The organism is Rhizobium sp. C4 (assembly GCF_021026315.1).
Lineage (GTDB): Bacteria > Pseudomonadota > Alphaproteobacteria > Rhizobiales > Rhizobiaceae > Ensifer_A.
Genome location: NZ_JAJNCX010000009.1, coordinates 54966 through 110740, shown reverse-complemented (window position 1 = coordinate 110740; position 55775 = coordinate 54966). Strand labels below are relative to the sequence as shown.

54 protein-coding genes (1 of these 54 only partly in view) are annotated in these 55775 nt (G+C 61.5%); 24 read left to right on the top strand and 30 right to left on the bottom strand.

Annotated features, from left to right (window positions below; genetic code table 11):
• Positions 1–4: 4 nt before the first annotated feature.
• The 4 genes from tsaA to mutM all read right to left on the bottom strand — a co-directional run bounded on the left by tsaA (position 5) and on the right by mutM (position 4374).
• Positions 5–529 (bottom strand): tRNA (N6-threonylcarbamoyladenosine(37)-N6)-methyltransferase TrmO, encoded by a 525-nt coding sequence (tsaA, locus tag LQK84_RS16295; protein WP_230829784.1) that lies wholly within the window; start codon positions 527–529, stop codon positions 5–7.
• A gap of 109 nt (positions 530–638) precedes the next feature.
• On the bottom strand, positions 639–2177 hold the full coding sequence (gene dnaA, locus LQK84_RS16290) for a chromosomal replication initiator protein DnaA (RefSeq protein ID WP_442966973.1): 1539 nt from the start codon (positions 2175–2177) through the stop codon (positions 639–641).
• An 859-nt stretch (positions 2178–3036) separates the two neighbouring features.
• Positions 3037–3303, bottom strand: a complete 267-nt coding sequence (gene rpsT, locus LQK84_RS16285) for a 30S ribosomal protein S20 (protein ID WP_230829782.1) — start codon at positions 3301–3303, stop codon at positions 3037–3039.
• Between the two features lie 180 nt (positions 3304–3483).
• Positions 3484–4374 carry a bifunctional DNA-formamidopyrimidine glycosylase/DNA-(apurinic or apyrimidinic site) lyase gene (gene mutM / locus LQK84_RS16280; protein WP_230829781.1) on the bottom strand — a complete coding sequence of 297 codons (891 nt, stop codon included), beginning with the start codon at positions 4372–4374 and terminating at the stop codon, positions 3484–3486.
• Between the two features lie 176 nt (positions 4375–4550).
• On the opposite strand from mutM, the gene ubiE reads away from it, so the two are divergent.
• Positions 4551–5327 carry a bifunctional demethylmenaquinone methyltransferase/2-methoxy-6-polyprenyl-1,4-benzoquinol methylase UbiE gene (gene ubiE, locus LQK84_RS16275; protein WP_230829780.1) on the top strand — a complete coding sequence of 259 codons (777 nt, stop codon included), beginning with the start codon at positions 4551–4553 and terminating at the stop codon, positions 5325–5327.
• A gap of 4 nt (positions 5328–5331) precedes the next feature.
• Positions 5332–6906, top strand: coding sequence for a 2-polyprenylphenol 6-hydroxylase (gene ubiB, locus LQK84_RS16270; protein ID WP_230829779.1), 1575 nt, complete (start codon positions 5332–5334; stop codon positions 6904–6906).
• Between the two features lie 234 nt (positions 6907–7140).
• On the opposite strand, the gene rlmN is transcribed toward ubiB, so the two are convergent.
• From rlmN to LQK84_RS16240, 6 genes are all read right to left on the bottom strand, one after another.
• Positions 7141–8367, bottom strand: a complete 1227-nt coding sequence (gene rlmN, locus LQK84_RS16265; RefSeq protein ID WP_230829778.1) for a 23S rRNA (adenine(2503)-C(2))-methyltransferase RlmN — start codon at positions 8365–8367, stop codon at positions 7141–7143.
• A 174-nt stretch (positions 8368–8541) separates the two neighbouring features.
• Positions 8542–9177 carry an invasion associated locus B family protein gene (locus LQK84_RS16260; RefSeq protein WP_230829777.1) on the bottom strand — a complete coding sequence of 212 codons (636 nt, stop codon included), beginning with the start codon at positions 9175–9177 and terminating at the stop codon, positions 8542–8544.
• A 285-nt stretch (positions 9178–9462) separates the two neighbouring features.
• Positions 9463–10464, bottom strand: a complete 1002-nt coding sequence (locus tag LQK84_RS16255; RefSeq protein ID WP_230829776.1) for an alpha/beta hydrolase — start codon at positions 10462–10464, stop codon at positions 9463–9465.
• A 5-nt stretch (positions 10465–10469) separates the two neighbouring features.
• Complete coding sequence (locus LQK84_RS16250; RefSeq protein ID WP_230829775.1) at positions 10470–11030, bottom strand: DUF6622 family protein; 561 nt, start codon at positions 11028–11030, stop codon at positions 10470–10472.
• 100 nt (positions 11031–11130) lie between these two features.
• A complete protein-coding gene (locus LQK84_RS16245; protein ID WP_230829774.1) occupies positions 11131–11508 on the bottom strand; it encodes a YkvA family protein in 378 nt (125 codons plus the stop codon).
• A 63-nt stretch (positions 11509–11571) separates the two neighbouring features.
• Positions 11572–11880, bottom strand: a complete 309-nt coding sequence (locus tag LQK84_RS16240; protein ID WP_230829773.1) for a 4a-hydroxytetrahydrobiopterin dehydratase — start codon at positions 11878–11880, stop codon at positions 11572–11574.
• A 79-nt stretch (positions 11881–11959) separates the two neighbouring features.
• On the opposite strand from LQK84_RS16240, the gene LQK84_RS16235 reads away from it, so the two are divergent.
• A complete protein-coding gene (locus LQK84_RS16235) occupies positions 11960–12466 on the top strand; it encodes a low molecular weight protein-tyrosine-phosphatase (RefSeq protein ID WP_230829772.1) in 507 nt (168 codons plus the stop codon).
• Here the strand turns inward: LQK84_RS16235 and thpR are convergent.
• Positions 12373–12966, bottom strand: coding sequence for an RNA 2',3'-cyclic phosphodiesterase (gene thpR / locus LQK84_RS16230; RefSeq protein ID WP_230829771.1), 594 nt, complete (start codon positions 12964–12966; stop codon positions 12373–12375). The two genes, LQK84_RS16235 and thpR, sit on opposite strands and share 94 nt — an antisense overlap.
• A 120-nt stretch (positions 12967–13086) precedes the next feature.
• Positions 13087–13719 (bottom strand): arylesterase, encoded by a 633-nt coding sequence (locus LQK84_RS16225; RefSeq protein ID WP_230829770.1) that lies wholly within the window; start codon positions 13717–13719, stop codon positions 13087–13089.
• A gap of 93 nt (positions 13720–13812) precedes the next feature.
• On the opposite strand from LQK84_RS16225, the gene LQK84_RS16220 reads away from it, so the two are divergent.
• The 4 genes from LQK84_RS16220 to LQK84_RS16205 all read left to right on the top strand — a co-directional run bounded on the left by LQK84_RS16220 (position 13813) and on the right by LQK84_RS16205 (position 18712).
• On the top strand, positions 13813–14517 hold the full coding sequence (locus LQK84_RS16220; protein ID WP_230829769.1) for an ABC transporter ATP-binding protein: 705 nt from the start codon (positions 13813–13815) through the stop codon (positions 14515–14517).
• The gene (locus LQK84_RS16215) at positions 14514–17057 is read left to right on the top strand and encodes an ABC transporter permease (RefSeq protein ID WP_230829768.1); all 2544 of its coding nucleotides are present in this window, start codon (positions 14514–14516) and stop codon (positions 17055–17057) included. The genes LQK84_RS16220 and LQK84_RS16215 overlap by 4 nt, the downstream gene beginning before the upstream one ends.
• A gap of 264 nt (positions 17058–17321) precedes the next feature.
• Complete coding sequence (locus LQK84_RS16210; RefSeq protein ID WP_230829767.1) at positions 17322–18089, top strand: Bax inhibitor-1/YccA family protein; 768 nt, start codon at positions 17322–17324, stop codon at positions 18087–18089.
• Positions 18090–18160: 71 nt separating this feature from the next.
• On the top strand, positions 18161–18712 hold the full coding sequence (locus LQK84_RS16205) for a GNAT family N-acetyltransferase (RefSeq protein WP_230829766.1): 552 nt from the start codon (positions 18161–18163) through the stop codon (positions 18710–18712).
• 145 nt (positions 18713–18857) lie between these two features.
• On the opposite strand, the gene LQK84_RS16200 is transcribed toward LQK84_RS16205, so the two are convergent.
• The 3 genes from LQK84_RS16200 to LQK84_RS16190 all read right to left on the bottom strand — a co-directional run bounded on the left by LQK84_RS16200 (position 18858) and on the right by LQK84_RS16190 (position 21162).
• Positions 18858–19253 carry a DUF2794 domain-containing protein gene (locus tag LQK84_RS16200; protein WP_230829765.1) on the bottom strand — a complete coding sequence of 132 codons (396 nt, stop codon included), beginning with the start codon at positions 19251–19253 and terminating at the stop codon, positions 18858–18860.
• Between the two features lie 80 nt (positions 19254–19333).
• On the bottom strand, positions 19334–20071 hold the full coding sequence (locus LQK84_RS16195) for a DUF1223 domain-containing protein (RefSeq protein WP_230829764.1): 738 nt from the start codon (positions 20069–20071) through the stop codon (positions 19334–19336).
• 104 nt (positions 20072–20175) lie between these two features.
• Positions 20176–21162, bottom strand: coding sequence for a P1 family peptidase (locus tag LQK84_RS16190; protein ID WP_230829763.1), 987 nt, complete (start codon positions 21160–21162; stop codon positions 20176–20178).
• A 188-nt stretch (positions 21163–21350) separates the two neighbouring features.
• On the opposite strand from LQK84_RS16190, the gene LQK84_RS16185 reads away from it, so the two are divergent.
• Positions 21351–22049, top strand: coding sequence for an orotate phosphoribosyltransferase (locus LQK84_RS16185; RefSeq protein ID WP_230829762.1), 699 nt, complete (start codon positions 21351–21353; stop codon positions 22047–22049).
• Positions 22050–22133: 84 nt separating this feature from the next.
• A complete protein-coding gene (locus LQK84_RS16180; protein WP_230829761.1) occupies positions 22134–23060 on the top strand; it encodes a carbohydrate kinase family protein in 927 nt (308 codons plus the stop codon).
• Positions 23061–23303: 243 nt separating this feature from the next.
• Here LQK84_RS16180 and LQK84_RS16175 read toward each other — a convergent pair whose 3' ends face one another.
• On the bottom strand, positions 23304–23957 hold the full coding sequence (locus LQK84_RS16175) for a glutathione S-transferase (RefSeq protein WP_230829760.1): 654 nt from the start codon (positions 23955–23957) through the stop codon (positions 23304–23306).
• Between the two features lie 96 nt (positions 23958–24053).
• Here LQK84_RS16175 and LQK84_RS16170 point away from each other — a divergent pair, with 96 nt between their 5' ends.
• Positions 24054–25268, top strand: coding sequence for a polyhydroxyalkanoate depolymerase (locus LQK84_RS16170; protein WP_230829759.1), 1215 nt, complete (start codon positions 24054–24056; stop codon positions 25266–25268).
• Positions 25269–25436: 168 nt separating this feature from the next.
• Here the strand turns inward: LQK84_RS16170 and pgi are convergent, their stop codons facing one another.
• The 7 genes from pgi to miaB form a co-directional block, all read right to left on the bottom strand.
• Entirely contained in the window at positions 25437–27062 is a 1626-nt protein-coding gene (pgi, locus tag LQK84_RS16165; RefSeq protein WP_230829758.1) for a glucose-6-phosphate isomerase, read from the bottom strand.
• A 191-nt stretch (positions 27063–27253) separates the two neighbouring features.
• The gene (locus LQK84_RS16160) at positions 27254–27673 is read right to left on the bottom strand and encodes a helix-turn-helix domain-containing protein (protein WP_230829757.1); all 420 of its coding nucleotides are present in this window, start codon (positions 27671–27673) and stop codon (positions 27254–27256) included.
• 158 nt (positions 27674–27831) lie between these two features.
• Positions 27832–29412: an apolipoprotein N-acyltransferase gene (gene lnt, locus LQK84_RS16155; RefSeq protein WP_230829756.1), complete on the bottom strand. Its 1581-nt coding sequence runs from the start codon at positions 29410–29412 to the stop codon at positions 27832–27834.
• 74 nt (positions 29413–29486) lie between these two features.
• Complete coding sequence (locus LQK84_RS16150; RefSeq protein ID WP_230829755.1) at positions 29487–30638, bottom strand: hemolysin family protein; 1152 nt, start codon at positions 30636–30638, stop codon at positions 29487–29489.
• A gap of 11 nt (positions 30639–30649) precedes the next feature.
• On the bottom strand, positions 30650–31159 hold the full coding sequence (gene ybeY / locus LQK84_RS16145; RefSeq protein WP_230829881.1) for an rRNA maturation RNase YbeY: 510 nt from the start codon (positions 31157–31159) through the stop codon (positions 30650–30652).
• Positions 31156–32220 carry a PhoH family protein gene (locus tag LQK84_RS16140; protein WP_230829754.1) on the bottom strand — a complete coding sequence of 355 codons (1065 nt, stop codon included), beginning with the start codon at positions 32218–32220 and terminating at the stop codon, positions 31156–31158. Before LQK84_RS16140 ends, ybeY begins: the two co-directional genes overlap by 4 nt.
• 30 nt (positions 32221–32250) lie before the next feature.
• Positions 32251–33672 carry a tRNA (N6-isopentenyl adenosine(37)-C2)-methylthiotransferase MiaB gene (gene miaB / locus LQK84_RS16135; protein ID WP_230829753.1) on the bottom strand — a complete coding sequence of 474 codons (1422 nt, stop codon included), beginning with the start codon at positions 33670–33672 and terminating at the stop codon, positions 32251–32253.
• 167 nt (positions 33673–33839) lie between these two features.
• Between miaB and metK the strand changes: the two genes are divergently transcribed.
• The gene (gene metK / locus LQK84_RS16130) at positions 33840–35078 is read left to right on the top strand and encodes a methionine adenosyltransferase (RefSeq protein ID WP_230829752.1); all 1239 of its coding nucleotides are present in this window, start codon (positions 33840–33842) and stop codon (positions 35076–35078) included.
• Between the two features lies 1 nt (position 35079).
• On the top strand, positions 35080–35784 hold the full coding sequence (gene trmB, locus LQK84_RS16125) for a tRNA (guanosine(46)-N7)-methyltransferase TrmB (RefSeq protein ID WP_230829751.1): 705 nt from the start codon (positions 35080–35082) through the stop codon (positions 35782–35784).
• Positions 35785–35810: 26 nt separating this feature from the next.
• On the opposite strand, the gene LQK84_RS16120 is transcribed toward trmB, so the two are convergent.
• Positions 35811–36068 (bottom strand): DUF1150 family protein, encoded by a 258-nt coding sequence (locus tag LQK84_RS16120; protein WP_230829750.1) that lies wholly within the window; start codon positions 36066–36068, stop codon positions 35811–35813.
• 52 nt (positions 36069–36120) lie between these two features.
• Complete coding sequence (locus tag LQK84_RS16115) at positions 36121–36552, bottom strand: Hsp20 family protein (RefSeq protein WP_112630797.1); 432 nt, start codon at positions 36550–36552, stop codon at positions 36121–36123.
• A 174-nt stretch (positions 36553–36726) separates the two neighbouring features.
• Here LQK84_RS16115 and LQK84_RS16110 point away from each other — a divergent pair, with 174 nt between their 5' ends.
• On the top strand, positions 36727–37671 hold the full coding sequence (locus LQK84_RS16110) for a nucleoside hydrolase (protein WP_230829749.1): 945 nt from the start codon (positions 36727–36729) through the stop codon (positions 37669–37671).
• 38 nt (positions 37672–37709) lie between these two features.
• Here LQK84_RS16110 and LQK84_RS16105 read toward each other — a convergent pair whose 3' ends face one another.
• The 3 genes from LQK84_RS16105 to LQK84_RS16095 all read right to left on the bottom strand — a co-directional run bounded on the left by LQK84_RS16105 (position 37710) and on the right by LQK84_RS16095 (position 40816).
• Positions 37710–39017 (bottom strand): NAD(P)/FAD-dependent oxidoreductase, encoded by a 1308-nt coding sequence (locus LQK84_RS16105; RefSeq protein ID WP_269072136.1) that lies wholly within the window; start codon positions 39015–39017, stop codon positions 37710–37712.
• The gene (locus LQK84_RS16100) at positions 39017–40360 is read right to left on the bottom strand and encodes a glutamine synthetase family protein (RefSeq protein ID WP_230829747.1); all 1344 of its coding nucleotides are present in this window, start codon (positions 40358–40360) and stop codon (positions 39017–39019) included. The genes LQK84_RS16105 and LQK84_RS16100 overlap by 1 nt, the downstream gene beginning before the upstream one ends.
• 183 nt (positions 40361–40543) lie before the next feature.
• Positions 40544–40816, bottom strand: a complete 273-nt coding sequence (locus tag LQK84_RS16095) for a hypothetical protein (RefSeq protein ID WP_230829746.1) — start codon at positions 40814–40816, stop codon at positions 40544–40546.
• Between the two features lie 218 nt (positions 40817–41034).
• Here LQK84_RS16095 and leuB point away from each other — a divergent pair, with 218 nt between their 5' ends.
• Both leuB and LQK84_RS16085 read left to right on the top strand, forming a co-directional pair.
• The gene (leuB, locus tag LQK84_RS16090; RefSeq protein ID WP_230829745.1) at positions 41035–42147 is read left to right on the top strand and encodes a 3-isopropylmalate dehydrogenase; all 1113 of its coding nucleotides are present in this window, start codon (positions 41035–41037) and stop codon (positions 42145–42147) included.
• A gap of 129 nt (positions 42148–42276) precedes the next feature.
• Positions 42277–42987 carry a phosphatase PAP2 family protein gene (locus tag LQK84_RS16085; RefSeq protein WP_230829744.1) on the top strand — a complete coding sequence of 237 codons (711 nt, stop codon included), beginning with the start codon at positions 42277–42279 and terminating at the stop codon, positions 42985–42987.
• A gap of 50 nt (positions 42988–43037) precedes the next feature.
• Here the strand turns inward: LQK84_RS16085 and LQK84_RS16080 are convergent, their stop codons facing one another.
• A complete protein-coding gene (locus tag LQK84_RS16080) occupies positions 43038–44231 on the bottom strand; it encodes a multidrug effflux MFS transporter (protein WP_230829743.1) in 1194 nt (397 codons plus the stop codon).
• Between the two features lie 271 nt (positions 44232–44502).
• On the opposite strand from LQK84_RS16080, the gene LQK84_RS16075 reads away from it, so the two are divergent.
• Positions 44503–45600: a carboxynorspermidine decarboxylase gene (locus LQK84_RS16075; protein ID WP_230829742.1), complete on the top strand. Its 1098-nt coding sequence runs from the start codon at positions 44503–44505 to the stop codon at positions 45598–45600.
• 57 nt (positions 45601–45657) lie between these two features.
• The gene (locus LQK84_RS16070; RefSeq protein ID WP_230829741.1) at positions 45658–46905 is read left to right on the top strand and encodes a saccharopine dehydrogenase family protein; all 1248 of its coding nucleotides are present in this window, start codon (positions 45658–45660) and stop codon (positions 46903–46905) included.
• Between the two features lie 91 nt (positions 46906–46996).
• On the opposite strand, the gene LQK84_RS16065 is transcribed toward LQK84_RS16070, so the two are convergent.
• The gene (locus LQK84_RS16065) at positions 46997–49060 is read right to left on the bottom strand and encodes a M3 family metallopeptidase (RefSeq protein WP_442966971.1); all 2064 of its coding nucleotides are present in this window, start codon (positions 49058–49060) and stop codon (positions 46997–46999) included.
• Positions 49061–49212: 152 nt separating this feature from the next.
• On the opposite strand from LQK84_RS16065, the gene LQK84_RS16060 reads away from it, so the two are divergent.
• The 7 genes from LQK84_RS16060 to pyrC form a co-directional block, all read left to right on the top strand.
• On the top strand, positions 49213–49665 hold the full coding sequence (locus LQK84_RS16060) for a MarR family winged helix-turn-helix transcriptional regulator (RefSeq protein ID WP_230829740.1): 453 nt from the start codon (positions 49213–49215) through the stop codon (positions 49663–49665).
• Between the two features lie 26 nt (positions 49666–49691).
• The gene (locus LQK84_RS16055; protein ID WP_230829739.1) at positions 49692–50912 is read left to right on the top strand and encodes a multidrug effflux MFS transporter; all 1221 of its coding nucleotides are present in this window, start codon (positions 49692–49694) and stop codon (positions 50910–50912) included.
• 178 nt (positions 50913–51090) lie between these two features.
• Entirely contained in the window at positions 51091–51486 is a 396-nt protein-coding gene (locus LQK84_RS16050) for a response regulator (RefSeq protein WP_230829738.1), read from the top strand.
• A gap of 21 nt (positions 51487–51507) precedes the next feature.
• Positions 51508–52026 carry a molybdopterin-dependent oxidoreductase gene (locus LQK84_RS16045; protein WP_230829737.1) on the top strand — a complete coding sequence of 173 codons (519 nt, stop codon included), beginning with the start codon at positions 51508–51510 and terminating at the stop codon, positions 52024–52026.
• On the top strand, positions 52023–54239 hold the full coding sequence (locus tag LQK84_RS16040) for an ATP-binding protein (protein ID WP_230829736.1): 2217 nt from the start codon (positions 52023–52025) through the stop codon (positions 54237–54239). Before LQK84_RS16045 ends, LQK84_RS16040 begins: the two co-directional genes overlap by 4 nt.
• An 11-nt stretch (positions 54240–54250) precedes the next feature.
• A complete protein-coding gene (locus tag LQK84_RS16035; protein ID WP_230829735.1) occupies positions 54251–55279 on the top strand; it encodes an HD domain-containing phosphohydrolase in 1029 nt (342 codons plus the stop codon).
• Positions 55280–55453: 174 nt separating this feature from the next.
• Positions 55454–55775, top strand: partial view of a dihydroorotase gene (gene pyrC / locus LQK84_RS16030; protein WP_230829734.1) — the 5' end (the start) only. 719 nt of this gene lie beyond the right edge of the window; 322 of the gene's 1041 nt are visible here — the first part of the coding sequence; it begins with the start codon at positions 55454–55456; its stop codon lies beyond the right edge, outside the window.

Genomic DNA, 55775 nt, shown 5'->3' with positions numbered 1-55775 from the left:
CTTCTCACGCCTTCTGGCAATAATGCGCCGTGCCAGTGTCACCCGTCTGGAAATCACCTGCCTGCGGCGGGGCGATGGGTTTGAAGAGCGTGCGATCCGGCTTCAGGTCGAGAAGCGGCGTGCCGTCGAGGCAATCGAGGCCGCGGACGAAGAGGCGGTTGCCTTCGATCTTTTCCAGAATGACGATCGACGTGCCGATGGGATTGGGGCGCACCGGGGTGCGCAGCGAAAAGGCGCCATGGATGGTGCCATTGGAGGCCGGGCTTTGCAGCACGAGATCGCGGCGGGAGCGATCAAGCCAGTAGAGCACTTCCAGCCGCTCGAATTTCGCCACCCCTTCCAGCGCCCGGTCCCAGGGCTCGAAGACTTCGATCACGCAGACCGGCCCGTCAGGACGGCCCTGCCGCGGCGTTTCCATGCGCGAGGTCCAGGGGGTTGAAATGCGGCCGATGAATTCCAGACCGGCATCCCGTGCTGCTGGAGGCGCAACGGCCACCTCATTCTCGCGGATTTCGTTTTCGCGGACCATGATCCCCTCCAGCGTTATATTGCTCTGAATATAGCGCGGACTTCCGACCGTACAAACGAAAAAGGCCGGCATCGCTGCCAGCCCCTTTCAAGATAGATAGCATGACCGACTATTCGTTGATCAGGCGCTTCAGGAGCTCGATTTCGTGGCTGAGCTTCTGGTCGCCGGTGATCAGCTCCTCGATCTTGCGCACGGCGTGCAGCACGGTCGTGTGGTCACGGCCACCGAAGCGACGGCCGATTTCCGGGAAGGAGCGCGGCGTCAGCGTCTTCGACAGATACATGGCGATCTGGCGCGGCTTGACGATGACGCGGGTGCGACGGTTGGAGACGAGCTCCTGGCGCGACACGTTGTAGTGACGGGCAACCACGCGCTGGATGTCCTCAATGCGGACGCGGCGGGGTTCGCCGGCGCCGACCAGATGGGCGAGCAGTTCGTCAACGCGTTCCATCGACAGGTCCGGCTCGAAGGAGCGGCGGAACAGAAGCTGGTTGAACGCGCCTTCCAGCTCGCGACCGCTTGCGGTGACGCGGCGGGCGACGTGGTCGAGCACGCCTTCCGGAATGTCCAGCGACTGGTCGTCCATGCGGGCTACTTCGAGGCGACGCTTGAGGATTTCAAGGCGCATCTCGTAGTCAGGCGCTTCCATTTCGATGGCAACGCCACCCTGGAGGCGCGAACGGACGCGCGGATCGAGCGATTCCAGCTCCCACGGCGCGCGGTCGGCGGCAACGACGACCTGACGGGCGCTGTCGAGCAGGGTGTTGAGGAGGTGGCAGAACTCGTTCTGGATCGACTTGCCCTGCAGGAACTGCATGTCGTCGATGATCAGAAGATCGATATTGCGCAGCGATTCCTTCAGCGACAGCGCATCGTTGTCGCGGATGGCGGCGGCAAAGCGCCACATGAAATATTCAGCCGTCAGATAGACGACGCGCGGGTTGCGCGGGCTGGTGATGGCAGCAGCGGCAATGGCCTGCAGAAGATGCGTCTTGCCGAGACCCACGCTCGAATGAACGAAGAGCGGGTTGAAGCGCACGGCGCCGGCACCGGCTTCGGCAATCGTCTTGGCGGCAGCAAGCGCCACGCGGTTGGAACTGCCTTCCACGAAGGAAGAAAAGGTGTAGCGCGCATCAAGCGGCGAGCCGAAGAGCGGCGTCGCAGCACTGGCCTGCCAGGAGGACGGCGCAACGGACGAGGCGATCTGGGCGATCGGCTGGGCGGAAGGACGGCGAGCGCCCTGCGGCTGCGTCGACTGAACGGGAGCGGCATCGGCGACATCGTCGTCTGCTGCAACCTTGGAGGCGCGGGCCGCGGTGCGGACCAGGATTTCGACCTTCATGATCTCGGCATCTTCCTCTTGGAAGAGCGCGGTGATGAGGTCGAGATAGCGATTGTTGATCCAGGACTTCAGAAAGGTCGTCGGAACGGTCAGTCTGACCACGCTCTTCGAAACGGAATGCAGCTTCAGTCTGCCAAACCAGCTTGCATAGACGTCAGCACCAACCTTGGCTTTGAGCCGGGCGCTGAAACGCTCGAACAAAGCGTTATTTCCCATAGTCTGAATATTCCCCGCCGCTTGAATTTCGGACGAACCGATCACTGGCGCTGCGCCGCTTTCGCGTGCGCGCACCGATGCTTGTGCCATCGTCATGAGCCGCCTCTCTAACTTCTCTTATCCACACCGACCAGAGCCTCGTATCTCTCTTGGCCGGGCTGTCATTCCAAAGATCGATCCACTCCGCCCCGAACAGATCGACTACGCATTACACTCGTTACGCACCTTCCGTTTCCGGTTCAGCCCAGCTTGGCGCAAGCTTCACTGCCTATTCCGGCAGCAAGAAGGCTCGTGCTTCGCAAGGCCGGGTCAGGCAACCCGCCTCGTCTTCTTTCACCCAGCCTGACGCTCCTCTCGCGCACCAGGTATCTGGACACACGTAGAGAGCAGGCCCGAAACCATGGGCCAGGTTTCATGCGTGACCAGTCGTGAAAACGCGGAACCGAACAGGGTCCGCTACAGAGCACTCAACCGTTTCGTAATCAGGTATTCCCCAAACGTCGCGATCATTTTGTCCGGCGTTGTCCGCCCTCTGTTGGATGCATTTACGCAGGAACGTTTCCAAAGATCAATCGCGTTTTTTACGCAATTTTAACTCGCGACCATTGACTCAGAAGGCGGGTTTCTGTCCCGGCCAAGCCCCCGAAAAAGAATCGCTTTTGAATCAACGAGATTCGTTTTCAGAAGGGTCGAGCACCCTCGAAATGCAAAAAAAATTATTTTTTTCTTGACTCAAAAATAGGCCAACCTTCCGTTAAGTGAGGTCGCATCCGCCTCTGTCACCTTCGCCAAGATATTGAAAACTAAATGCTTTTTATGTCAGCATCCTGTCATGAAGGAAGATGATGAATGACAAGGAGATGGCGCGATGATGACGCCGCCGACGGAAACGACAAAAAGCCCGGTCAGACGACCAGGCTTTTTAAATCTTCAGATTTCGATCAGATGATCAGACCGAAAGGGCCTTCACGCGGCTCGCCAGACGCGAAACCTTGCGCGATGCCGTGTTGGCATGAACGACGCCGCGACCGGCAGCGCGCATCAGCTCGGGCTGTGCGGCGCGGAGAGCTTCCTGTGCAACCTTTGCGTCGCCAGAAGCGATTGCTTCTTCAACCTTGCGGAGGAAGGAACGGACGCGCGAACGACGAGCCTTGTTGACGTCGGTGCGGCGAGCAATCTTGCGGGTCGCCTTCTTCGCAGAAGATGTATTGGCCATATGTGCCTCTCTTACAAACTCGATATGCTACCACTCTGCCGCGCTCGGTCGCCAGACCATTCGTCAGAACTCAAGTGGAAGCGTTTGACGGAAAGGACCGGAACGGTGGCTTTCCAAACGGTTGGCGGGCATATAACGGGAAAGCGCACGCCAGTCAACGCGCAAAATGCGGCGAGACTCCTATTTCTGGCATGCCGCGCAGAAGAAGGTCGAACGGCCCGACTGGACAATCCGCTCCACCGGGCGCCCGCAACCCGGATTGGGGCAGGCCTCGCCCTCTCTATCATAGACGCGGAATGTATGCTGGAAATAACCGAGCGATCCGTCCGTCTGGATATGGTCGCGCAGCGACGAGCCGCCGGCGGCGATCGCCTCGGCGATGACATCGCGGACGCATTCGACGAGAAGGCCAAGCTGCGGCTTTGCCCTGCCCTTCTTGTCCACCATCGTGCCCGCCGCCCGCCGGGGCGACAGCCCTGCCCGGTGCAGCGCCTCGCAGACATAGATATTGCCAAGCCCGGCGATCACGGTCTGATCGAGAAGGGCCGCCTTCAGCGGCGCCTTCTTGTCCGCAAAGGCCGCGGCCAGCATTTCAGCGCTGAGGCTGTTGCCCGTCGGCTCCGGGCCGAGGCTGGCGAGATAGGGATTGTCGGCGAGCCTTGCGGTCTCCTCCAGCAGGAGAAAGCCGAAGCGGCGGGGGTCATTATAGATGATCCGGGCGGGCTGATCGGCCCGCGTCAGGTGGAAGACGACATGGTCGTGCTTCTCGTCCTTGGAGCGCGCATAATGGAAGTCGCCAGGTGTCGCAGGTTCGCCGCCCGCCTCGATCCGGAAAGAGCCGGACATGCCAAGATGGGAGATCGCCGTCAGCCCGCCTTCAAAATTGATCAGCAGATATTTGGCCCTGCGGCTCAGGCTGTCGATCTGCCGGCCGGCCAGCCGACCGGCCATGCCTTCCGTGAAGGGAAAGCGCAGGTTCGGGCGGCGCAGTTCCAGCTGCGTGAGGCGCGCGCCCTCCATGGTCGGCGCGAGACCTCGCCGGACAGTTTCCACCTCGGGCAGTTCGGGCACGGTAACCTCTTTCTCTCAAATCTGTTTCGTGTAGCTGCAATCTGGTCTATAGACGCCGCATCACGTTGCGGTGCAAAAACCGCATGTCCATATATAGGTGAGCCTGCGATAGCGCCGAAGAGGCGAATGCGCCAGAGCTTTCACTTTGAAGAACCGATGACCGGGAGCTTGAACCCATGAACGAGAGCCGCACCTCTGCAAATGGTGGCATGGAAACGTCCTATGGTTTTCGCCAGGTCGCGGACGGCGAAAAGCAGAGCCTCGTCAATGATGTGTTTCACAAGGTCGCCAAGCGCTACGACATCATGAACGATGTCATGTCGGCGGGCCTGCACCGCGCCTGGAAAGAGGCGATGGTGGCATCGCTCAATCCGCGCCGCGACCAGAACTACCGCGCGCTTGACGTTGCCGGCGGCACGGGCGATATCGCGTTTCGTATTGTGGAAGCCTCGGGCCGTCAGGCCCATGTGACCGTTCTCGACATCAACGGCTCGATGCTGGGTGTCGGTGCCGAGCGGGCGGAAAAGAAGGGGCTTTCGCCGAACCTCGATTTCGTCGAGGCCAATGCCGAGAGCCTGCCCTTCGAGGCCAATTCCTTCGATGCCTATACGATCGCCTTCGGCATCCGCAACGTGCCGCATATCGATGTGGCGCTGAAGGAGGCCTATCGCGTCTTGAAGCGCGGCGGACGTCTGCTCGTGCTGGAATTTTCCGAAGTCGAAATGCCGCTTCTCGATACGTTCTACGACCAGTGGTCTTTCAAGGCGATCCCGCAATTCGGCAAGATGATCACCGGCGAAGCCGAGCCCTATCAGTATCTGGTGGAATCGATCCGCAAGTTCCCCAATCAGCGGGATTTCGCGACCATGATCAGCCAGGCCGGCTTCTCGCGGGTGAACTTCACCAATTATACCGGCGGCATTGCGGCCCTTCATTCCGGCTGGAAGCTCTGATCCCATGGCTGGACTGACTGCTTATGGCCGGCTTGCCCGGGTCGGCTGGGTTCTGGTTCGCGAAGGCGTTGTCGGCGCATTCCCGTCTGAAGGCCTGCCCGCGCCCGTTCGCACGGGGAAGGCCTTTCTCGAGCTTTTCGCCCGCAATCGCGCCCGCAGCAGCGCGCGCTCCGACAATCTTGCCCGCGCGGTCGAACGGCTGGGGCCCTCCTATGTGAAGATGGGTCAGTTTCTGGCGACCCGTCCCGATGTGATCGGTGCGGAATTCGCCGCCGACCTTTCGCTCCTGCAGGACCGCATGGCGACATTTCCGATGGAGCAGTCGGTCGCGCAGATCGAAGGTTCGCTCGGCCGCAAGGCGGATGATCTTTTCGCCCATCTCTACAATCCGGTTGCCGCAGCGTCCGTGGCACAGGTGCATCCGGCCGAAATCGTCGTCGATGGCGTCGAGCGCAAGGTTGCCGTCAAGGTGATCCGCCCCGGCGTCCGCCAGCGCTTTGCCGCCGACCTGGAGGCCATGTATCTCGTCGCCGAGACGCAGGAGCGTTTCCTGCCGAAATCGAAGCGGCTGCGGCCTGTCGAAGTCACCCGCACGCTCGAACAGACGACGCGGATCGAGATGGATCTGCGCCTTGAGGCGGCAGCCCTTTCCGAAATTGCCGAAAACACCAAGGATGATCCCGGCTTCCGTGTGCCCTATGTCGACTGGGAACGCACGGGGCGCGATGTCGTCACCATGGAATGGATCGACGGCGTCAAGATGTCGGATATCGCCGGCCTGCGCGCCGCTGGTCACGATCTCGACAAGCTGGCCGACACGCTGATCCAGTCGTTCCTGCGCCACACGCTGCGCGACGGCTTCTTCCACGCAGACATGCACCAGGGCAATCTCTTCGTCGAGGCGGATGGAACCATCGTCGCCGTCGATTTCGGCATCACGGGCCGTCTGGGGCGGAAAGAACGGCGTTTCCTCGCCGAGATCCTTTACGGCTTCATCACCCGCGACTACATGCGCGTCGCCGACGTCCATTTCGAGGCGGGCTATGTGCCGGCCCATCATGACCATGCGAGCTTCGCCCAGGCGATCCGCGCCATCGGCGAGCCGATCCATGGCCAGTCCGCCGAGACGATCTCGATGGCAAAGCTGCTGACGCTGCTCTTCGAGGTCACCGAGCTTTTCGACATGGAGACGCGGCCGGAACTGCTGATGCTGCAGAAGACCATGGTGGTTGTCGAAGGTGTTGCGCGCACGCTCAACCCGCGCTTCAACATGTGGAAGGCCTCCGAGGAAGTCGTCGGCGGCTGGATCCGCGACAATCTCGGGCCAAAGCGGATCGTGGGCGATCTCAAGGACGCCGTCGGCGCCGCCATCCGGCTCGCCGAAGCGCTGCCGGAAATCGCCGCCAAGACCGAGAAGTTCCACGCCGAAGTGATGGCAATGACCGAAAACGGCCTGCGCTTCGACAAGAGCACGGCGGAAGAGATCGGCAAGGCGGAAGCGAAGCACTCCCGCTGGGGTCGCGTGGCGCTTTGGGTGATTGCGGCTGCGAGTGTTTATATCGCGTGGAAGGTTTCGTAAGCCCCGGCCCGCCAGGCGACTGTTGGCCGCGAGCGTTCCAACACCTTCCGTCATGCCGGACTTGATCCGGCATCCAGTCCGCGATGTCGATCGCGGGAAAGACTCTTTGGCTACGGCGCGTTTATTGAACAGTCCTCTCAGCCCGCGGACGCGGGCTGGCTAGATCCCGGATCAAGTCCGGGATGACGGTGGAGAAAATGGCCAAGCCTTCCCACAAGGGGAGAGGAGAAAACCTCAATCATCCTCGCCATGGTTGGCGATCATCATGGCCTGCAATGCAAGCCGTTCCGTCTTGCGCATGCGCTCCGATTCCGACTTCAGCTGGCCGCAGGCGGCGAGGATGTCGCGGCCGCGGGGTGTGCGGATGGGCGAGGCATAGCCGGCGGCGTTGACGAAATCGGCAAAGGCCTCGATCGTTTCCCAGTCGGAACAGTCGTATTTCGTGCCCGGCCAGGGATTGAACGGAATGAGGTTGATCTTGGCCGGAACGCCCTTGAGCAGCTTCACCAGATCGCGGGCATGCTCAAGGCTGTCATTGACGCCCTTCAGCATCACATATTCGAAGGTGATGCGGCGGGCATTCGACAGGCCCGGATAGGCGCGGCAGGCGGCCATCAGTTCCTTGAGCGGGTATTTCTTGTTGATCGGCACGAGTTCGTCGCGCAGCGCATCGTTGGTCGCGTGCAGCGAGATCGCCAGCATGACGCCGATTTCCTCGCCGGTGCGGTAGATTTCCGGCACGACGCCCGAGGTCGAGAGCGTGACGCGGCGGCGCGACAGCGACAGGCCGTCGCCATCGGTGGCGATCAGCAGGGCCTTCTTGACCTCTTCGAAATTATAAAGCGGCTCGCCCATGCCCATCATGACGATATTGGTGATCTTGCGATCGGAGGAGGGCAGGATGCCGCCCTGCGGCGTTTCGCGGTCGGGGAAGTCGCCGAGGCGATCGCGGGCGAGCAGAAGCTGCGAGAGTATTTCTTCCGCCGTCAGGTTGCGCACCAGGCGCTGCGTGCCGGTGTGGCAGAAGGAGCAGGTGAGCGTGCAGCCGACCTGCGAGGAGATGCAGAGCGTGCCACGCCCCTCTTCCGGGATATAGACCGTTTCCACCTCGACCGGGCGACCCGCGCCGCGCGCCGGAAAGCGCAGCAGCCATTTGCGGGTGCCGTCATTGGAAATCTGCTCTTCGGCGATTTCCGGGCGCTGGATGGTGAAATGCTCTTTCAGAAGCGCGCGAAGATCCTTGGCGACATTCGTCATGTCGTCGAAATCGGAAATGCCGCGAATATAGAGCCAGTGCCAGATCTGGCTGACGCGCATCTTGACCTGACGCTCGGCCACGCCTTTTTCAACGAGGGCGCTGGCAAGTTCTTCGCGCGACAGGCCGATCAGCGAGGGCTTTTCGGACAATTCAAAAACGGGCTTCGCCGGGGCTGCCGGCGCGGCAAGATCGAGACTGACCATAAGAGACTATCCTTCGGCGCGGCGTAAATTTCGCCCGCGCTCACAATTTGCGGGCTCCTCTATCATGATTTTGCCGCCACGTCAGCCCCTTCAATCCAAAGGGACGTCTCGACCAGAAACAGCAAAGCCGGCGCTAAGGCCGGCTTTGTGAAGGCATGGAACGGGTGGTCTGGCTTACTTGCAGGTTTCGATCTGCTTGAGAGCCGCCGAAATGCCGGAGAGCGAATAGGTGTAGGAGGTCGGCGTGCCGCGCGAGGAGATGGCGTCCACCTTCAGGCTGTGGCCGGACTTCAGGGCTGCGACGAGCGCGGGCTCTTCGGCAGCGTTCTCCAGCCATGCCGACTTGTCCTTGATGAACATCGTGTAGGACTTGGTGTCGATCGTGACCTTGACCTTCGAGCCTGCCTTCAGCGCGTAGCCGACCATGACCTGCGGTTCGTAGGAAATGTTCTGGCCGGGACGCTGGGTCACCAGGAAGAAGTTGTCGCCATGGTCGAGCTTGGCGGGCGACTTTTCAGCCGGAACCGAAAGCACGTAGCAGACCTTGCTGGCGCCCGACGTGTAGGAATAGGCGCCCCAGGCGTTGAACTGCTGGATGCGGGTCGGGCCGGAAGGCGCTGCGGCTTCCTTCTTGTCGCCGGACTTCTTGTCGGACGACTTCTTGTCCGCCTTCTTGTCGGCGGGCTTCTTGCTGTCCGACTTTTCGGTCTCCTTGGCGTCCTTTGCCGCTACGGACGTCGCGGAAAGCGTGACTGCCGAAGCCGATGCCAGGATGATGGAAAGAGCGAGTGCTGTTTTGCCTGCGAACATAACTTCCTACCGATTGTTTCCGTCCACGCGAAAAAGCCGAGCAATGCCGGCCGTTTATGACGATTTGAATTAATTTAGCTTAATTCGGGTTACCAAACCGTCAACAAGGAATTGCTTCGCGGCAAAATCGGTCGAGAGCGGCATATTCCACACGACAGTCCGTGCCGGAATGGCGCGAAGCGCTTCCCTTGCGCTGATGAAAGGCATTTGAAATCGGGCGACATTGGGGCGGTCTGCCCGCCCAAATCGGTTTTGCGAGAAAATGGCCTTCGGGTTACCCGACCATCAGCGTCCAATCTGCCGGCTGACATAGGCGCGGACGAGATCGGCCGTCGCCTGGTTATTGATCAATCCGAGGTGATCGACGCCGTCGAGGACATGGTATTCGCCCCTCGGGTTGACCGGTGACAGGGTCGGCTCGAACTGGTCGGCGCGGAATGCCTCGTCCTGTTTTCCAGCCACCAGCAGGAAGGGCGGCAGCTTGCCGACATCGCCGAGATAGTCGCGGCGCGGCGCATAGGAGACGTTGAGCCGCCAGGAATAGGCCGTGGTGGCCGCCTTGCCCTCGGCGCTTTCCAGAACAGCGCGCGGGAAGTGGAAGGTCACGACCGTCAACCCATCGAGAGCATGAATGCCGAAACCATTGAGGATCGAAAGCCCGATGGCCCGACGCACCAGCGCCTGCGACCAGCCGCCGGCATTGTCGCGCATGGTGGGCGCCTTGTAGTTCAGGTAGGGCGAAAGCAGGACGGCGCCGCTGAGCATCCCGCCATACTGGCCGCCGGCAAAGCGGATGACGAAGCCGCCACCGCTGGAATGGCCGGCAAGGATAAGCTTCTGTCCGGGCTTCAGCAATTGTTTGGCCAGTGCTGCGACATCGTCCTCCATCTGGCCGATGTAATCGACATCGCCGCGCATTTGCGGCGACGGTCCGTGACCGCGCAGATCGGGAATGGCGACCGCGATATCGCCCTCGCCTGCAATCTGACGGGCGAGCCATTGATAACTCCCGCCATGCCAGCCGGAGCCGTGGATGAGGATGACCAGCGGCGCATTGTCCGACTTGGCCGGGATGAAGCGATAGCCAAGCTCGGACCCGTCTTCCGCCTTGTAGGGCAGAAGCGGAAGAGTGACCTGTTCGGGCGGCAGCACGGACTTGAAGTTCAGCGTGTCGTCATCCTTGGCCGGCGCTTCCGGGCTTTGGCTGAAGATCAGCCCGAGGGCGACAAGGGGGATCGCAGCGAGGAGAGCGATGGTGACAGTGAGGACGCGAAGGGCGGTGTTCATCGCCTTCAAGCCGTTCTGGCGTTCAGATAGGCAATGGCGCGGCCCATCATGAAGCAGGAGGATGTGGCATTCACGAAGCCATAGAGGAAGCGCAGGTTGTCGCTGCTTCCGAGATCCGGATTGATCGCCGAGACGACCGCAATCCCGTAATTGACGCTGAAGATCGCAAGGATCAGCCCAAGCGAGAACCATTCGCCCTCGATCAGCAGCCGACCGGGACCGACGCGGCGGGCATTGCGGCCGGGCTTGACGAGCATGAGCATGCCGAATGCCGCCACAAGGCCGGCAACTGTACCCAGAAGGGCCGGCTCGGCAAAACGCCCCATGACGAGGCGAATGATCGCAATTGCCACGAACAGTGCCGCCGGGACGACGATGCGGGAGATGGAGAGTTCGCGGGTCTTGGTGCGTTGCAGACCGAGATAGATGAGGCCGGCAAGGATGAGCCAGACCCAGAGCGGCGTGTGGGTGACAATGCCGACGGCATATTGGGTGGCGTATTGCATGACGATGGTCCGTTCGTTGGAGCTGTCGGGACCGCAACCGGTTCCGTTGACCGCAGTCATCGTCGAACTGCGGTTCTCCCTCAAACGAACATGAGTGAAGCAACAGGGATCTTTCGCGAGTGGTGACAAACGTCATTTCGCGAAGCGCGAGTTGCGGCTGTCAGCTGGTCTTGTGATCTTCCAGCGCGTCGCGCGCCTTGTCGTAATGCTCGGGCTTCATATGTGCGCGCACCGAGGTGATCGCCATGGTCAGCACGGCGAGGTCATCGGAAAAGCCGATCACGGCGATGAAATCCGGCACGAAATCGATCGGCGAGACGAAATAGGCGAGTGCGGCGAGCAGAATGCCGCGCACGCGCGTCGGCGTCGTCGGGTCCAGCACGCAATAATAGGCGGCCACCACGTCCTCGCCGAAGGGCAGGACGCGAACCGCGCGCTTGAAGGCGGGCCAGAAGCCCTTGCGGACCTTTTCCGACTGCTTTTCCCGCGTGTCCGGATCGCCCGGCATCAGGATGTCACCATATTTGATGTCGTCCATGCGAAGCCCTTTCGAACCTGCTCACTGCAGGCGGACCTGATGTATGTATCGGCAGGCCCGGTTTCAAATCCGGTAATGCGCTTCTGCGCGATCCATTTCCAGTGCGAGCTGGAAGTCCAGCTCGGTCAGGCCGCCGGCGGAATGGGTGGAGAGCGAGACTTCCACCGTCGCATAGGAATTCTTCCAGTCGGGATGGTGATCGAGCTTTTCGGCCATCAGCGCGCATTGCGTCATGAAGGCAAAGGCCTCGCGGAAATTCTCGAAGCCGAAGGTCTTGGAGATGACCTTGCCGCCCTCTTCCAGATGCCAGCCGCCATGCGACTTCAGCTTCTCTTGCACTTCGCTCTCGCTGAGCTTAACCCGATTGACCATCATCAACTCCTGTTGTCACGCAATTGCGAACGAAAAACCGCTTCACACGTTTTGCTGAATTGCTCTGGAGATTAAACGCATGAACGACGTTTCGGTTCTTTTTGTGTGCCTCGGCAATATCTGCCGGTCGCCGCTCGCGGAGGGCGTGTTTCGCCATATCGTCGCACAGCAGGGGCTTTCGGCCCGCATCACGGCGGATTCGGCCGGCACAGGCGGCTGGCATCAGGGCGACGCGCCCGACCGGCGTTCGATTGCGGTCGCTGCCCAATACGGCATCGACCTATCCAAGCTGAAGGCCCGGCAGATACGCCAGCGCGATTTCGAGACCTTCGACCTCATCCTCGGCATGGACAGTTCAAACGTCGAAAACATCCGCCGCATCGCGCCCGCCGAGGGCCGCGAGCGAGTGCATCTCTTTTCCGCGCTGACGCTCGGGCAGAGCTTTGACGTTCCCGACCCATATTATGGCGACGCGTCAGATTTCGAGCGCGTCTACCACATGATCTCGGAGGGCTGCGTGTCCCTGGCCGAAATGCTGAAATCGTCCGACATGTCGGCGAGAGGGAACACTTCCTCGGTCAGGTAAGGACCGCCGCCCACGGAATCGCGCGACGAAAGCAGCACGAAGCGTGGAACGAGAAAGGGCGCCGTGTGGAAGTCACCGCGCCCTGCAAGATAGTGTACGACATCATCGACCCGTGACGAACGCAGCCTCGCCAGCGTTACGTGCGGCGTGAACTTGCGGGGATCCGGTGGGAGACCGATCCGCTGGCAGATCCGCTCGATTTCAGCCTGAAGCGCATACATTTCCTCATTGGGAGAAACGCCGGCATAGACCGAATGCGGTTTCTTCGATCCGAATGACCCCGTACCGGACAGTTGCAGGGAGAATTCGGGCCGGTCGATGCGGTCGAGCCGATCGACGATTTCATCTGCGGTGCGATTATCGACGTCCCCGATGAAGCGTAGCGTGATGTGATAGTTCTCGACGTCTATCCATCTGGCTCCGGGGAGACCACCGCGCAACAATGAAAGGCTCATGGCCGCATTGCGCGGAATTTCGAGGGCGGTAAACAGTCTGGGCATGACGAGCTCCCCGAATCTATTACTCGAACGATCCTAGCGAATCACGCAATTGCGAAATGCGCAAGACAAAAGGGAAATGCCCTGTGGAACGAATAGTTTCAGGCAAGCGACATTTTTGACTTACCGGGCTGGAATCGATTTCAGAAACGCCTCGGCCGTGGGCAGAAATGCTGCAACTGCGGCGTCCACGCCCTTGGCATTCGGGTGCATGCCATCGTCCAGTTTCAGTTCGGGCTTGAGCACGTAAGCCTCGACGAACAGGGGATAGAGCGGCGCACCGTATGCTTTGGCGAGATCCGGAAAGATCGGGTTGAAGCGGGCGGCATAGTCTGGCCCGAGGTTCGGCGGGGCCTGGATGCCGGCGAGCAGAACCGGGATCTTGCGTTCCTTCAGCCGGGCAAGGATGGCATCGAGATTTTTCTTCGTGTCTTCGGGGGCAAGACCGCGCAAGGCGTCATTGGCGCCGAGCTCCAGGATCACGCCACCGGTTCCGTCCGGGATAGACCAGTCGGCACGCGCCAGTCCGTCGCCGGTCGTGTCGCCGGAAACGGCGGCGTTGGCGATGGCCACGTCATAGCCCTTCGCCTTCAGCGCCGCTTCCAGCTTGGCCGGAAAGGCATCGGCGGCGGGCAACTGATAGCCGGCCATGAGGCTGTCGCCAAAGGCGACAAGCTGGACCGTTTTGGCTGCCGCTTGCGAGGCCCACAAAAGCGTGGCTGCGAGCAATATTCCCATCGACGCTTTAAAACGCATCTTCGTCACCCTAAATTGCGTATTGCTTTCCAACCGGCCCGCGCGCCGGCCCGACCTTCGTTCCAGTCTTCCATTGATATAGGGCAGATTTTCGTGACCGACACCATTATCCGCCTGAAAAAGGCCGACCTGACGCTCGGGCTCTCCGCCGCGTCCGTTCATGTGCTGAAAGAAGTCGACCTCGAAATCGCCCGCGGCCGCTCGGTCGGCATTGTCGGCCCATCGGGGTCTGGCAAGTCGACGCTTCTCATGGTCATGGCGGGGCTGGAGCGGGTGGATCGCGGCGAGGTCGTGATCGACGGCGCGCCCTTTCATCAGATGAACGAAGACCAGACCGCAGCCTTCCGCGGCCGCAATATCGGCATCGTCTTCCAGTCCTTCCACCTGATCCCCAACATGACGGCACTGGAAAATGTCGCCGTGCCGCTGGAGCTTGCCGGCGAAGCGAAGGCCTTCGACATCGCCCGCAAGGAGCTTGAGGCCGTCGGCCTTGGCGCGCGGATGTCGCATTATCCGGGACAATTGTCCGGCGGCGAGCAGCAGCGCGTGGCGATTGCACGCGCCCTTGCCCCGTCGCCGGCCCTTCTCATTGCCGACGAGCCGACCGGCAATCTGGATGGCGAAACCGGGCGGCAGATTGCCGATCTTCTCTTCGCCAAGCAGGCCGAACGCGGCATGACCATGCTTCTCGTCACCCATGACCCGTCGCTGGCCGCCCGCTGCACCGAGCAGGTGCGCATGCGCTCCGGCCGCATCGAGGGTGCAGCAACACCCGTGCGCGAAACGGTGCAGGCATGAGCGCGGCAACGCGGTTCCGCCTCGCCTTCAGGCTGGCGCTGCGCGAAATGCGCGGGGGGCTCAGCGGCTTTTACATTTTCCTCGCCTGCATTGCGCTTGGCACCGGGGCGATTGCCGCCGTGAATTCGGTGGCGGGCTCCGTCACCGGGGCGATGCGCGAGCAGGGGCAGACGATTCTTGCCGGCGACATCCGCTTCCAGATCAACAATCGCGACGTTGCGCCGGAAGAGGAAGCCTATTTCAGGACATTCGGCGAGATCTCCCGCTCCGACACCATTCGCTCCATGGCGCGCAAGGCCGATGGCAGCGACCAGACGCTTTCTGAGGTGAAGGCGGTCGATGGCGGTTATCCGCTTTATGGAACGCTGCAGTTCGAGCCGCAGACGAGCCCGGCGGAGGCGCTCGCCGAAAAGGACGGAACCTTCGGCGCGATCGCCGCGCCCGACCTCCTCGACCGGCTGAAGCTGAAAGTCGGCGACGGTCTTCTGGTCGGCAATGCGAAGCTCCGCATCACAGGCTCGCTAGTCAAGGAGCCGGATTCGCTGTCCGAGGGCTTTGCCTTCGCGCCGCGGCTCATCGTCAGCCGCGAGGCGCTGGCCACTGCCGGCCTCGTGCAGACCGGCAGCCTGATCGAGCATGTCTTTCGCGTGAAGCTGCCGGCTGGCGCGCAGATGCCCGCGGACCTGAAGAAAAAGACGGATGCGGCCTTCCCGAATTCCGGCATCCGGATAGCGACCAGCGGCAACGCGGCGCCGCAGCTCAATGACACGATCAGCCGCTTCACCGAATTCCTGACGCTGGTCGGGCTGACTGCGCTGATTGTCGGCGGCTCTGGCGTGGCCAATGCCGTGCGCGCCTATCTCGATTCCAAGCGCGGCGTCATTGCGACGTTCAAATGCCTCGGCGCGCCGGCCTCGACCGTGACGCTGATCTACATGCTGCAGATCCTGATGATTGCGGCGGTCGGCATTCTCGCCGGCCTCGTGCTCGGCGCCATCGCGCCGATGATCGCCAACCGGTTCCTTGCCGAATACCTGCCTGTCGATCCGACGCCGACGCTGTTTCCGGCAGCACTTCTCATTGCCGCCCTCTTCGGTTTGCTGACGGCAGCCGGATTTGCCATCCTGCCGCTCGGGCGCGCCCGCGATGTGCCGGCCACCGCCCTGTTCCGCGAACAGGGCTTCGAGCCGACCCGCTGGCCGGCGCGGCCGTTCGCGATTGCGGCCGGCGTCGTTTTCCTCGCCATTGCGGCCCTTGCGGTGTTCACCGCGCAGGATCGGCGCATCGCGCTCTATTTCCTCGGCGCCATCATCGTCGCCTTTGTTGTGCTCAGGCTGGTCGGCGTCGGCATTGCGGCCCTTGCGCGCCGCAGCCCGTCCTTCCGCTCGCCCGTCGTGCGGCTGGCGCTCGGCAACATTCACCGGCCCGGCGCGCTCACCGGCCCGGTCGTTCTGTCGCTCGGCCTCGGGCTGATGCTTCTGGTGACGCTGGCGCTGATCGACGGCAACATGCGGCGCGAACTTCAGGGCAGCATGGCCGTGCGCGCGCCGGATTATTTCTTCATCGACATCCAGAGCCGCGACCTGCAGGGCTTTCAGGACGTCGTGAAGAAGAGTGCGCCCGACGCGAAGCTGGTCGAGGCGCCGATGCTGCGCGGGCGACTGACGGCGCTGAACGGCACTGACGTCTCGCAGATCAAGGCGGCGGAAAGCGTGCGCTGGGTGCTGAACGGCGACCGCGGCATCACCTATTCGGAAACCGTGCCGGAAAACGCCACCGTGACCGAGGGCGCCTGGTGGCCCAAGGACTATACCGGCCAGCCGCTTGTTTCCTTCTCCGAACAGGAGGGCAAGGAGCTTGGCCTGAAGGTCGGCGACACCGTGACCGTCAATGTTCTCGGCCGCCAGATCACCGCGAAGATCGCCAATATGCGCAAGGTCGACTGGCGCTCGATGGGCATCAATTTCGTCATGGTCTTCACGCCCTCGACCTTCAAGGGCGCGCCGCATGCCTGGCTGGCGACGCTGACCGGGTCGGATGCCGACCGTTCGGCGGAGAATTCGGTCGTTCACGCCGTAACGAACGCCTATCCGGGTGTGACGACCATCAACATCAAGGACGCGATCGACACCGTGACGAAGCTGACCGGGCAGATCGCACTGGCCATTCGCGTCGCGGCCAGCGTGGCGCTGATCTCCTCAGTCCTGGTTCTGGCCGGTGCGCTCGCCGCCGGCAACCGCGCCCGTATCCATGACGCCGTGGTCCTGAAGACGCTGGGGGCGACGCGGCGGACGCTGATTGCGGCCTTCGCGCTCGAATATGCACTGCTTGGGCTCGCAACCGCGCTCTTCGCGCTGATCGTCGGGGCTGCCGCCTCCTACGGCGTCGTGCATCTGATCATGACGCTGCCCTGGCGTTTCGGCCCGTGGACAGCGGTGCTGACCGCAGTCCTCTCTCTCGTCGTGACCGTCGGCGTCGGCCTGATCGGAACGTGGAGGGTGCTGGGACAGAAAGCCGCACCAGTCTTGAGAGAATTATAGTAAATAAAGCTAAGCCTGCAAAAGTAACAGGAAATTTAGATTCTGAAGACTTGCGGAACTTGAGCTTGCACCTCATATTCAACGCATCGGCGCGAAAACCGTCATCGGGTTTCGCAAAGCACGATGCGCAGATTGGAGAATTAGAGCGTCCTTTGCGCATTCTGTGAGGATGTGCGGCGCTCTAAGTCAACATGGCGGGATTGCGCCTAAAAATGCTCTTTCCGACATGCAAATCGGGCAAAACGCCCCCTTTGAGAGGAAACAATGGCTGAACTTCGCAACTTCCAAACTGGAACGCAGTCCGGCGTGATGATTGATCAGGGCCTTCGCAGCTACATGCTGAAGGTCTACAATCTCATGATGTTCGGCGTCGGTATCACGGGCGTCGCCGCCTACGTGACGACGCTTCTGACCACGACAAATGATCCGTCGCAGGCCGCTGCGACGATGCGCGGCGGTGTCATGCTCACGCAGCTTGGCGTGGCGCTTTATACCTCGCCGCTGCAGTGGGTTGTCATGCTGGCGCCGCTGGCGCTGGTCTTCTTCCTGAGCTTCCGCATTGACAAGATGAGTGTTTCTGCTGCTCAGGGCACGTTCTGGGCCTATGCTGCCCTTCTCGGCGTCTCGCTGTCGTCGATCCTGCTCGTCTACACGGCGGCCAGCATCACGCAGACCTTCTTCGTCACCGCAGCCTCGTTCGGCGCACTGTCGCTCTATGGCTACACGACGAAGCGTGACCTGTCGGGCATGGGTTCGTTCCTGGTGATGGGCCTCTTCGGCGTCATCCTGGCCTCGATCGTCAACATCTTCCTGAAGTCGTCGGGCCTTGAGTTCGCGATCTCGATCATTGGCGTGCTGGTCTTTGCCGGCCTGACCGCCTGGGATACGCAGAAGATCAAGGAAATGTACTACGATGCGGACGATGAAGTGACCTATGGCCGCAAGGCCGTGATGGGTGCGCTGACGCTGTACCTCGACTTCATCAACCTCTTCCTGTTCATGCTCCGCTTCCTCGGCAACAACCGCAATTGATTGCGAGCGGACTTGGGATATAACGAAAGGCGGCCTTCGGGCCGCCTTTTTTGTTGCCTGGAGTTCTGCGCATGACCTTCTCCATCCGCAATGCGGACCTGCACGATCTTCCCGCCATTACAGAGATTTACCGCGAATCCGTCCTCAACGGCACGGCGACCTACGAGCTTGATCCGCCGGATCAGGCCGAGATGACGTCGCGCTTCGAGACGATTACCGGGCGGGGTTACCCTTATGTGGTTGCGGCAGGCGAAGACGGAACCATTCTCGGCTATGCCTATGCGTCAGCCTTCCGAACGCGTCCGGCCTATAACTGGCTGGTGGAAGACTCGATCTATCTTTCGCCGGCCGCACGCGGCAAGGGCATCGGCCGGGCGCTGGTCGATGAACTCGTGACCCGCTGCACCGCGCTCGGCTTCCGCCAGATGGTCGCCGTTATCGGCGGTTCAAGCCCCGCCTCGATCGGTGTTCACCGCGCGGCAGGTTTCCAGATGTGCGGCACGCTGAACGCGACCGGCTTCAAGCTCGGGCAATGGCTGGATACGGTGTTCATGCAGATTGCTCTGGGTGAAGGTGCAGAGACGGTGCCAGATGTTGGGGTGTATCCGGGGAATTTGAAGTAAGCGTCGTTCGGATTGCAGGGGTAGACGCATGATGCCCCTCGCCCTGAGGTGCCTGCGCATCGCGCAGGCCTCGAAGGGTCCCCAGCCCAGAACACGACCCTTCGAGGCCGCCCATGGGCGGCACCTCAGGGTGAGGACTTAGCCTTCAGGTCTCGACCAGCTTCAGCACCTTGTCGAAGACCTTCAGCACCTGCTTCAGGTCATGCCCGCGCTTCAGCACCTTGCCGGCCGTGTTGACGACGCTGTAGGCGCCCTGCTTGTTGGCAAGCCTCGGGTCCTTGACGATCTGGTAGAGCGGCATTTCGCCCGAGCGCTTGAAGACCGAGAAGATGGCGACGTCGCGCATGTGGTCGAGCGCGTAATCCTTCCATTCGCCCTCGCCGACCATGCGGCCGTAGATCCAGAGGATCATGTCCAGCTCGCGCCGATGGAAGGTAACAGGAAGTGGATCCTTCGCGTGTCTATATTCGCGCAGGTCGATGACATCGGCCGAATTCGTTGACCTAGCTGATTCCCGTTGCAAATCGGGTTGATCGTCCAATGCCGCGCTCCGCATGATGACATTTCCATGTCAGTTTGCCTGACTTACATCAAAATGCAAGGGCGAAGGCTGGGGGTGTCTTACTGCGTCCAGGCCATGACGCCGGCAGCCCCGAGAATGGGGCCGGGTTCGCCATTCGGGCCTGTCTGCTGCAGGAGGACGGCGCAGCCGTCATATTCGCGCATGTCCATGACCGAAACGGGCAGCTTCAGCTGCAGCGCATCGCCCTTCCACATGCCGACCGTTTCGACTTCGGTGACGCTATTCAGATAGGTGATCGTCTTGCCGGAATTTTCGCCGCGCGTGATCGGTACGGTCTGCTTGCGCTTGAAATAGGCAATCACGACGTCGCCCGATCCCTTGCCGGCGCCGACGGAGATGTCCATTTCCTTGCCGTTGACAGAGGCCTGGATCGGGATCGACAAGCCCTGTCCCGCACCTTCAAGCTTCTTCAAGCCGGTCTCGATCGCGCCCTTGTCCGCGCCGTTGACGTCGGTTCGACCGTTGAGAACGGCCTGCGGCGTATAGACATTCGAGCGGCTCATGGTCGCGGCATAGCCGTATTGCCGGCCGGTATTCTGCTTCGAAGATAGGGTGTCGGCCCAGCCGAGATAGTTCCAGTAGTCGACGTGATAGGACAGCGCCAGAAGATCGCCGCGGTGGGCAAGCTCGCCCAGAACCGCATCGGCCGGCGGGCAGGAGTTGCAGCCCTGCGAGGTGAAAAGCTCCACGACGCCTTTGGGCGCACCCGTATCCTCAGCTTGCGCGGCGGCAAGCGGAAGAATGGAGACAGCAATCAAAAGGACAAGCCGGTTCATGGAAATCGGTTCTCGGAGCACTCTTACAAGCATGGACTTTAGGACATCCCGACTTCAACGCAAAATCACATTGGGGTGAGAACATTGAGAGGGATGATTATCAGTCAGCCGAAGCGATCACACCATGCGGGCTGCGTCCCGGCCTGCGGCAGGGCCGTTGCGGCATGAACGCCGCGCGCCACGGCGCGGGCCATGACGAGGGTGGCGAGATGGCAAAGCTCGAAATAGTCGCCGGCGCTTGTCAGCTGCTTCTCGCCCGTTGCGGCTGAGAAGACCGTGTCGCCATCAGCCGGGAGGTGAGCCGGCAGGATGGCCCGGGCAAGCCCGTCATGCGCCATGATGGAGAGCCGGTGCGTCTGCGCCTTGGTCAGCTGCGCGTTGGTCGCAACGAGGCCGATCGTGGTCGAGGTGAGGTTCAGGCCCTTGATGCGCATGGCGACATCGCTTTCGGAGAAGCTGGACGGCAGGCCGAGGCCGCCGAATTCGCCCTCGCGCTCGAAGGGCGCGGCCCAGAAATGCGGCCCCTCGCCGACGACGGCCGAGCCCAGCGCGTTGACCGCAACAATCGCGCCAATGGTGAGCCCGCTCTTCGTCCTGGCCGAGGCGGAGCCCAGTCCGCCCTTCAGCGTGCCGGTCGTCGCCCCCGTGCCGGCGCCCACCGTGCCGAGATCGAAGCTGCCGGATTTCGCCGCCTTGTAGGCATCGTAGCCCATGTCGCGATAGGGCGATTGCAGGCCCCAGTCCTTGTTGCCACCGTTGATCAGGTCCATCAGGATCGCCTGCGGCACGATCGGCACGCGGACATTGCCGACCTCAAAGCCGCGGCCATCGGCGCGAAGGCCGGCCTGAATGCCGCCCGCCGCATCGAGCCCGAAGGCCGAACCGCCCGAGAGCACGAAGGCATCGACCTGTTCCACCATCATCGACGGATCGAGCAGCGCGGTATCGCGCCCGCCCGGCGCACCGCCGAGAACCGTCCCCGAGGCCGTGGCCGGCTTGTCGAAGACGATGGCCGTCACGCCCGAGCCAAGCTCGAGATCGGTGGCATGGCCGATGGAAATTCCGGCGATATCGGTGATGAGATTGAGCATGGCGGCCTCCTTTTTGCGGCGGATATGACCACGGCTTGCGAATGGATGAAAGGGCGAAAAGGGTCGCAGCGGACTGGAATTTCCGCGTCCTGCCTGCTATGCGCGACCAGAGCGCCGGTCGAAAAAGTGGAACCCGGTTTTTCGACCGGCGCGGGAACAAAAGACAGGTTCAGGCAGGAGAGCGCGCGATGTTCCAGAACACCTTCCCCGACAAGACCGTGATGGCCGATCTGATGGCGAAAATGCTGTGGGAGTGCAAGGCGGTCCATTTCCGTCCGGAAGAGCCCTACAAGCTGGCCTCTGGCCTGCGCAGCCCGGTCTATATCGACTGCCGCAAGCTGCTCTCCTATCCCCGCATCCGCTCGGCCATCATGGATTTTGCAGCCGCCACACTGCTTTCCGAAGTCGGCTTCGAGCAGTTCGACTGCATTGCCGGCGGCGAGACGGCGGGCATTCCCTTCGCCGCCCTTCTGGCCGACCGTCTGGCGCTGCCGATGATCTATGTGCGCAAGCAGCCGAAGGGTCATGGACGCGGCGCGCAGATCGAAGGCGTGATGCCGGAAGGCGCGCGCGTGCTGGTGATCGAGGACCTGACCTCGGCCGGCACCTCGATCTTCACCTTCATCAATGCCGTGCGCAATGCCGGCGGCGTGGTCGATCACGGCATGGCACTGTTCTTCTACGGCATCTTCCCGGAGGCCGAGGCCCGCTTCGTCAACGGCAAGGTCAACATGCACCACATCGCCACCTGGCGGAACGTCCTAAAGGTCGCGCGTGAGCAGAAGCTGTTCGACGATGAGAAGCTGGCCTCCGTCGAGGAATTCCTCAATGCGCCTGTCCAGTGGTCGGCAGCACATGGCGGCGTTTCGGAACTGCCGACGGCCTGATTTCATCCGGATTTAATCTTCGAGGCCTTGGCTTCTGGCCGCGCCTCGATTAAATCGATTGAAGAACACATTGGGAGAGACCTCATGATCCTTTGCTGTGGCGAAGCGCTGATCGACATGCTGCCGCGCACGACGACGCTGGGCGAAAATGCCTATGCCCCTTACGCCGGCGGCGCGATCTTCAACACGGCGATTGCGCTCGGCCGTCTCGGGGTCCCGACCTCCTTCTTCACCGGTCTCTCGGATGACATGCTGGGCGATGTGCTGCGCGAAACGCTGACCGCTTCGGGTGTCGATTTTTCGCCCGCCGCCACCTCCTCGCGCCCGACCACGGTTGCCTTCGTCAAGCTGGTCAACGGGTCTGCGACCTACGCATTCTACGACGAGAACACCGCCGGCCGCATGATCACGCGGACCGATCTGCCCAAACTCGGCGATGATTGCGAGGCCATGCATTTCGGCGCGATCAGCCTGATCCCCGATCCGTGCGGCGACGCCTATGAGGCGCTGCTGACGCGCGAGGCGCACAAACGCGTCATCTCGCTCGACCCGAATATCCGCCCCGGCTTCATCAAGGACAAGCCGGCCCATATGGCGCGCATCAAGCGCATGGCCGCCCTTTCCGACATCGTGAAGTTTTCGGACGAAGATCTGGAATGGTTCGGCATGGGCCATGACCATGCGAGCCTCGCCGCCCATTGGCTGAACCATGGCGCCAAGCTCGTGATCATCACGCGCGGCGCCGATGGTGCGGATGGCTATACGCAGAATTTCAAGGTCACTGTGCCCAGCGAGAAGGTAACGGTAGTCGATACCGTCGGCGCGGGCGACACATTCGACGCCGGCGTTCTCGCCTCGCTCAAGATGAAGGGCCTGCTCACCAAGGCACAGGTTGCCTCGCTCAACCAGGGCGATGTGCATGATGCACTGGCGCTGGCGGCGAAGGTTGCCGCTGTGACCGTGTCACGCGCCGGCGCGAACCCGCCCTGGGCGAAGGAAGTCGGGCTTTAAGTCAGCGGATTTTTTTGCAATCATCCGCACCTTTCGCCTCTTATTGAAAGCCCGGGTTTTTCATTATTCTTCGGCATATGCCGCTTCCCTCTCTGGCTGCCGCCATCTCCCCCACAAGGGGGAGATGGGTGGGGTTCTGTCGCGCTCAGCCTTTTGGGCGAACAGGGTGCGGCCAGGTTAAGCCCTCCCCCTTGTGGGTAGGGTTTGGGAGGGGTGGGCGCGAAGCGCCCTCTTTGAAACGGCTTAGAACTCGACCTCGAGTTCGACAATCTCCGCCGGCTCGGCTTCTGCGCCGGCGATCCATTCCTGCATGAGCGGCCAGGCGAAGATGTGGTCGCAATAGGCCTTCAGCTTCGGATCGAGTTCGACCGCATAGGTGACGAAGCGCGAGCAGACGGGGGCGAACATGGCGTCGGCGATGGTCGGGTTCTGGCCGAAGAGCCAGGGGCCGCCATAGGTGTCGAGGCATTCGGTCCAGATTTCCTTGACGCGCTCGACATCGGGGCGGGCGCCGGAGAAGATCTTGAAGCTCTTGTAGCGCGTGCGGATGTTCATCGGCAGGGCCGAGCGCATGTTCTGGAAGCCGGAATGCATTTCGCCCGAAACGGCGCGGCAGATGGCGCGCGCGGCCTGATCATAGGGCAGAAGGCCGGCAGACGGGTTCCACTCGTTCATGTATTCGGCAATGGCCAGCGTGTCCCACACCGTGACCACGCCATGGGTCAGGCGCGGCACCAGCACGGAGGGGGAAAGAAGCAGGAGTTCCTTGCGGTTCTTCTCGTCCGGCGGCGCAACGACTTCGGTGAATTCGAGGCCCGCCATCTTGCAGAGCAGCCAGCCGCGCAGCGACCAGGAGGAGTAGTTCTTCGACGAAATGGTCAATTCGGCTGACAACATGATTTCCACCCCACTGAACGCCTGACAATATCTTCTGGCAACGGGATCGAAAATGCACTAGCTTTTTGCATTGCACAAGAAGGAGATTGCCCCCTTATGCTTTATCAGGCCTACCAGCTGCAGGACGACTTGATCGGTCCCTTCCGCAAGGCAGCGAAATTCTGGATGCGCATGGGCAATTGGGGCTTCGGGCCGCTGACGCGCGACGCGAACCAGCAGTTCCTGGCAGCCCTTGAAATGGTCTCGCGGTTCGAGCTCACGCATTCCCGCCCCGATTTCGGCATCAAGGAGGTTTCGACCGGCAATCAGGTCGTGCCGGTGCGCGAAGAGGTCGCTCTCGACCTGCCCTTCGGCAAGCTCCTGCATTTCGCCAAGGATATCGACGCGCTTCAGCCGCGCGTGCTGGTCGTTGCCCCCTTGTCCGGGCACTTCTCGACCCTGCTCGCCGGCACGGTGAAGACGCTGCTGCAGGACCATGACGTCTATATCACCGACTGGACCAATGCCCGTGACGTGCCGTTGTCCGAGGGGCATTTCGGCGTCGAAGACTATATCACCTACATCATCCGCTTCCTGGAAGAGATCGGGCCGGGCGCGCATATTCTCGCCGTCTGTCAGCCCTGCGTGCAGGCGCTTTGCGCCGTCTCCGTCATGTCGGAAGAGAACCATCCGGCGACGCCGAAGACGATGACGCTGATGGCCGGTCCCATCGATCCGCGCGAAAGCCCGACCGAAGTGAACGAACTGGCGGTGAAGAAATCGCTGGAATGGTTCGAGAATTCGATGATCTCGACCGTGCCCTATCGCTATGCCGGCGGCGGGCGCAAGGTCTATCCGGGCTTCCTGCAGCTGATCGCCTTCATGTCGATGAACATGGAGCGCCACAAGAAGGCGCATGCCAAGCTCTATGATCACCTCGCCAAGGGCGAGACGAAGGAAGCCGAGAAGATCAAGACCTTCTACGACGAGTATTTCTCGGTACTGGATCTGACGGAAGAATTCTACATCGAGACCATCGACCGCATCTTCCAGAAGGCCGAACTTGCCACCGGCGACTTCAACTATATGGGCCGACCGGTCAATCCGGGTGCGATCCGCAAGACGGCGCTTCTGACGGTCGAGGGCGGCCGCGACGATATCTGCGCGCTTGGCCAGACGGCCGCCGCGCATGATCTCTGCAATTCGCTACGCCCGCATCTGAAGCGGCACCATCTGCAGGCCAATGTCGGACACTATGGCGTGTTCAACGGCCGGCACTGGAACAATGAAATCTATCCGGTGGTGCGGAATCATATTTTGATGATGGAGTGAGTACTCCAGCCAATCTCCCCCCTTGAGGGGGAGATGCCCGGCAGGGCAGAGGGGGGTATGGTGCGGCATACTCATTCCCTCGTCATGTTTTCGGGGCCTGCGGCACCCCCTCTGTCAGCTTCGCTGACATCTCCCCCTCAAGGGGGGAGATTGACGTCGGAGCAAGCCTTACTCCACCCGCCCCTTGAGCGCCGCAACCAGCCCCGCGGTCGACGAATCCAGCCCGTCCGTGCCCTTGGCACCCTGCACAACCGGCAACAGGCCCGTTGCCAGTTCCTTGCCCAGTTCCACCCCCCACTGATCGAACGAGTTGATGCCGAACATGACGCCTTCGACGAAAACGCGGTGTTCGTAGAGCGCGATCAGGCAGCCGAGCGCGAAGGGGGTCAGCTTGTCGTAGACGAAGGTGATCGAGGGGCGGTTGCCGGTGAAGACGCGGTGGGGGGCGATCTTTTCGGCTTCGTCTTCGGCCCATTTCTGGGCGAGAAGCTGCGCTTTTGCCTCGGCTTTGGTGCGGCCCTTCAGAAGCGCCTGGGACTGCGCCAGGCAATTCGACATCAGCAACTCGTGCTGATAGCGCAGCTTGGGCTCGAAGCCATTGGCGGCGATCATGAATTCGACCGGGATGATATCCGTACCCTGATGGAGCAGCTGGAAGAAGGCATGCTGGCCATTGGTGCCGGGCTCGCCCCAGACGACCGGGCCGGACGAGCCATCCACCGGCGCACCTTCGATGACGACGCCCTTGCCGTTCGATTCCATGTCGAGCTGCTGGAGATAGGCGGCAAAGCGCGACAGGCGCTGGTCGTAAGGAATGACCGCGCGGGACGTGTAGCCGAGGACATTGCGCTGATACCAGCCGACCATGCCGAGAACCATGGGCAGGTTCTTTTCAAACGGGGCCGAGCGGAAATGCGTGTCCACCGCATAGGCGCCGTCGAGGAAGGCGCCGAAGTTTTCAGGGCCGACCGAGATCATCAGCGGCAGGCCGATAGCCGACCAGATGGAATAGCGACCGCCAACCCAATCCCAGAAGCCGAAGACGCGGGCCGCATCGATGCCGAAGGCGGCGACCTTGTCGAGGGCGGTGGAGACGGCGGCGAAGTGATGGCCGACAGCCGCCTCGCCGAGCTTATCGGCGATGAAGGCGCGGGCCGATTTCGCGTTCGTCATCGTCTCGATGGTGGTGAAGGTCTTGGAGGCGACGATGAAGAGCGTCGTTTCCGGGTCGAGCAGCTTCAGCGTGTCGGCGATATGGGCGCCATCGACATTGGAGACGTAATGGGCGCGCGGGCCGTCATGATAAGGCGCCAGCGCCAGCGTCGTCATGGCGGGGCCGAGATCGGAGCCGCCAATGCCGATATTGACGATATCGGTGAACTTCTTGCCGGTGGCACCTGCGATCTTGCCCGAGCGGATGCCGTCCGCAAAGGCGCCCATGGCGGCGAGCACGGCGTTGACGTCGGGCATGACATCGGCGCCATCAACGATGACGGGCGTGTTGGCGCGGTTGCGGAGCGCCGTGTGGAGCACGGCGCGCTTTTCCGTCAGGTTGATCTTTTCACCGGCAAACATCGCTTCGCGCTTGGCGGCCACGCCTGCCTTTTCGGCGGCGTCGGCCAGCAGCGTCATGATCTTCGGGTTGACGGCGGTCTTGGAGAAATCGAGCAGCAGATCGCCAAGACCGATGCTGTAGCGGGAGAAGCGCTCCGGATCGGCCGCAAAGGCGGCGCGGATATCGGTTGCGGCCGTTTCGGCGACAACATCACGAAGGGCTTTGACGATGGATTGCATCTCTTCTCTCCTCGGGTCGCAGCCAGTTGCCCTGACGCGAAAGTTTGACCGTTCGGGCCTGAGTCTTAAGACACCAATCGATTTAAAGAAAGGCGTTTGCGTGGTTGCGAAACCAATTTCGCAGCCCCAAAGAAAAAGCCCCGGGCATCGCGGCCCAGGGCTTATCAAAACTCACGTCTACAACCCAGACGTCAGTCGACGTCGGCCTCGGCGGCGAGCGCCTTGACCAGATCAACCAGCTTGCGGCGCACCTTGGCATCGCTGATCTTCACGAACGCGCGGTTGAGCTGCAGGCCTTCGGACGACGACAGGAAGTCGACGACATAGTTGGAGCTCGATGCTTCGGCCATGCCGGCCTGACCGGACGACGTGTCGCCGGGCGCGTCCTCGAAGAAGAAGGAAACCGGAACATTCAGGATGTTGGAGATGTTCTGGAGACGGCTTGCGCCGACGCGGTTCGTGCCCTTCTCGTACTTCTGGATCTGCTGGAACGTGATCCCGAGACTTTCACCAAGCTTTTCCTGGCTCATGCCAAGCATCGTTCTCCGGAGGCGGATACGGCTGCCGACGTGAATGTCGATCGGGTTCGGTTTTTTCTTGTTAACGACCATTTAAGTGCCCTGACTTGACTAGCTGCGGTGTAACCCGGCTGCACAGTTTCATAACTTTGAGGCAAGACTTCGCCCGTCGGTTACGCCTCCACCTTCGCGCAACAGGGTATATCTACCATCGCGCCGCACTATGCATTTTAAGGGGTTTCTGGTCAATTCTAACGGAAAATAAAACTAACGCGAGAAAAAGCGGCAAGGAGGAAAATTAGCACGGTCAACAACCAAAAGTTTGTACTTCGTGCAGAACTGTTCAAGGATGAAACAGATTTTAGCGGGAAGGTTGAATCGACTAAACCAGTGGTGTGTATTCCAGCCCCAGAAATAATTTGTCCATCCGCGGCAATTATTGCGGATATACCGCTGTTGGCACTGCGGATCATCGGCAAACCGAGCTCCACGGCGGTCACCCGCGCCTGGTGAAAATGCTGATACGGGCCGGGTGTCCGGCCGAACCAGATGTCATTGGTGAGGTTGATCAGCGCCGAAGCGCGGGCCACGGCCGGACCGATTTCCTCCGGGAAGATCGCCTCGTAGCAGATGAGCGGATAGAGCTGGCGGCCGCCGGGCAGCGTCAGCAGGTTCGGGCTGACGGCGGCGGTATAGCCACCCGGCAGGGCCGCAATCGTATCGACGCCCCATGACCGCAGAAGATCGGCAAAGGGCATGTATTCGCCGAAGGGCACGAGATGCACCTTGTCGGCGGCAGAAACGATCTGGCCTTCGCTGTCGAACACATAGGCAGAGTTGTAGTAGCGGCGCGGCGAGCCGGGTCCCGCATCCTCGGCGCGGACCGTGCCTGCAATCAGCGTCTGCTTGTCGTGCAGCAGATCGGCCAGCCGCGTGAAGGCCTCCTGCTTTTCGGTGAGGATGAAGGGAATTGCGGTTTCCGGCCAGACGATGAGGTCCGGCTTCTTGCCGCCTTCGGGCGGAAGCTTGCTAAGCGTCAGCAGCTTGTCGAAGATGGCGTTGCGGCTCTCGTCGGTGTCGCCATCATCGAGCCCGATGAAGGGCTGCACGAGACGGACGCTGATCTCGCTCTTGCCGGGCCGGGCCGCGAAGCGCTGCATCGCCCAATGGCCATAGCCGAAATCGGCGGCGAGAAGCAGGGCGGCGAGCGCGATGCCGATCCGGGCACCCTTGCCGGTGCCGAGAAGTGCGGGCATCGCGAAGACAAAGACGGCCAGCAGCGTCATGCCCTCGACGCCGATCAGCCGCACCGGCTGCATCATGATCGGGATCGGCATGGCGGTGTAGCCAATCGCATTCCAGGGAAAGCCGGTCAGCACGAAGCTGCGCAGCCATTCGAGGATCGCGAAGGCGACGGCAAGCATGGCAATGCGGCCAAGGCCATCGGGCCAGAGCAGGCGGGCAAGCGCGACCGCCAGCCCGTAGAAGATCGCAAGCACGGCGGGAAGGCCAACGACAGCCAGCGGAATGGCCCATTTGAAGTCGGGATCTTCGAGAAGCGGGCTCGCCAGCCACCAGAGGCCGGCGACGAAATAGCCAAAGCCGAAGAGCCAGCCGATGGCAAAGGCGGGAAGAATGCGGCCGAGAATTCCGCTTTCAGGCGAGCCGGCCGTGCCGTCGATCAGCCAGACGAGCAGCGGAAAGGCAACGAACATGGCGGCGAAGACGTTGAGTGGTGGCAGGGCCAGCGCCCCGATGGCGCCTGCGGCAAGCGCGATCAGCGCCCGCTTCCATCCCCAGCTCAAGATGACGCCGTTTGCCAGTCTTTCCATGCTTCACGCCCGAATTGATGCAAGACCGCATGCGTCCGGCCCGCCGACCGGGCCGAACGTCCACGAAATTGCGCTCAATCTAGGGCGGGAGGCTTGCCCGGGCCTGCCGACTGGACGGCCATGGGCTCCAGTTCCTGCTCGCCCTTGGTCTGCACGCGGCGGCGCGGCGCAACGCGCTTGCGGGTAATGCGCACCTTCTTGATGCGGCGCGGATCGGCTTCCAGCACGTGGAATTCGAAGCCGGGGAGCGCCTGCACCACCTCGCCGCGCACCGGAATGCGACCAAGCGAGGAGAAGATCAGGCCGCCGATCGTGTCGACATCTTCCAGCTGCTCGCGAATGTCGAAATCCGAGCCGATAAGCTCGGCGATCTCTTCCAGTTCGGCACGCGCGTCTGCGATGAAGACATCGTCAGAGGTCTTGCGGATCATGACCTCGTCGTCGTCATGTTCGTCCTCGATATCGCCGACGACCATTTCGACAATGTCTTCCAGCGAGACGAGACCGTCGGTGCCGCCATATTCGTCGATGACCAGCGCCATCTGGATGCGCGAGGCCTGCATGCGCGCCATCAGATCCGAAGCCAGCATCGAAGGCGGCACGAAGAGAAGCTGGCGCACGATGCCGGTTTCCGACAACGGTTTGTTGATGTCGATGCGGCCGAGATCGAAAGCGGGCTTCGGCAAGCGCGAGGCGGGCTTTTCCTCGGTTTCGGCAGCCGCCGCAGCAGCCTTTGCAGCGGAGGCGGCGCGGGTGGAGGTTCGCCGCTTGTTGCGCGCCTGTTTCATGATCCAGGACAGAAGATCGCGAATATGGACCATGCCGCGCGGGTCATCCAGCGTGTCGCAATAGACCGGCATGCGCGAACGGCCCGAATCCTCGAAGAGAACCATCAGGTCGCCCACAGAGATGCTCTGGTCCACCGCCTCGATATCGACGCGCGGCACCATGACATCCTCGACGCGGACTTCGCGGAAGCGCAGGATATTGTGCAGCATGGCCCTTTCGCTGGGGGAAAAGGCCGCGTTGCTGCCCGGATCGGCAAGGAGCGCGTCGGCAATATTCTCGCGCAGGCTCGATCCGTTGGACGGCTTGAAAAGGCGCGCAGCCCAGCTCCTTAAAGGATTGCCGTTCTTGTGCGCGCCGGAGGGACTGCCGCCCTCCTCGGAAACTGACGAGCCATTTTCATCGCTCGCCGCTCGTGTCGTGTCAGATATGTCGCTCATTGTCTCCAGGATCAGGTCAGTTCGGTTCCCGCATAAGGGTCAGATAGGCCCAACCCCAGGAGAATGCGAGTCTCCAGACCTTCCATGATCGTCGCTTCTTCATCGTTCATGTGATCATAGCCGAAAAGATGCAGAAAACCATGCACTAGCAGATGGCTTAAATGCGCCTCGAACGGCTTTTCCAGTTCAGCCGCCTCGCGGGCGACCGTCTCATAGGCGAAAATGATGTCGCCCAGCATCGGTCCCGGCATGCCGCCGGGTTCAAGCGGATAGGCTGGGAAGGACAGAACATTGGTCGGCTTGTCCTGCTCGCGCCATTCCGCATTGATCTCGCGGATCGAAGCATCGTTGGTGAAGAGAAGAGAAAGCTCGACCGGATGTTTCGGGAAAGGCTGGCTTTCCTTCGTCTTCAGCCAGGTTTCGGCGGCGGCCAGCACCGGTTCGCATAAAGCAAGAAGACTGGCCTCTTCGGGCCAGTCCCCTTCCTCGATGGAAATCTGTATGTCGAGCGTGTCGGTCAGTTTGTGCTCCCCACCGCATCCGCGACGGGCTCCGGCTTTTCGTACTCGGCGTCGTAAGCCTTGACGATGCGCCCGACAAGGGGGTGACGCACGACATCGACATCACGGAAGCGAATGATCGAGACGCCCTCGACCTCCTTCAGGATGCGCAACGCCTCGACCAGACCGGATTTGACGCCGCGCGGCAGGTCGATCTGGCTCGGGTCGCCGGTGATGATCATGCGGGCGTTTTCGCCGAGACGCGTCAGGAACATCTTCATCTGCATGGAGGTCGTGTTCTGCGCCTCGTCGAGAATGACGGCGGCATTCGACAGCGTGCGACCGCGCATGAAGGCGAGCGGGGCGATTTCGATGACGCCGGCGGTGATGGCGCGTTCGACCTTGTCGCCCGGCATCATGTCGTAAAGCGCGTCATAGAGCGGGCGCAGATAGGGATCGACCTTTTCCTTCATGTCGCCGGGCAGGAAGCCCAGACGCTCGCCGGCTTCGACGGCGGGACGCGACAGGATGATCTTGTCGACCGCGCCGCGTTCCAGAAGCTGGGCGGCATGGGCTACCGCAAGATAGGTCTTGCCGGTGCCGGCGGGGCCGGTGCCGAAGACGAGTTCGGAACGCTCCAGCGCGCGGATATAGGCATCCTGCGTCGGGGTGCGGGCAGCAATCGTCTTCTTGCGGGTGGAAATCTGCGCCATGGTCAGCTTGGCCTTCCGCTCCAGCGTCGGCAAGGTCAGCTGATCGTCGGCGGCCACGGCCATGCGGATGGCGCCCTCGACATCGGAGGTCTCCACCGAACCGCCCTTCTGCAGACGGTCGTAAAGATAATCGAGCGCCCGGCGGGCCTGATTGGTGGCCTGAAGATCACCGGAAATGGCAACGGAATTGCCGCGTGCCCGCGCATCCACCCTTAGCCGTTCCTCGATGAGCTTCAGATGCTCATCGAACTGGCCAAACAGTTCGCTGGCGTATCGGTTGTTTTCGAACGTGAGCACGAAATGATTGGCATCCGTGACGGACGAGCGGGATTGACGCGAAGTTTGCGGCACCATTTCGTGTGTGTTCAAGCGGTCGGGCTCCATGTTGGTCCCGGACCTTCAGCTTTCCGCCACCTCGGCAAACAAGCTGTTTGGACCGGCTTCGGTGATTCTTACTTTTATAATGTCACCGATTTTTAACTTGTCACCGCTTTTCGTCGTTTGCGCGTCGATAATTACCGGTTGAAGCCAGGGCGAGCGCCCGACGAGCTGGCCGGGCATGCGCCCTTCCTTCTCCAGAAGCAGGTCGATTTCCTTGCCGACGCAGGCGCGCGCAAAGTCGCGCTGCTGCTGGAAAAGCAGGGTTTGCAGGCGGTCCAGCCGTTCAGACTTCACCTCTTCCGACACATGGTCGGGCAGGTCTGCACCGGGTGTTCCGGGGCGCGGCGAATATTTGAACGAGAAAGCCTGTGCATAACCGATTTCTTCGATCAGCCGCATGGTCGCCTCGAAATCCTCGTCCGTCTCGCCGGGGAAGCCGACGATGAAATCGCCCGACAGTGCCAGTTCCGGATTGACGGCGCGGATGCGCTTGACCAGTGCGATATAGTCAGCCGCCGTATGCTTGCGGTTCATCGCTTTCAGGATACGGTCGGAGCCGGACTGAACCGGCAGATGCAGATAGGGCATGAGCTTCCGCTCGGTCGCATGCGCCGCAATCAGGCGGTCATCCATGTCGCGCGGATGGCTGGTCGTGTAGCGCAGGCGGTCAAGGCCGTCGATTTCGGCAATGGCAGCGATGAGTTCGCCGAGGCCGATCGCCTTGCCTTCCGCGTCCGTGCCATGCCAGGCATTGACGTTCTGGCCGAGAAGGGTGAGTTCGCGCACGCCGGCTTCGGCAAGCTTACGCGCCTCGTCCACGATCTGAGTAAGCGACCGCGAGACTTCCGAGCCGCGCGTATAGGGTACGACGCAGAAGGTGCAGAACTTGTCGCAACCTTCCTGAACGGTGAGAAACGCCGTGGGTCCGCGGGATTTCGTCACCGCTTTTTCAGCCGCCGGCAGATGCTCGAACTTGTCTTCCAGCGCATAATCGGTCTCGACCGGCTTGCGGCCGGCGCGGACATCCTTCAGCACCTGCGGCAGGCGATGATAGGTCTGCGGACCGACCACGAGATCGACGGCCGGCGCGCGGCGCAGGATTTCCTTGCCCTCGGCCTGGGCCACACAGCCCGTCACGCCGATGACGAATTCGCGGCCTTCGGCGTTTTTCGCCTTCTTCATGTCACGCAGGCGGCCAAGCTCGGAATAGACCTTTTCCGCCGCCTTCTCGCGAATGTGACAGGTGTTGAGAAGGACCAGATCGGCCTCTTCCAGCACCGTCGTTTCCGCATAGCCGTCAGCGGCCAGCGCATCGGTCATGCGGGCGCTGTCATAGACATTCATCTGGCAGCCGTAAGTCTTTACGAACACCTTGCGGGTATTCGTGTTGACGGCCGCGTCGGTTGCGGGGTTGGCGGGTTGGAGCGCTTGTTCGGTCATGAGCGCCTCCATACTGCATTGAAACCTCGAAATGAAGCCCAAAACCCGCAAAAATAAGGGATTTGGTAATGACATAAAGATATAATTATGTCCTTCTACGCTTGTTTTCTGAAGCCGGAATGGCTACAGAGTCGATCGGTATTTCTTCCAGAGGGGATCAAGCCCAGATGCGCGCCAACTACCTTTTCACCAGTGAATCCGTGTCCGAAGGTCATCCGGACAAGGTCTGCGACCGCATTTCCGACGAGATCGTGGATCTCGTGTATCGCGAAGCGGCCAAGACCGGTGTGAACCCCTGGGGCGTGCGCATCGCCTGCGAAACGCTGGCGACGACCAACCGCGTCGTCATTGCCGGTGAAGTTCGCCTGCCGCCGAGCCTGATGAAGAAGGACAAGAACGGCCAGGACGTCATCAACCCGGCCAAGTTCAAGACCGCAGCACGCCGCGCCATCAAGGATATCGGCTACGAGCAGGACGGCTTCCACTGGAAGACGGCCAAGATCGACGTTCTCCTGCACTCGCAGTCGGCCGACATCGCCCAGGGCGTTGACAACGCGTCCGACCAGCAGGGCAATGAAGGTGCCGGCGACCAGGGCATCATGTTCGGGTACGCCTGCAAGGAAACGCCGGACCTGATGCCGGCTCCGATCTATTATTCGCACAAGATCCTGCAGCTGCTCGCCACTGCCCGCCGCAAGGGCGAGGGTGACGCCGGCAAGCTCGGCCCGGACGCCAAGAGCCAGGTCACGGTTCGTTATGAAAACGGCAAGCCGGTCGAGGCTGTGTCGATCGTTCTCTCCACGCAGCATCTCGATGCCAGCTGGGATTCGAAGAAGGTTCGCGAAGTCGTTGAGCCCTATATCCGCGAAGCGCTGGGCGATCTGAAGATTGCCGACGATTGCGTCTGGTACATCAACCCGACCGGCAAGTTCGTCATCGGCGGCCCGGACGGCGATGCTGGCCTGACCGGCCGCAAGATCATTGTCGACACCTATGGTGGCGCAGCGCCCCATGGCGGCGGCGCATTCTCCGGCAAGGACACGACGAAGGTTGACCGTTCGGCGGCTTATGCTGCCCGCTACCTCGCCAAGAACGTCGTTGCCGCCGGTCTTGCCGACCGCTGCACGATCCAGATTTCCTACGCCATCGGCGTTGCCCAGCCGCTGTCGATCTATGTCGACCTGCACGGCACCGGCAAGGTCACGGAAGACCAGGTCGAAGCTGCGATCCGCAAGGTGATGGACCTGTCGCCGACGGGTATCCGCCGCCATCTCGACCTCAACAAGCCGATCTACGCCAAGACATCGGCTTATGGCCATTTCGGCCGCAAGGCCGGCCGTGACGGCTCCTTCTCCTGGGAGAAGACCGACCTCGTGAAGGCGCTGAAAGACGCCATCAAGGGCTGACATGACGGATCACGAAGACCATCCGACCCGCGCTTCCGAAGCCTTCTTCGGACGCCGGAAGGGCAAGGCGTTGCGTGCCAACCATGCGCGCCTGATGGAGACGCTGCTGGCTGAGCGGCTCGTCGACCTCTCCATGCCCGCGCCTGCCGATCTTCGTGATCTCTTTCCCGTTCCGGTCAGCCGCCTTCGCCTCGAAATCGGCTTTGGCGGCGGCGAACATCTGATCCACCGCGCGACGACCGAACCGGATACCGGTTTCATCGGTGTAGAGCCCTTCATCAATTCGATGGCGAAGCTGCTTTCGAGCGTCGAGCAGACGGGCGCGCACAATATCCGTGTCTTCAACGACGACGCGGCACTCCTGCTGGACTGGCTGCCGGCCGGCGCGTTCGACCAGATCGATCTGCTCTATCCCGATCCGTGGCCGAAGAAGAAGCACTGGAAACGGCGTTTCGTCAGCCAGGTGAACCTCACACGCTTCCACCGCGTGCTGAAGCCCGGCGGACTCTTCTGCTTCGCCTCCGACATCGATACCTATGTGAACTGGACGCTGCAGCATTGCCGCGACCATGGCGGCTTCGAATGGACGGCGGAAAACGCCTCCGACTGGCTGACGCCCTATGCGGGCTGGCCGAGCACGCGCTACGAGGCCAAGGCCAAGCGCGAGGGGCGGTCTTCCGCCTATCTGACTTTCAGGAAAATTTAGCCACCTGTTTGAACAGGTGGCTTTGGTCAGTGAACCGTGACCGTCTTCAACTGGTCTTCTGCGGCCTTGAAGAAGGTCGAGGAGCGGTTGTCGGTGAGCAGGATCGGCGTTCCATCGGCGCCGAAAAGCGCCCAGAGATCGATATCCGGATCAAGGTCCGGCGCTTCGGGGAAGCAGCGACCGACATCGGTCGCGGAAATCTTTCGGATATAGGCGACTTCGCCGTCACCCAGGTGTGCAAGGTCGCTGAGCGACAGGGCCGCGGGGACTTGCTTCATCTGCATTTCAGAGCCTCCTTCAGGAAGAGAAGCGGAACGGGCGCAATCGACCGTGTAGTTACTCTGAAACGGAAATGTTAATTTTCCTTACCAGCCGCTCCGGTTCCGGCCTCATGATATCTACGGAGAGAAGGCCATTCTTGAGCACAGCGGCCTGCACCTGCATTCCGTCAGCAAGAACGAACATACGCTGGAACTGGCGCGCGGCGATGCCGCGATGCAGATAGTCGCGCTCGCCCTGCTCGGTCTGGCGACCGCGGATGATCAGCTGGTTTTCTTCCGTCGTCACATCCAGCTCATCTTCGGAGAAGCCGGCAACGGCGAGCGTGATCCTGAGACCGCCGACGAAATTGCGGGACGGATCGGGCGCGAGGCGTTCGATATTGTAGGGAGGGTATCCGTCATTCGCCTTGGCAATCCGCTCCAGCGTCTTTTCCATGGCGTCAAAGCCCAGAAGGAGGGGGCTCGCGAAGGTCGTCATTCTTGTCATCGTCCAAAGTCCTTGGGGTAAGCGACTTGAAGCGGACCCGGCATCGCGGCATCACGCTTGTGCCCAATATGGTGTGTGATTTTCGGCAGCGCAAGGTGGCGGAAAAAGTCGATTGAGAATTGAATGCAAAGCGTTAGTCTCTGCGGCAAATCAGACGCACTTACAGGAAATGCCATGACAGCGCCGCGCAAGATCATCATCGACACAGACCCGGGGCAGGACGACGCCTGCGCCATCCTTCTGGCACTCGGCAGCCCGGAGGAACTCGATATCCTCGGCATCACGACGGTCGCCGGCAACGTGCCGCTGGCGCTGACCTCGAAGAATGCCCGCATCGTCTGCGAAGTCGCCGGCAAGACCGACATCAAGGTCTACGAAGGCTGCGACCGGCCGATCTCGCGCCCGCTGGTAACGGCGGAATATGTGCATGGCGCCACTGGGCTCGATGGTCCGGAACTGTTTGAGCCGAGCATGCCTGTCCAGCCGCAGCACGGCGTCGACTTCATCATCGAGACGCTGCGCAACGAACCCGCCGGTACGGTTACGCTCTGCACGCTCGGCGCGCTGACCAATGTCGCGACGGCCCTCACCCGCGCGCCGGACATCGCGCTGCGCGTGAAGGAACTCGTCATGATGGGCGGCGGCTATTTCGAGGGCGGCAACATCACGCCGGCCGCCGAATTCAACATCTATGTCGACCCCGAAGCTGCCGATATCGTGATGAAATCCGGCATCCCGGTCGTCATGATGCCGCTCGATGTCACGCACAAGGTGCTGACGCTGAAGCGCCGCGTCGAGAAGATCGGCGCGCTCGGCACCAAGGTGTCGAAATTCATCGTCGACATGCTCGGCTTCTTCGAACGTTTCGATGTCGAGAAATACGGTTCCGATGGTGGCCCGCTGCACGACCCGACCGTGATTGCCTATCTCATCAAGCCGGAGCTCTTCTCGGGCCGCATGTGCAATGTCGAGATCGAAACCCAATCCCCGCTCACGGCCGGCATGACGGTCGTCGACTGGTGGCAGGTCACCAAGCGCCCGCACAACGCCATGGTGATGAAGGATGTCGACGCGGAAGGGTTCTTTGATCTGCTGACAGAGCGGGTGGGGCGGCTTTAAAACGCCCCACACTCGTCACACAGTGAGGAAAGTTCGGATCAAAGCCCGAACTTGTCCTTGAAGCCATACCACCACGAACCGATGGTGGAATACTGGGCGCGGAACATGCGGCCGCCCGGGAAGGGATACCAGGGCATGGCGGCGAAGCGTTCGAAGCGGGACTGCTCGCCGTCGATTGCGTTGGCGAGGATCTTGCCGAAGAGATGCGTGCCCGTGACGCCATGGCCGGAATAGCCGTGGGCGAAATAGACGTTCGGCGCGAGCCGGCCCATCTGCGGAACGCGGGTGAAGGAGATGGCGAAATTGCCGCTCCAGGCGTAGTCGATCTTGACGTTCGCCAGTTCCGGGAAAACCTTCGTCATGTTCGGCCGGATTTTCGCAATGATGTCCGACGGATCGGTGCCGCCATAGATCGTGCCGCCGCCGAAGAGCATGCGGCGATCGGCTGACAGGCGGAAATAGTCGAGAATATAGCGGGCATCTTCGACGCACTTGTCGCCGGGAATGAGCTTCTTCGCCAGCGCTTCAGAAAGCGGCTCCGTCGCGATGATCTGCGTGGAGGCCGGCAGGACACGGTCGGTGAGTTCCGGGATCACTGTGCCAAGATAGGCATTGCCGCAGGCAACGACGACGCGGGCCGTGACCTTGCCCTTTTCCGTGTAGACAACGGGCTTTACTGCCGACTTGTCAACGCGGGTGACGGGCGAGAGTTCATAGATCGTGCCGCCGAGGCTTTCGAGCGCGCGGGCTTCGCCGAGCGTCAGGTTCAGCGGATGCATGTGGCCGCCCGACGTGTCGAGCATGCCGCCGACATAGGCGTCCGTGCCGACTTCCTTGCGGATCGCATCACGGTCGAGCATGACATGATCGTTCATGCCGTAGCTGGCCCAGAGCGCCTTCTTGGCTTCGAACTCGCGCATATGGGCGCTCGTATAGGCGGTGTAGAGATTGCCGCGCTTCAGGTCGCAGTCGATATTGTATGTCTCGATGAGACGATAGATCGTCTCGGCGCCTTCCTGCACCATGCCGCCGACGAAACGGGCCGCATCGTCGCCATAGGCGCGCTTGATCTTGTCGAGGCCGGCATTCAGGCCGTTGACGATCTGGCCGCCGTTGCGGCCCGATGCGCCCCAGCCGATCTGTGCGCCTTCGACGATCGTGACCTTGTAGCCCTTTTCGGCGAGATGGATCGCCGTTGCAAGGCCGGTATAGCCGCCGCCGATGATGCAGACGTCGGCCTCGACATCACCTTCCAGCTTGACCGGCTGGCGCTGGATGTTGCGCGAAGCGGCGTAATAGGAGCCCGGATAGCTGCCGTCTCCGGCGTAGGATACGTTCTTCGCCATCACACAATCTCCAGGTAGGCGCTGAATTCATAGTCTGTAACCTGCTCGGCAAAGCCGGCGATTTCCTGCCGCTTGCAGGCCACCAGCATGTTGCGGAGCAGAGGCGAGAAGACCTCTTCCATGATCTCGCCATCCTCGAAGGCATCGACGGCGCCGCCCCATTCGGACGGGATCTTCTTCAGGCGTTCGCCATAGGCACGGCCTTCGATCGGACGCGGCGGCATCCACTTGTTCTTGATGCCGACAAGGGCCGCACCCAGGATCGCCGCCATGGCGAGATAGGGGTTGGCGTCGGCGCCCGGCACGCGATGCTCGATGCGGCGCGACTTCGGACCGCCGCCGGGGATGCGGATGGCCGCCGTGCGGTTTTCGAAGCCCCAGGTGATCGAGGTCGGCGCATGCGTATCGGGACGCAGGCGGCGATAGGAGTTGAAATGCGGCGCAAACAGCAGCGTCGATTCCGACATGGCCTTCAGCATGCCGGCAACCGAATGCTTGAAGAGATCGGTATTTTCGCCATCGGCATCGGCAAAGACGTTCTTGCCGTCCTTGTCGACCAGGCTCATGTGCATGTGCATGCCGTTGCCGGAGCGCGTGCCATAGGGCTTGGCCATGAAGGTGGCGGCAAAGCCATGCTTGCGGGCGACACCCTTGATGATGCGCTTGGCAAACATGATGTCGTCGGCGGCCTTCAGCGGATCCTTGCCGTGCAGCAGGGTGATTTCGAACTGGCCGATGCCGTTTTCGGCGATAGCCGCATCGGCCGGCACGTTCTGGCGCTCGCATTCGGCATAAACGTCGGAGAAGAAGTTGCCGAAGTCGTCGAGTTCGTCGATCGACAGGATCGCGTCGGAGTCGAGACGCTTGCCGGTATAGGGGGAGATCGGCGGCTCAGGATAGTCCGGCTCGGAGTCGATCAGGTAGAACTCAAGTTCGGAGCCGACGACCGGGTAAAGCCCCATCTCGTGGAACTGGTTGACGATCGAGGCGAGTGCCTGGCGCGGGTCGGCCAGGAACGGCTTGCCGCTTTCTTCAAACATCCACAGCGGCACCATGGCGCTCGGGCGCTGGGTCCAGCGCACCGGCACGACGCCCCGGCCTGTCGGTTCGCAGATGCCGTCATTGTCGCCGTGAACAAAGACCTGTTCGGAGCCGATGATGTCTTCGCCCCACACGTCCACGCCCACGATCGACAGCGGCATGCGGATACCACCGCCCAAAACTTTCTCGATCTGACTGACCGGCACGCGCTTGCCGCGAAGAATGCCGTTGAGGTCGCAGACGACCGCCTGAATGCTCTCGATGTCCTGATCGAGGTCGGTAGTGATGTCCCGGTTTTCCACTTTGGTTCCGCCTGGTTTTGTCTTCTGTCAGGCCGATTGATCCAAACTTTTGATCAAATTGTCAAGGGCCGACTCGAAAAAGCCCGCCCCGAGAAGAGGCGGGCTTGGCGGTTACAATCCGCTAGTCTCTTGTTTTTTTGTACTTTTTTACAAAACCGACTACTGACCTGTCAGCCCCGGAAATTAGCGGCAGACACGCACTGTGTAGAGCTCACGATACCCGAAACGGTCGCGGCCGACGCGATTTTCATACCAGCACTCGCGACGATGATGGCGCCGCGGGGGCACGATGCGGACGAAGCCACGATCGATCCAGACGCCCGGAGGACGATGGTGACGATGCTCGCCATGCCAATGGTGGTGGTGGCGGCGATGGTGCGGTTCGGCGCTGGCGGCGCCAGCCCCCAATCCCGCCAAGAGAAGGCCTGCAGATGCGGCAATGATCCAGTGCTTCATGCAATTTCCTCCCGGTTTGCAAACTGTGAGACCTAAAATGCCGGATTGGTCTGCAATGTTCCAGAGATGATCGCGCCGCCCCATGCGTCCTTGCATGTTTCATGTCGCTCCCGTGGAAACACCGAACCGTACCGCCAAGGACGCTCTGGCGCTTGAAATGGGGGATTTCCCGCTATAAGAACCCCGCCATTACCCAAGATTTTCAGGAGACTTTCGACATGACAGCGCGCAATCTCTTCCTCCTGCCCGGCGACGGCATCGGCCCGGAAGCCATGGCGGAAGTCCGCAAGATCATTGCCTGGATGAACGAGGCGAAGGGTGCGAACTTCGTCACCGACGAAGGTCTCGTCGGCGGCTGCGCCTATGATGCGCATGGCGCGGCGATTTCCGAAGGCGACATGGCCAAGGCCATGGCAGCGGATGCCGTTCTCTTCGGCGCTGTCGGCGGTCCGAAGTGGGATGCCGTTCCTTACGAAGTCCGCCCGGAAGCGGGCCTCCTGCGTCTGCGCAAGGATCTGGAACTCTTCGCGAACCTGCGTCCCGCCATCTGCTACCCGGCGCTGGCATCGGCCTCCTCGCTGAAGCCGGAACTGGTTGAAGGTCTCGACATCCTCATCATCCGCGAACTGACCGGCGGCGTCTATTTCGGCGAGCCGAAGACGATCACTGATCTTGGCAACGGCCAGAAGCGCGCCATCGACACGCAGGTCTATGACACCTACGAAATCGAGCGCATCGCCTCGGTCGCCTTCGAAATGGCCCGCACGCGCAAGAATACCGTCTGCTCGATGGAAAAGCGCAACGTCATGAAGTCGGGCGTTCTGTGGAACCAGGTCGTCACGCAGACGCACAAGGACAAGTATTCCGACGTCAAGCTCGAGCACATGCTCGCGGATGCCGGCGGCATGCAGCTGGTGCGCGCGCCGAAGCAGTTCGACGTGATCGTCACCGACAACCTGTTCGGCGACATGCTCTCCGACGTTGCCGCCATGCTCACCGGCTCGCTCGGCATGCTGCCGTCCGCTTCGCTCGGCGCACCGGATGCCAAGACCGGCAAGCGCAAGGCGCTTTACGAGCCCGTACACGGCTCGGCTCCGGACATTGCCGGCAAGGGCATTGCCAACCCGATCGCCATGATCGCCTCGTTTGCCATGTGCCTGCGCTATTCGTTCAACATGGTCACGGAAGCCGACAATCTCGAGAAGGCGATCGCCAACGTTCTCGACAAGGGCATCCGCACCGGCGACATCATGGCCGAAGGCGCTACCCGCGTCGGCACGGTCGAGATGGGCGATGCCATCCTCGCCGAGTTCCAGGCACTGTCCGCCTGATCATTGTCAAATGTGTCGGAGCGTCGCACCCGTTGAAACGGCGCGGCGCTCCGAACATCTAAAGGGCCGTACCCCCTTGTTTCCGATCCGCCGTCAGGTGGATCCTGTTGCGAAAGGCGACTGACGCAGATGATGGGCCTCGACGGCTTCTTGAACTGGCTCGCGGAACGCCGCGCGCTGTACTCCGCCTCCACTCCCCCGATCCGCTGGAAAACCTGGGCCGCGATTACCGTCGTTCTCGTTGTGCTGGCCATGGTCTATCGCGACAGCGCGCTGACGATTGCCGCGCGCCACCAGCCGGACTGGCTGAGGATCCTGGCCGAAACCACGACCGATATCGGAAAATCCTGGTGGAGCCTGACGCTGACCGGCATCCTCTTCGGCGTTGCCATGCTGGCCTACGAGCGGGCGGATCTCGCCGCGACGCGCGAGAAATGGCGTTATACGGCGACAGCCTCGGCTTACGTTTTCCTCAGCGTCGCGCTGTCGGGCATCATCGGCAACGTCGTCAAGCGTATCATCGGCCGCGCCCGGCCGCCGCTTTTCGATGCGGAAGGGGCGTTTCATTTCAAGGCCTTCTCGGGCCATCTCTACGAGAGCTTCCCGTCCGGCCATTCGACCACCGATGGCGCGATGGCCATGGCGCTGGCGGTGCTGTTTCCCGCGATCCGCGTTCCGGTCCTGATCATCGGCGGCTTCCTGGCGCTGACGCGCATCATGGTCGGCGCGCATTATCTCAGCGACGTCATTGCCGGTTACTCGTTCGGCCTGTGGTATGCCTATATGAGCGCGCTGTTCTTCGCCAAGCACGGCTTCTCGCTGAAGCCGCCGAAAGCCTGATCCGACCGGCGCGAAGCGAGGATCGGATCAGACTTCAAACAGAAAGCAGATCAGGCCACGACCGGGCGGCGCTTGCCCAGCATCAGCAGCGAGACGACCAGCGCGACAATGCCGCATAGCGCAATCGCGCCCGTCATCGTCACCGGCGTGCCGTCGAAGATGGCGCTGACACCGACGATGGCCGCAGCCCCGATCAGCATCTGCATCGTGCCGCCGAGCGAGGCGGCCGTGCCGGCGATGGGCCCATGCTCTTCCAGCGACAGGACCATGGCGGTCGGAACGACAAGGCCGAGGAAGGCATTGGCGACAATCAGCAGGCCGACCAGCATGGCGAATGTGCCGATACCCGTCGCAAAGACGATGAAGAGCAGCACCGTTGCCGTCGCAAAACCGCCAACACAGAAACGCACGACGGGCATGGGGCCGAAGCGGTTGCCCAGATTGGCGGCGAACTGGCTGGAGCCGAAGAAGCCGAGTGCATTGAGTGCGAAAGCCAGGCTGAACTGCGTGGACGTCAGGCCGAAATGCTGCGTGTAGAGGAAGGGGGCGGTGGCCAGAAAGGCGAAGAAGCTCGCCATGCCGGCGCCACCGATCAGCGTCTGGCCGATGAAATTGCGGTCGCGGATCAGCACCTTGAAGGCGGCGATCATGCCGCTCAGCTCAAAGGGCGTGCGGTATTCGGGATGCAGCGTTTCCTTCAGACCAAAGCGGGTGAGCAGGATGCTGACGCCCGCCGTGCCCGCCGCGAACCAGAACACTGCCGGCCAGCCGAAGGCCGTCATCAGCCCGCTGCCGCCAAGCGGCGCGAGCATGGGCGAGACGGAGGTGACGAGCATGATGGTGGACATGAGCCGTGTCGCGTCACTGCCGGTATAAAGATCGCGAATGACGGCGCGCGGGATCGACATGACGGCGGCAGCCCCTACCCCTTGCACGAAGCGGGCGGCAATCAGCCAGCCCATGGAGGGGGCGAGCGCGCATCCGGCAGAGGCGACCAGGAAAAGGCCGAGCCCGAAATAGAGCGGCGGCTTGCGGCCGAAACTGTCGGAGGCCGGGCCGTAGACGAGCTGGCAGATGCCGAAGGCCGAGAAGAAGGACATGAGCGTCCATTGCGCGGCGGCCGCATCGGCATGGAGATCGGCGGCGATCTTGGGAAGTGCAGGAATATACATATCGATCGCGACAGGGCCGACCGCGCCGAGCAGCGCGAGGATGACCGCGAGCTTGAAGATTTCCGGTTTCATGGGGATTGCCGCCTGATCTTTATTTTAGAATTTTCTTTTTTCGAATCTCAGATTTGACCCTGTGCCACAAGGCGACACGGCTCAATAGTTTTGAAGACGGGATTTATCTTCTTGATGAACCGCAGGCCGGCTTCTGTAACTTTCCCGACACATAATCGCGTTAGGGCATTGTTTCCTGACCCCATCCGGGGTAAGGGGGCCGCTTCGCGCGCCGGGGTCAGGTTTTTGGCCTTCGGCGCACATCTTTTCCGGGGCACGGACTTTAGGATTGATGCTGAAAACACCCTATTACCTGATCGACAAGGCGAAGCTTCTCCCGAACATGGAGAAGATCGCATGGCTGCGCGAAAACTCGGGCGCAAAGTCGCTGCTGGCGCTGAAATGCTTTGCCACATGGTCGGTCTTCGACCTGATGAGCGAGTACATGGACGGCACGACGTCCTCCTCGCTCTATGAAGTGAAGCTCGGCCGAGAGAAGTTCGGCAAGGAAACCCACGCCTATTCCGTCGCCTATGGCGATGACGAGATCGGCGAAGTGGTCGACAATTGCGACAAGATCATCTTCAACACGATCAACCAGCTGGAACGCTTCGACGGCGCGTCCGCGTCCAAGGTTCGGGGCCTCCGCGTCAATCCGCGCGTCTCCACCTCGGAATGGCTGATTTCGGACCCGGCGCGCCCGCATTCGCGGCTGGGTGAATGGGACGCCACGAAGATCGAGACCGTTGCCGACAAGATCACCGGCTTCATGTTCCATAACAATTGCGAGAATGACGATTTCGATCGTTTCTCGGAGATGCTCGGCAAGATCGAGGCGGATTTCGGCCATCTCATTTCCAAGATGAAATGGGTGAGCCTTGGCGGCGGCATCCACTTCACCGGCGAGAACTATCCGATCGACAAGCTCGCCGACCGGCTGAAGCGCTTTGCCGATACCTATGGCATCCAGGTCTATCTGGAGCCGGGCGAAGCCTCGATCACCAAGTCGACGACGCTGGAAGTGACCGTGCTCGACACGCTCTATAACGGCAAGAACCTCGCCATCGTGGATTCATCCATCGAGGCGCATATGCTCGACCTGCTGATCTACCGTCAGTCGGCCAAGATGGCTCTGAGCGAGGGCGCGCACGAATACATGGTCTGCGGCAAGTCCTGCCTTGCGGGCGATATTTTCGGCGAATTCAAATTCGACCATGAGCTGAAAGCCGGCGACCGCCTCTCCATTCAGGATGCGGCCGGCTACACCATGGTCAAGAAGAACTGGTTTAACGGCGTGAAAATGCCGTCAATCGCCATCCGTGAACTGGATGGCAGCATCAGGACGGTCCGCGAGTTCACCTTCGCGGACTACGAACAAAGCCTGTCGTGAAGCCCAAGGCTTCACGAAGGTGTCTGACGATTGGACATAAGGAGTTTAGTCCCCATCATGAAGAAAAACGTTCTCATCATCGGCGCCGGCGGCGTCGCCCAGGTGGTTGCGCACAAGTGCGCGCAGAACAATGACATTCTCGGCGATCTGCATATCGCCTCGCGCACCAAGGCAAAGTGCGACACGGTCGTTGCCTCCGTGCACGAGAAGAAGTCGATGAAGCAGCCGGGCGTTTTTGAAGCCCATGCACTCGACGCGCTCGACATCGAAGCCACCAAGGCGCTGATTGCGAAGACGAACTCCCAGATCGTCATCAATGTCGGCACGGCCTTCCTCAACATGTCGGTCCTGCGCGCCTGCATGGACACCGGCGTTGCCTATATCGACACCGCCATCCACGAAGAGCCGAACAAGATCTGCGAAACGCCGCCGTGGTACGGTAACTACGAGTGGAAGCGTGCCGCCGAATGCGAAGAGAAGGGCATCACCGCCATTCTCGGCGCCGGCTTCGACCCGGGCGTCGTCAACGCCTATGCCAAGCTCGCCAAGGACGACTATTTCGACAAGATCACCGATGTCGATATCGTCGACATCAATGCCGGCAGCCATGGCAAGTATTTCGCCACGAATTTCGACCCGGAAATCAACTTCCGCGAATTCACCGGCGTCGTCTATTCTTGGCAGAAGGGCGAATGGCAGGTGAACAAGATGTTCGAGATCGGCAAGGACTATGACCTGCCGGTCGTCGGCACGCGCCGCGCCTATCTCTGCGGCCATGACGAAGTGCATTCGCTGTCGAAGAACATGGACGGCGCGGATGTGCGCTTCTGGATGGGTTTCGGCGATCACTATATCAACGTCTTCACCGTGCTGAAGTCGATCGGCCTGCTGTCGGAACAGCCGGTCAAGCTCGCCGACGGTTCGGAAGTCGTGCCGCTCAAGGTCGTCAAGGCCTGCCTGCCCGACCCGGCCTCGCTTGCCCCCAACTACGAAGGCAAGACCTGCATCGGCGACTTCGTGAAGGGCACGAAGGACGGCAAGGAACGCGAAGTCTTCATCTACAACGTCGCCGACCACAAGGAAGCCTATAACGAAGTGGGCTCGCAGGGCATTTCCTACACCGCCGGCGTGCCGCCGGTTGCCGCTGCGATCCTGATCGCCAAGGGCGTATGGGATGTGAAGAAGATGGTGAACGTCGAAGAACTGCCGCCGCAGCCCTTCCTCGCCGTCCTGAACCGCATCGGCCTGCAGACATGCATCCGCGACGAAAACGGCGACCGCCCGCTGGCATTCGTCGAGCCCTGAGATTTGGGTTGGTTGAATTGAAGAACCCGCCGGAGCGATCCGGCGGGTTTTTTGTTGGCGGGTGTGGCACCCCCCTCTGCCCGTCGCGTCCTTAAGCCGCCAACCCCTTCTTCTTCAGCATCGCCTCCGGGCTCGGCAGCTTGCCGCGGAAGGCCTTGTAGGCGTCTTCGGGGTCCATGGAGCCGCCGGAGGAATAGATCTTCAGCTTCAGCTTCTCGGCCATCTTGGGATTGAAAGCATCGCCGGTTTCCTCGAAGGCGGAGAAGGCGTCGGCGTCGAGCACTTCCGACCACATGTAGGAATAATATCCTGCCGAATAGCCGTCGCCGGCGAAGACGTGCTGGAAATGGGGCGAGCGGTGGCGCATGACCATGGCGTCCGGCATGCCGATATCCTTGAGCACCTTTGCTTCCAGCGCCATCGGGTCGGCCGGCGGCTCGGCGGCGGTGTGATAGGCCATGTCGACTAGCGCGGAGGAGGTGAACTCGACCGTGGCGAAGCCGGCATTGAAGGTGCGGGCGGCAAGAACCTTGTCGAGGAGCGCCTGCGGCATCGGCGCACCGGTCTCGTAGTGAACCGCATAGGTTTTCAGGATCTCCGGAACCGTCAGCCAGTGTTCGTAGAGCTGCGAGGGCAGTTCGACGAAGTCGCGCGAGACACCCGTGCCGGAGACGGTCGGATAGGTGACGTCCGAGAGCATGCCGTGCAGCGCATGGCCGAATTCGTGGAAGAGCGTGCGCGCATCATCCAGCGACAGCAGCGCCGGCTTGCCCTCGGCAGGCTTGGCGAAGTTGCAGACATTGTAGATCAGCGGGATTTCACCCTGCGCGCCGTTCTTGAGCGTCAGCTTGTGCTGGCTCTGGAAGGAGCTCATCCAGGCACCAGAGCGCTTGGAGGACCGGGCGAAGTAGTCGCCGACGAACATGGCCTTGAGCTTGCCCGCCGCATCGCGGATTTCGAAAACGCGGGCGTCGGGGTGATAGGCCTTTACATCCTTCAGCTCCGTCGCGGTGATGCCGAAGAGGCGGCGGGCGACGTCGAAGCAGGCCTCGATGATCTTTTCGAGCTGGAGATAGGGCTTCAGCTCGCCTTCCGAGAAGTTGAAGCGCTGGCTCCTAATCTTCTCGGCATAGTGCCGCCAGTCCCAGGGCTTGACGTCGTGGTTCTTGCCTTCGGCGGCAATGGCCTTGGCGATGTCGGCCTCTTCTTCCGCAGCGCGGACGCGGGCCTTTTCCCAGACCTGCATCAGCAGGCCGTTCACGTTTTCCGGCGTCTTCGCCATCGTGTTGTCGAGCTTCATTTCGGCGAAATTGGCAAAGCCGAGAAGCTTGGCCTTCTCGTCGCGCAGCTTCAGCGTTTCGGCAATCACACCGCGATTGTCGGTCTCGCCGCCGTTTTCGCCGCGGGCAATCCAGGCCTTGAAGGCGGTTTCGCGCAGGTCCCGGCGTTCGGAGAATGTCAGGAAAGGCTCGATGATGGAGCGCGACAGCGTGACGGCATATTTGCCCTTCTCGCCGCGCGCCTCGGCCTGGGCCGCCATGGCGTCCTTGAGGAAATCCGGCAGGCCGGCGAGATCGGCGTCATCGCCGAGAATGAGGAACCAGCTCTTCTCGTCCGCCAGAACATTCTGGCCGAACCTGGCGCCGAGCGAGGCAAGGCGCTCGTTGATGGCAGCGAGACGTTCCTGGTCTGCGCGGGGAAGCTTCGCACCGGAGCGGACGAAGCCTTTCCAGTGGCGTTCCAGCACGCGGGTCTGCTCCAGATCGAGGTTCAGCGCCTCGCGGGTTTCCCAAAGCGTGTCGATGCGCTTGAAAAGCGCCTCGTTCATGCCGATCTTGGAATAATGACGCGACATCTTCGGGGAGATATCCCGCTCCAGTGCCTGAATGAGATCATTGGTGTCGGCGCCTGCCCGGTTCCAGAAGATGGACGAGACACGCGACAGTTCATCGCCGGCGATTTCCAGAGCAACGATCGTATTCTCGAAGGTCGGCGCCTCCGGATTGTTGGCGATTGTGTCTATTTCAGCTTCATGCAACTTGAACCCGACGTCGAAAGCGGGGGCGAAGTCACTTTCCGATATTTGTGCGAAATCCGGCAAACCATTCCGACCGTTCCAGTCGATGAGGGCGGGATTGATTTTTGCTTCGGCCATCAGGGCTTTTCCTCATGTGAATCGGTTATCACGGGCAATATAGGGGCAGGTTTGCCCTTTGGAACATGGCGTTCCAAAAAAAGACGCGGTAATCCTTGCAAACATCGGCCTGTTATAATAAGACAACCTTACCAATTGAACGGACCCATATCATGATCGAACCGGAATCCATCGGTTTCCTAATTGCCGAGACTGCCCGCCTGCAGCGGAGCGTATTTGAGAAGCGCATCGCGACGGCGGGGTTTGAACTGACCCCGGGGGAAGCCCGCGCGCTTCTGAATATCGGCCACCGGTCCGGCTGTCGGCAGAACGAGATCGCCGAGAAGATGGGCGTCGAGCCGATGACGATGAGCGGTTACATCGACAAGCTTGAAACCCTCGGCCTTGTCGAGCGCCTGCCGGATCCGACCGACCGCCGCGCCCGCAATGTCGTGATGACGCCGAAGGCCGAGCCGATCCTGCGCGAAATCCGCGGGCTGGCGAAAGACCTTCTTGCCGAAATGCTGACTGAAATCAGCGAGAATGATCGCGAAGCTCTGGACAATGCCCTCAAGGCCGTCAAAACCTCCCTGCTCCGTCTGGCGGCTGACCGCGACACGGAATGAATGTAGCGCAGGCAGAGACGTTGCAGATGGTCAGGACCCGGCCGCTCATGTCGGAGCGGCGAACGAGCCTGATCGGCGCGTTCATGACAATGATCGGCTCGATCTCGATGTCTCTCTATACGCCGGCGATGCCGGCGCTGGCGCACGCCTTCGGCGTCAGCAGCGCGTCTGCCAAGATGACGCTGACCTTCTATTTTGCCGGCTTTGCGGTCGCCCAGCTCGTCACCGGTCCGGCATCGGACGCGATCGGTCGGCGCAAGGCAGCCATCATCTTCATGCTCGTCTATCTGGCGGGAAGCCTGATGGCGGTATTTGCACCGACGATCGAATGGCTGATGGCGGCACGCCTCATCCAGGGCATCGGCGCCTCCGTCGGCACGACGGTGTCGCGCGCGATTGTTCGCGACCAGTTCACCGGTGAACAATCCTCCCGCATCATGAACATGATCGGCATCGTGCTCGCCGTCGGCCCGGGCATTGCGCCAACCATCGGCGGGCTGATCCTGGAATTCTCGACCTGGCAGGGCATTTTCCTGATCATGGCCGGCATTGGGGTCACCGCGATCGGGATTGCGCTTTTCGCGCTGAAGGAAACCACGGTTCCGGACCTCGCGCGCGGTGCGCCGATACCCCTCATGAAATCCTATGGCAGGCTGCTGGCGAGCGCGCCGGTCATGTCGGCATCGCTGACCGTGGGCTTCGCCGTCGGCGCGCTTTACATGCTGGCAACCGTTCTGCCGTTCGTGCTCATTGACGAAGCCGGACTGACGCCGGCGCAGTTCGGCCTCGGCATGATGGCGCAGACCGGCAGCTATTTCCTCGGGTCAATTCTCTTCCGCGTGCTGCTGCGCCGCACCTCGGCGGAAAAGCTGGTGCTTCCGGGTCTCAGCTTCATTATGGCGGGAAGCATTCTTGCCTTCCTGTCGATCCAGTTCCTGCCCATCTCCTATCTGTCGGTCATGGTGCCGGTCGGTTTCTACGCCTTCGGCATCGCCTTCATCATGCCGCACATGACGACGGCCGCGCTGATGCCGTTTCCGCGGATTGCCGGCACGGCTGCGGCCATGCTCGGCTTCGTGCAGATGGGTTCCGGCGTCTTCGGCGGCGCAGTCGCTGCCGCAATCGGCGAGCCGGTTCTTTCGCTCCACATCCTGATGCCCGGCATGGGTGTGCTGTGCGCGGTCTTTTATGCCTGGCATGTCCGGGCGATCCGGCGCTTTCAGGCAGGCAACATCGCCGCTCTCTGATCCCCGATTGCGCCGTTCCTCGGCACACATGCCCGAAATGGGATGGGTCGCTCAAATTTTATATATCGGTTTTATCTTATATAATCACCCTTGCGATAAACCTCATATCCGGCGCGGCTGACCCGTCATTCAGGTTGCGGAAGCGCCGGCAGCTGCGGCGAACAGGCCCGGGGGACGCATGGCAATTCTGATCGTTGAAGACAATCCGACCAATGGGCTCATTCTGCGCCATCTGATGGCCAAGGCGGGATCGGGCGAGATCGTGGTCTGTCACGACCCCGCGAAAGCCCTGCAGATCTGCAAGACGCAGTCATTCGATCTCCTGATGGTCGACCACATGCTGCCCGGCATGACCGGCGTGCAGTTCGTGCGCCTCATTCGCAGTTTCGATGATTTCCGCGACACGCCCATCGTCATGGTGACCGCCGACACCTCCGCGGAGGTCAGGGAGGAAGCGCTGGCCGCCGGCGTGAACACGTTCCTGACAAAGCCGATCGAGGCGCTGGGCTTCACCCGGATGATGAGCCGGCTGATCGTCACAAATGCACCCACGGCCGCCCAGAAGACGGCCTGATTTTCCGGGAGGAGACCCTACGTGAAGACCTTCATCCATGCCCTTCTTCTCACTGGCGCCTTCGCCATCTCGACCGGCGCGCTGACGTCGAACGCGCTGGCGCTGGACAAGCCTGCCGGCGACACGATCCTCACCATTACCGGCCATGTCACAAAGACGAATTCGAGCAAGGCGGCCACGTTCGACATGGCGATGCTGGAAAAGCTCGACGGTCGCAAGGCCACGATGGAAACACCGTGGACGACCGGCAAGACCGAGTTCTCCGGCCCCTATCTGCGCGCTGTCCTCGCCGCAGCCGGCGCCAGCGGCAAGAAGCTCATCGTCAAGGCGCTCAACGACTATGCCTCGGAAGTGCCCTTCGAGGACGCCGAGAAGCTCGACACGATCCTCGCCGTCCGCATGAATGGCGACGAAATGTCGGTGCGCGAAAAGGGACCGGTCTTCCTCATCTATCCGTTCGACAAGGACCATTCCCTCTACAACGAGAAGTACTTCTCGCGCTCGGTCTGGCAGATCAAGGAAATCGAGGTCGTCGAGTGAGTGCACGCGGGGACAAGATCAGCGACGTTCTGAAGCGCGCCAGCCTCAGGGCTGCCGTGCTGCAGGCATTTTCCGTCGTCCTGCTGGTCATCCTCATCCTTCTCTACATGGACATGTCGGACCGGCAGGCGTCGCTGCAGAACAGCATTCGCGAGAATGCCATGTGGGCCGCCTTTCAGCTCGACCGCGAGGCGCATGAGCTGGAAACGGAAACGCGTCTGCTGCTGGCCGCCCCTGAGGTTGAGCAGGGGCAGCTGAAGGCACTTTCCCGCCGCTACGACATCGTCTATTCGCGCAACGATCTCCTGAGCCAGGGTCACTTCCAGGGCTTCTTCGTGCAGAGCGGCGATCTCAGCGCGTCAAGCATCGCGATCGGCCAGATCGTCAAATCGCTCGATCATGTCTTTACCGGCCTGGAGAAATCCACCGACGCCCGGACCCGCCTGACGGCGGTGCTTCCTGCGCTGGACGCCCTGCACGACGAAACCAACAAGCTGCTGCTGACCTCCAACACCGTGATCTCCGACAATCGCGCGCAGGCCAGAGATGATCTGATCCATCTGCAGAAGACATCCGGCATCTATGTGTTCCTGCTGACACTCTCCGTCGGTTTCCTGATCTTCACGCTCCGGCGTCAGCTGAAGGCCGTGCGTCAGGCAGGCCAAGGCTTCGAGGCGATGGCGAACGACCTCGCCTCGGCCTATAACGCGGCCGATGCCGGCAACCGCGCCAAGTCGCAGTTCATGGCGACCATGGGTCACGAAATCCGCACGCCGCTCAACGCCATTCTCGGCACCGCGGAGCTGCTTGAGCTTTCCGACATCCCGGACGACGTACGCGACAATATCCGGACGATCCGGTCTTCGGGCGAGGCGCTGCTGGAGGTTCTCAACGAGATTCTCGATTATTCGAAGATCGAATACGGCAAGCTCGAAATCGAGTTGCGGCCGGCCAATCTGCCGGAACTTGCCCACACCGTGATGGATATCATGGCAAGCCGGGCAAAGGAACGCGGCAACGCCCTCGTTCTCGACATGCCGGATCAGCTCCTTCACCCCTGGATCAAGACAGATCCGACACGGCTTCGCCAGATCATCCTCAATCTCGTCAGCAATGCCACGAAATTCACCCGCAACGGCACGGTCACGCTGCGCCTGCGCGAGTTCTCGGGTCCCAACGGGCGGCAGTTCGTGCGGATCGAGGTTCAGGATACGGGCATCGGGATCGACGAGGCGGGACGCAAGAAGCTGTTCAAGCCCTTCTCCCAGGTCGACGCCTCGATCAGCCGCCGGTTCGGCGGGACGGGTCTCGGCCTCACGATCAGCAAGGAAATCGCCGAACGGCTCGGCGCGCAAATGGGCGTCGAGAGCGAAATCGGCAAGGGCAGCACGTTCTGGCTCGAGATGCGCATCGAGGCGACCGATGCCCCGGAAATTGCGTCGCCGAGCGAGCGCCCGACGGGTTTCGCCCCGCTGCACAGCCTCAAGGTCCTGCTGGTCGAGGACAACAAGGTCAACCAGCAGCTGGCGCTGCGTTTCCTCGAACGCCTTGGACAGAAGGCCGATCTTGCCACCAACGGCGCCGAAGCCGTCAAGGTCGCGACGGCGAGGACCTACGATCTGATCCTGATGGACATGCAGATGCCGGTCATGGACGGCATAGAAGCCGCGCGCGCCATTCGCGCCGGACAGGGGCCGAACCGGACATCCCCGATTATCGCGATGACGGCCAATGCCTCGGACGAGGACCGCGACGCCTGCCGGGAGGCCGGCATGAACGGGTTCGAGCCCAAGCCGATCACGCTCAAGCGGCTGCACAGCGTTCTCGCCGGCGTTGCAAAACGGTCCGAAACAGCCCCTGCTCCCACGACGCTTCCGGACAATGATGCCTTCGGGGCGTCCGAAGACGGGATCGATCCGGCGCGCAAGGCGGAACTGGTCGAGGTTCTCGGTGAAGAGATCTTCGATGAACTTGTCGCCTCCTTCTTTGCCGACGCCGACGCACTCATGACGGAATACCGGGACGCGCGCGCCGCGGGCGACCGTCATGCAGCCGACAAGGCGCTGCATACGCTGAAGGGGGCTGCGGCCAATGTCGGCTTCAACGCCGTGGCCAACATCGCCCAGGCCATCAGACAAAGCCCGGAAGCCCCGGACAGGACGGATCAGCTCACTGCACTTCTGGCGAGCTACACATTCAACAAAGCCGCATAAGCGAGGCCAAGATGAAGATATTGATCGTGGATGACAACAACACCAACCTGCGTCTGCTGACAGGCATGGTGCAGAAGCTGCGCGACTGTTCGCCCATTCCGTTCTCGTCGCCCGCCGACGCGCTCGCCGCCATGCCCGATCTCGAGTTCGACGTGGCGCTCATCGACTACATGATGCCGGTCTATAACGGCGTCGAGTTCCTGACCGAAATGCTGCATTTCGAGAAATACAGTGGCGTGCCGGTGATCTTCATCACCGCCGATCACGAGATGACCACGCGCATGGACGCGCTGAACGCGGGCGCCATCGACTTCCTGACGAAGCCGGTCGACTTCTATGAGTTCAAGGCGCGCGTGCAGAATATCGCGGCACTCGCCGAGGCGCAGCGGCGTCATGCCGAAAGCCTCAGTGGCGGGCAGATGCAAGGTTCGGACGCGCTGCGCGATCAGGAGTGCGAGATCATCCAGCGCATCACGCTCGCCGCAGGCTACAAGGACCCGCAAGCCGCACAGCAGCGCATGCGCGTTGCGGCCTATTCGGAGGTGATCGCGCGGGCCGCCGGCCTGCCCGAGGCCTTCTGCCGCGATATCCGGCTCGCCGCCGCCCTCTTCGACAACGCGACCGCGCTCGCCTCGGATACATCGCTGCTGAAGCGCGGCAAGATGACGGAAGCCGACTTCCGCCGCCGCACCAATGCGGGGGACGCGGATGCGGCCTCGTCCTCCCTCCTCCAGCTTGCCGCCGAAATCGGCCGGACCTATCGCGAGCGCTTCGACGGCCAGGGCTATCCCAACCGGCTGAAAGGCACGGCGATCCCGGAAGCAGGCCGGATCGTTGCCATTGCCTCAAGCTTTGACGCGCTGATTTCGGAACGCCAGTTCAAGCAGGCCTGGCCCTTCGAGAAGGCCGCCGACTACGTTCGCGGCAAGGCCCGCAGCCATTTCGATCCGGCGCTGATTGCCGCCTTCGAGGCAGCACTTGAGGACATCCGGGCGATTGCCTTTGCGGAAACGGTTCCCATGGGCATCGCGGCGGCCTGAGCCTTCGATTGAACCCGCCGCGCCGGAATGCTATCAGCCGCGAAACGTGACAGAGCGCTCCGGCGATAGCGGGTACGCTCTGTTGCGCTCCATCCATTTATTCTTATGCAATTCCGGAGGCGAAACCGGTTTCCACTTTCGCTGGAATTGCTTCGAAGCATGAGGACGCGCGTCATGACGAAAATCACCATCCGCAAGCCGGACGACTGGCATCTGCACCTTCGTGACGGAGCGATGCTGGAAGGCATCCTGCCGGAAACGACCCGGCATTTTGCCCGCGCCATCATCATGCCCAACCTCGTGCCGCCGGTCGCCACCGTTGCGGATGCCCAGGCCTATCGCGAGCGGATCGTCGCCGCGATCCCGAAGGGCGACAGTTTCGAGCCGCTGATGACGCTCTATCTGACGGAAGCCACCGAGGCCGACGATGTGGCGCGCGGCAAGGCGGAAGGCCTGATCCACGCGGTCAAGCTCTATCCCGCTGGCGCCACCACCA

What these genes read in the sequence shown, in the direction of transcription:
- tsaA (WP_230829784.1), bottom strand. Translation starts at nt 529, where the DNA reads ATGGTCCGCGAAAACGAAATCCGCGAGAATGAGGTGGCCGTTGCGCCT.
- dnaA (WP_442966973.1), bottom strand. Translation starts at nt 2,177, where the DNA reads ATGGCACAAGCATCGGTGCGCGCACGCGAAAGCGGCGCAGCGCCAGTG.
- rpsT (WP_230829782.1), bottom strand. Translation starts at nt 3,303, where the DNA reads ATGGCCAATACATCTTCTGCGAAGAAGGCGACCCGCAAGATTGCTCGC.
- ubiE (WP_230829780.1), top strand. Translation starts at nt 4,551, where the DNA reads ATGAACGAGAGCCGCACCTCTGCAAATGGTGGCATGGAAACGTCCTAT.
- ubiB (WP_230829779.1), top strand. Translation starts at nt 5,332, where the DNA reads ATGGCTGGACTGACTGCTTATGGCCGGCTTGCCCGGGTCGGCTGGGTT.
- rlmN (WP_230829778.1), bottom strand. Translation starts at nt 8,367, where the DNA reads ATGGTCAGTCTCGATCTTGCCGCGCCGGCAGCCCCGGCGAAGCCCGTT.
- LQK84_RS16260 (WP_230829777.1), bottom strand. Translation starts at nt 9,177, where the DNA reads ATGTTCGCAGGCAAAACAGCACTCGCTCTTTCCATCATCCTGGCATCG.
- LQK84_RS16255 (WP_230829776.1), bottom strand. Translation starts at nt 10,464, where the DNA reads ATGAACACCGCCCTTCGCGTCCTCACTGTCACCATCGCTCTCCTCGCT.
- LQK84_RS16250 (WP_230829775.1), bottom strand. Translation starts at nt 11,030, where the DNA reads ATGACTGCGGTCAACGGAACCGGTTGCGGTCCCGACAGCTCCAACGAA.
- LQK84_RS16245 (WP_230829774.1), bottom strand. Translation starts at nt 11,508, where the DNA reads ATGGACGACATCAAATATGGTGACATCCTGATGCCGGGCGATCCGGAC.
- LQK84_RS16240 (WP_230829773.1), bottom strand. Translation starts at nt 11,880, where the DNA reads ATGGTCAATCGGGTTAAGCTCAGCGAGAGCGAAGTGCAAGAGAAGCTG.
- LQK84_RS16235 (WP_230829772.1), top strand. Translation starts at nt 11,960, where the DNA reads ATGAACGACGTTTCGGTTCTTTTTGTGTGCCTCGGCAATATCTGCCGG.
- thpR (WP_230829771.1), bottom strand. Translation starts at nt 12,966, where the DNA reads ATGCCCAGACTGTTTACCGCCCTCGAAATTCCGCGCAATGCGGCCATG.
- LQK84_RS16225 (WP_230829770.1), bottom strand. Translation starts at nt 13,719, where the DNA reads ATGCGTTTTAAAGCGTCGATGGGAATATTGCTCGCAGCCACGCTTTTG.
- LQK84_RS16215 (WP_230829768.1), top strand. Translation starts at nt 14,514, where the DNA reads ATGAGCGCGGCAACGCGGTTCCGCCTCGCCTTCAGGCTGGCGCTGCGC.
- LQK84_RS16210 (WP_230829767.1), top strand. Translation starts at nt 17,322, where the DNA reads ATGGCTGAACTTCGCAACTTCCAAACTGGAACGCAGTCCGGCGTGATG.
- LQK84_RS16205 (WP_230829766.1), top strand. Translation starts at nt 18,161, where the DNA reads ATGACCTTCTCCATCCGCAATGCGGACCTGCACGATCTTCCCGCCATT.
- LQK84_RS16195 (WP_230829764.1), bottom strand. Translation starts at nt 20,071, where the DNA reads ATGAACCGGCTTGTCCTTTTGATTGCTGTCTCCATTCTTCCGCTTGCC.
- LQK84_RS16190 (WP_230829763.1), bottom strand. Translation starts at nt 21,162, where the DNA reads ATGCTCAATCTCATCACCGATATCGCCGGAATTTCCATCGGCCATGCC.
- LQK84_RS16185 (WP_230829762.1), top strand. Translation starts at nt 21,351, where the DNA reads ATGTTCCAGAACACCTTCCCCGACAAGACCGTGATGGCCGATCTGATG.
- LQK84_RS16180 (WP_230829761.1), top strand. Translation starts at nt 22,134, where the DNA reads ATGATCCTTTGCTGTGGCGAAGCGCTGATCGACATGCTGCCGCGCACG.
- LQK84_RS16175 (WP_230829760.1), bottom strand. Translation starts at nt 23,957, where the DNA reads ATGTTGTCAGCCGAATTGACCATTTCGTCGAAGAACTACTCCTCCTGG.
- LQK84_RS16170 (WP_230829759.1), top strand. Translation starts at nt 24,054, where the DNA reads ATGCTTTATCAGGCCTACCAGCTGCAGGACGACTTGATCGGTCCCTTC.
- pgi (WP_230829758.1), bottom strand. Translation starts at nt 27,062, where the DNA reads ATGCAATCCATCGTCAAAGCCCTTCGTGATGTTGTCGCCGAAACGGCC.
- LQK84_RS16160 (WP_230829757.1), bottom strand. Translation starts at nt 27,673, where the DNA reads ATGGTCGTTAACAAGAAAAAACCGAACCCGATCGACATTCACGTCGGC.
- lnt (WP_230829756.1), bottom strand. Translation starts at nt 29,412, where the DNA reads ATGGAAAGACTGGCAAACGGCGTCATCTTGAGCTGGGGATGGAAGCGG.
- LQK84_RS16150 (WP_230829755.1), bottom strand. Translation starts at nt 30,638, where the DNA reads ATGAGCGACATATCTGACACGACACGAGCGGCGAGCGATGAAAATGGC.
- miaB (WP_230829753.1), bottom strand. Translation starts at nt 33,672, where the DNA reads ATGACCGAACAAGCGCTCCAACCCGCCAACCCCGCAACCGACGCGGCC.
- metK (WP_230829752.1), top strand. Translation starts at nt 33,840, where the DNA reads ATGCGCGCCAACTACCTTTTCACCAGTGAATCCGTGTCCGAAGGTCAT.
- trmB (WP_230829751.1), top strand. Translation starts at nt 35,080, where the DNA reads ATGACGGATCACGAAGACCATCCGACCCGCGCTTCCGAAGCCTTCTTC.
- LQK84_RS16120 (WP_230829750.1), bottom strand. Translation starts at nt 36,068, where the DNA reads ATGCAGATGAAGCAAGTCCCCGCGGCCCTGTCGCTCAGCGACCTTGCA.
- LQK84_RS16115 (WP_112630797.1), bottom strand. Translation starts at nt 36,552, where the DNA reads ATGACAAGAATGACGACCTTCGCGAGCCCCCTCCTTCTGGGCTTTGAC.
- LQK84_RS16110 (WP_230829749.1), top strand. Translation starts at nt 36,727, where the DNA reads ATGACAGCGCCGCGCAAGATCATCATCGACACAGACCCGGGGCAGGAC.
- LQK84_RS16105 (WP_269072136.1), bottom strand. Translation starts at nt 39,017, where the DNA reads ATGGCGAAGAACGTATCCTACGCCGGAGACGGCAGCTATCCGGGCTCC.
- LQK84_RS16095 (WP_230829746.1), bottom strand. Translation starts at nt 40,816, where the DNA reads ATGAAGCACTGGATCATTGCCGCATCTGCAGGCCTTCTCTTGGCGGGA.
- leuB (WP_230829745.1), top strand. Translation starts at nt 41,035, where the DNA reads ATGACAGCGCGCAATCTCTTCCTCCTGCCCGGCGACGGCATCGGCCCG.
- LQK84_RS16085 (WP_230829744.1), top strand. Translation starts at nt 42,277, where the DNA reads ATGATGGGCCTCGACGGCTTCTTGAACTGGCTCGCGGAACGCCGCGCG.
- LQK84_RS16080 (WP_230829743.1), bottom strand. Translation starts at nt 44,231, where the DNA reads ATGAAACCGGAAATCTTCAAGCTCGCGGTCATCCTCGCGCTGCTCGGC.
- LQK84_RS16075 (WP_230829742.1), top strand. Translation starts at nt 44,503, where the DNA reads ATGCTGAAAACACCCTATTACCTGATCGACAAGGCGAAGCTTCTCCCG.
- LQK84_RS16070 (WP_230829741.1), top strand. Translation starts at nt 45,658, where the DNA reads ATGAAGAAAAACGTTCTCATCATCGGCGCCGGCGGCGTCGCCCAGGTG.
- LQK84_RS16065 (WP_442966971.1), bottom strand. Translation starts at nt 49,060, where the DNA reads ATGGCCGAAGCAAAAATCAATCCCGCCCTCATCGACTGGAACGGTCGG.
- LQK84_RS16060 (WP_230829740.1), top strand. Translation starts at nt 49,213, where the DNA reads ATGATCGAACCGGAATCCATCGGTTTCCTAATTGCCGAGACTGCCCGC.
- LQK84_RS16055 (WP_230829739.1), top strand. Translation starts at nt 49,692, where the DNA reads ATGGTCAGGACCCGGCCGCTCATGTCGGAGCGGCGAACGAGCCTGATC.
- LQK84_RS16050 (WP_230829738.1), top strand. Translation starts at nt 51,091, where the DNA reads ATGGCAATTCTGATCGTTGAAGACAATCCGACCAATGGGCTCATTCTG.
- LQK84_RS16035 (WP_230829735.1), top strand. Translation starts at nt 54,251, where the DNA reads ATGAAGATATTGATCGTGGATGACAACAACACCAACCTGCGTCTGCTG.